61 protein-coding genes and 2 pseudogenes (2 of these 63 cut by a window edge) are annotated in these 55,374 nt (G+C 64.4%); 25 read left to right on the top strand and 38 right to left on the bottom strand.

Annotated features, from left to right (window positions below):
* The 5 genes and pseudogenes from ABDC25_RS13190 to ABDC25_RS13170 all read left to right on the top strand — a co-directional run.
* Positions 1–67, top strand: the final stretch of a protein-coding gene (locus ABDC25_RS13190; protein WP_167256234.1) for an Hsp20/alpha crystallin family protein. The gene continues 362 nt to the left of window position 1, outside the view; 67 of the gene's 429 nt are visible here — the last part of the coding sequence; the start codon falls outside the window, past its left edge; its stop codon occupies positions 65–67.
* A 95-nt stretch (positions 68–162) separates the two neighbouring features.
* Entirely contained in the window at positions 163–387 is a 225-nt protein-coding gene (locus ABDC25_RS13185; protein ID WP_167255893.1) for a DUF2795 domain-containing protein, read from the top strand.
* A gap of 27 nt (positions 388–414) precedes the next feature.
* Positions 415–771, top strand: a complete 357-nt coding sequence (locus tag ABDC25_RS13180) for a hypothetical protein (protein ID WP_347123154.1) — start codon at positions 415–417, stop codon at positions 769–771.
* Between the two features lie 135 nt (positions 772–906).
* Positions 907–1,753, top strand: a pseudogene (locus ABDC25_RS13175) (IS5 family transposase); the annotation flags it as partial.
* Between the two features lie 200 nt (positions 1,754–1,953).
* Positions 1,954–2,328 carry a VOC family protein gene (locus tag ABDC25_RS13170; protein WP_167255895.1) on the top strand — a complete coding sequence of 125 codons (375 nt, stop codon included), beginning with the start codon at positions 1,954–1,956 and terminating at the stop codon, positions 2,326–2,328.
* Between the two features lie 257 nt (positions 2,329–2,585).
* On the opposite strand, the gene ABDC25_RS13165 is transcribed toward ABDC25_RS13170, so the two are convergent.
* The 9 genes from ABDC25_RS13165 to ABDC25_RS13125 all read right to left on the bottom strand — a co-directional run bounded on the left by ABDC25_RS13165 (position 2,586) and on the right by ABDC25_RS13125 (position 9,875).
* A complete protein-coding gene (locus ABDC25_RS13165; protein ID WP_241830691.1) occupies positions 2,586–3,452 on the bottom strand; it encodes a F510_1955 family glycosylhydrolase in 867 nt (288 codons plus the stop codon).
* Between the two features lie 60 nt (positions 3,453–3,512).
* Complete coding sequence (locus ABDC25_RS13160; RefSeq protein ID WP_129172368.1) at positions 3,513–4,112, bottom strand: DUF305 domain-containing protein; 600 nt, start codon at positions 4,110–4,112, stop codon at positions 3,513–3,515.
* Positions 4,113–4,195: 83 nt separating this feature from the next.
* Positions 4,196–4,657, bottom strand: a complete 462-nt coding sequence (locus ABDC25_RS13155; RefSeq protein ID WP_243844927.1) for a DUF6153 family protein — start codon at positions 4,655–4,657, stop codon at positions 4,196–4,198.
* Between the two features lie 51 nt (positions 4,658–4,708).
* Entirely contained in the window at positions 4,709–6,829 is a 2,121-nt protein-coding gene (locus ABDC25_RS13150) for a heavy metal translocating P-type ATPase (protein ID WP_167255899.1), read from the bottom strand.
* Between the two features lie 54 nt (positions 6,830–6,883).
* Complete coding sequence (locus tag ABDC25_RS13145) at positions 6,884–7,210, bottom strand: cation transporter (protein WP_129172371.1); 327 nt, start codon at positions 7,208–7,210, stop codon at positions 6,884–6,886.
* Between the two features lie 32 nt (positions 7,211–7,242).
* A complete protein-coding gene (locus tag ABDC25_RS13140) occupies positions 7,243–7,575 on the bottom strand; it encodes a metal-sensitive transcriptional regulator (RefSeq protein ID WP_347123151.1) in 333 nt (110 codons plus the stop codon).
* Positions 7,576–7,731: 156 nt separating this feature from the next.
* Positions 7,732–8,709, bottom strand: a complete 978-nt coding sequence (locus tag ABDC25_RS13135; protein WP_167255903.1) for a bile acid:sodium symporter — start codon at positions 8,707–8,709, stop codon at positions 7,732–7,734.
* A gap of 73 nt (positions 8,710–8,782) precedes the next feature.
* Positions 8,783–9,178 (bottom strand): low molecular weight phosphatase family protein, encoded by a 396-nt coding sequence (locus ABDC25_RS13130; RefSeq protein ID WP_167255905.1) that lies wholly within the window; start codon positions 9,176–9,178, stop codon positions 8,783–8,785.
* A gap of 22 nt (positions 9,179–9,200) precedes the next feature.
* The gene (locus ABDC25_RS13125; protein WP_347123148.1) at positions 9,201–9,875 is read right to left on the bottom strand and encodes a helix-turn-helix domain-containing protein; all 675 of its coding nucleotides are present in this window, start codon (positions 9,873–9,875) and stop codon (positions 9,201–9,203) included.
* Between the two features lie 48 nt (positions 9,876–9,923).
* Here ABDC25_RS13125 and ABDC25_RS13120 point away from each other — a divergent pair, with 48 nt between their 5' ends.
* The 4 genes from ABDC25_RS13120 to ABDC25_RS13105 all read left to right on the top strand — a co-directional run bounded on the left by ABDC25_RS13120 (position 9,924) and on the right by ABDC25_RS13105 (position 13,538).
* Entirely contained in the window at positions 9,924–10,676 is a 753-nt protein-coding gene (locus ABDC25_RS13120) for an MIP/aquaporin family protein (protein WP_120227542.1), read from the top strand.
* 11 nt (positions 10,677–10,687) lie between these two features.
* Positions 10,688–12,079 carry an FAD-dependent oxidoreductase gene (locus ABDC25_RS13115; protein ID WP_347123146.1) on the top strand — a complete coding sequence of 464 codons (1,392 nt, stop codon included), beginning with the start codon at positions 10,688–10,690 and terminating at the stop codon, positions 12,077–12,079.
* An 83-nt stretch (positions 12,080–12,162) separates the two neighbouring features.
* The gene (locus ABDC25_RS13110) at positions 12,163–12,780 is read left to right on the top strand and encodes a TlpA disulfide reductase family protein (protein WP_347123144.1); all 618 of its coding nucleotides are present in this window, start codon (positions 12,163–12,165) and stop codon (positions 12,778–12,780) included.
* Positions 12,777–13,538 (top strand): cytochrome c biogenesis protein CcdA, encoded by a 762-nt coding sequence (locus ABDC25_RS13105; RefSeq protein ID WP_167255911.1) that lies wholly within the window; start codon positions 12,777–12,779, stop codon positions 13,536–13,538. The genes ABDC25_RS13110 and ABDC25_RS13105 overlap by 4 nt, the downstream gene beginning before the upstream one ends.
* A 96-nt stretch (positions 13,539–13,634) precedes the next feature.
* Here ABDC25_RS13105 and ABDC25_RS13100 read toward each other — a convergent pair whose 3' ends face one another.
* The 14 genes from ABDC25_RS13100 to ABDC25_RS13035 form a co-directional block, all read right to left on the bottom strand.
* Positions 13,635–14,990, bottom strand: coding sequence for a peptidoglycan DD-metalloendopeptidase family protein (locus ABDC25_RS13100; protein ID WP_347123143.1), 1,356 nt, complete (start codon positions 14,988–14,990; stop codon positions 13,635–13,637).
* Positions 14,991–15,183: 193 nt separating this feature from the next.
* Positions 15,184–15,798, bottom strand: coding sequence for a copper resistance protein CopC (locus tag ABDC25_RS13095; protein WP_347126004.1), 615 nt, complete (start codon positions 15,796–15,798; stop codon positions 15,184–15,186).
* A 62-nt stretch (positions 15,799–15,860) separates the two neighbouring features.
* Positions 15,861–17,759: a cytochrome c oxidase assembly protein gene (locus ABDC25_RS13090; RefSeq protein ID WP_347123142.1), complete on the bottom strand. Its 1,899-nt coding sequence runs from the start codon at positions 17,757–17,759 to the stop codon at positions 15,861–15,863.
* Positions 17,756–18,271 carry a DUF3515 family protein gene (locus ABDC25_RS13085; RefSeq protein WP_167255917.1) on the bottom strand — a complete coding sequence of 172 codons (516 nt, stop codon included), beginning with the start codon at positions 18,269–18,271 and terminating at the stop codon, positions 17,756–17,758. The genes ABDC25_RS13090 and ABDC25_RS13085 overlap by 4 nt, the downstream gene beginning before the upstream one ends.
* On the bottom strand, positions 18,256–19,764 hold the full coding sequence (gene lnt, locus ABDC25_RS13080) for an apolipoprotein N-acyltransferase (protein WP_292776160.1): 1,509 nt from the start codon (positions 19,762–19,764) through the stop codon (positions 18,256–18,258). The genes ABDC25_RS13085 and lnt overlap by 16 nt, the downstream gene beginning before the upstream one ends.
* Positions 19,765–19,843: 79 nt before the next feature.
* Positions 19,844–20,794, bottom strand: coding sequence for a cytochrome c oxidase assembly protein (locus ABDC25_RS13075; RefSeq protein WP_167255921.1), 951 nt, complete (start codon positions 20,792–20,794; stop codon positions 19,844–19,846).
* A 25-nt stretch (positions 20,795–20,819) separates the two neighbouring features.
* A complete protein-coding gene (locus ABDC25_RS13070) occupies positions 20,820–21,155 on the bottom strand; it encodes a DUF6804 family protein (RefSeq protein ID WP_167255923.1) in 336 nt (111 codons plus the stop codon).
* On the bottom strand, positions 21,152–21,691 hold the full coding sequence (lspA, locus tag ABDC25_RS13065) for a signal peptidase II (protein WP_347123141.1): 540 nt from the start codon (positions 21,689–21,691) through the stop codon (positions 21,152–21,154). The genes ABDC25_RS13070 and lspA overlap by 4 nt, the downstream gene beginning before the upstream one ends.
* Positions 21,684–22,352, bottom strand: a complete 669-nt coding sequence (locus ABDC25_RS13060) for a copper resistance CopC family protein (protein WP_167255927.1) — start codon at positions 22,350–22,352, stop codon at positions 21,684–21,686. Before ABDC25_RS13060 ends, lspA begins: the two co-directional genes overlap by 8 nt.
* Positions 22,345–23,259: a cation diffusion facilitator family transporter gene (locus ABDC25_RS13055; protein ID WP_167255929.1), complete on the bottom strand. Its 915-nt coding sequence runs from the start codon at positions 23,257–23,259 to the stop codon at positions 22,345–22,347. Before ABDC25_RS13055 ends, ABDC25_RS13060 begins: the two co-directional genes overlap by 8 nt.
* 9 nt (positions 23,260–23,268) lie before the next feature.
* Positions 23,269–24,255, bottom strand: coding sequence for an NAD(P)-binding domain-containing protein (locus tag ABDC25_RS13050; protein WP_347126002.1), 987 nt, complete (start codon positions 24,253–24,255; stop codon positions 23,269–23,271).
* Positions 24,255–24,920 (bottom strand): thioredoxin domain-containing protein, encoded by a 666-nt coding sequence (locus tag ABDC25_RS13045; RefSeq protein ID WP_347123140.1) that lies wholly within the window; start codon positions 24,918–24,920, stop codon positions 24,255–24,257. The genes ABDC25_RS13050 and ABDC25_RS13045 overlap by 1 nt, the downstream gene beginning before the upstream one ends.
* 71 nt (positions 24,921–24,991) lie before the next feature.
* Positions 24,992–25,462, bottom strand: a complete 471-nt coding sequence (locus ABDC25_RS13040) for a hypothetical protein (RefSeq protein ID WP_167255933.1) — start codon at positions 25,460–25,462, stop codon at positions 24,992–24,994.
* 66 nt (positions 25,463–25,528) lie between these two features.
* Positions 25,529–26,263: a DUF418 domain-containing protein gene (locus tag ABDC25_RS13035; RefSeq protein WP_208323814.1), complete on the bottom strand. Its 735-nt coding sequence runs from the start codon at positions 26,261–26,263 to the stop codon at positions 25,529–25,531.
* Positions 26,264–26,656: 393 nt separating this feature from the next.
* Between ABDC25_RS13035 and ABDC25_RS13030 the strand changes: the two genes are divergently transcribed.
* The 4 genes from ABDC25_RS13030 to ABDC25_RS13015 are packed head-to-tail and all read left to right on the top strand — an operon-like array spanning position 26,657 to position 30,079.
* Positions 26,657–27,016 carry a metalloregulator ArsR/SmtB family transcription factor gene (locus ABDC25_RS13030; RefSeq protein WP_167255939.1) on the top strand — a complete coding sequence of 120 codons (360 nt, stop codon included), beginning with the start codon at positions 26,657–26,659 and terminating at the stop codon, positions 27,014–27,016.
* Positions 27,013–28,929, top strand: coding sequence for a cation-translocating P-type ATPase (locus ABDC25_RS13025; protein ID WP_167255940.1), 1,917 nt, complete (start codon positions 27,013–27,015; stop codon positions 28,927–28,929). The genes ABDC25_RS13030 and ABDC25_RS13025 overlap by 4 nt, the downstream gene beginning before the upstream one ends.
* Positions 28,929–29,537: a cadmium resistance transporter gene (locus ABDC25_RS13020; RefSeq protein WP_167255942.1), complete on the top strand. Its 609-nt coding sequence runs from the start codon at positions 28,929–28,931 to the stop codon at positions 29,535–29,537. The genes ABDC25_RS13025 and ABDC25_RS13020 overlap by 1 nt, the downstream gene beginning before the upstream one ends.
* Entirely contained in the window at positions 29,534–30,079 is a 546-nt protein-coding gene (locus tag ABDC25_RS13015; RefSeq protein WP_167255944.1) for a signal peptidase II, read from the top strand. The genes ABDC25_RS13020 and ABDC25_RS13015 overlap by 4 nt, the downstream gene beginning before the upstream one ends.
* 637 nt (positions 30,080–30,716) lie before the next feature.
* Here the strand turns inward: ABDC25_RS13015 and ABDC25_RS13010 are convergent.
* The 6 genes from ABDC25_RS13010 to ABDC25_RS12985 form a co-directional block, all read right to left on the bottom strand.
* A complete protein-coding gene (locus tag ABDC25_RS13010) occupies positions 30,717–31,562 on the bottom strand; it encodes a F510_1955 family glycosylhydrolase (protein WP_347123138.1) in 846 nt (281 codons plus the stop codon).
* A 139-nt stretch (positions 31,563–31,701) separates the two neighbouring features.
* Positions 31,702–32,298: a DUF305 domain-containing protein gene (locus tag ABDC25_RS13005; RefSeq protein WP_167255948.1), complete on the bottom strand. Its 597-nt coding sequence runs from the start codon at positions 32,296–32,298 to the stop codon at positions 31,702–31,704.
* A gap of 90 nt (positions 32,299–32,388) precedes the next feature.
* Positions 32,389–32,829: a DUF6153 family protein gene (locus ABDC25_RS13000; RefSeq protein WP_167255950.1), complete on the bottom strand. Its 441-nt coding sequence runs from the start codon at positions 32,827–32,829 to the stop codon at positions 32,389–32,391.
* 47 nt (positions 32,830–32,876) lie between these two features.
* On the bottom strand, positions 32,877–34,931 hold the full coding sequence (locus ABDC25_RS12995) for a heavy metal translocating P-type ATPase (protein ID WP_243844932.1): 2,055 nt from the start codon (positions 34,929–34,931) through the stop codon (positions 32,877–32,879).
* Between the two features lie 138 nt (positions 34,932–35,069).
* Positions 35,070–35,393, bottom strand: a complete 324-nt coding sequence (locus ABDC25_RS12990; RefSeq protein WP_167255954.1) for a heavy metal-associated domain-containing protein — start codon at positions 35,391–35,393, stop codon at positions 35,070–35,072.
* Positions 35,394–35,423: 30 nt separating this feature from the next.
* Entirely contained in the window at positions 35,424–35,705 is a 282-nt protein-coding gene (locus ABDC25_RS12985) for a metal-sensitive transcriptional regulator (protein WP_167255956.1), read from the bottom strand.
* A gap of 216 nt (positions 35,706–35,921) precedes the next feature.
* Between ABDC25_RS12985 and ABDC25_RS12980 the strand changes: the two genes are divergently transcribed.
* Both ABDC25_RS12980 and ABDC25_RS12975 read left to right on the top strand, forming a co-directional pair.
* Positions 35,922–36,323, top strand: a complete 402-nt coding sequence (locus ABDC25_RS12980) for a four-helix bundle copper-binding protein (protein WP_167255958.1) — start codon at positions 35,922–35,924, stop codon at positions 36,321–36,323.
* Positions 36,320–36,838: a DUF305 domain-containing protein gene (locus tag ABDC25_RS12975; RefSeq protein ID WP_243844855.1), complete on the top strand. Its 519-nt coding sequence runs from the start codon at positions 36,320–36,322 to the stop codon at positions 36,836–36,838. The genes ABDC25_RS12980 and ABDC25_RS12975 overlap by 4 nt, the downstream gene beginning before the upstream one ends.
* Positions 36,839–37,086: 248 nt before the next feature.
* Here the strand turns inward: ABDC25_RS12975 and ABDC25_RS12970 are convergent, their stop codons facing one another.
* The 5 genes and pseudogenes from ABDC25_RS12970 to ABDC25_RS12950 all read right to left on the bottom strand — a co-directional run bounded on the left by ABDC25_RS12970 (position 37,087) and on the right by ABDC25_RS12950 (position 40,424).
* Positions 37,087–37,896, bottom strand: coding sequence for an AAA family ATPase (locus ABDC25_RS12970; protein WP_167255960.1), 810 nt, complete (start codon positions 37,894–37,896; stop codon positions 37,087–37,089).
* A 199-nt stretch (positions 37,897–38,095) separates the two neighbouring features.
* Positions 38,096–38,758, bottom strand: a pseudogene (locus tag ABDC25_RS12965) (DDE-type integrase/transposase/recombinase); the annotation flags it as partial.
* Entirely contained in the window at positions 38,730–39,230 is a 501-nt protein-coding gene (locus ABDC25_RS12960; RefSeq protein ID WP_243844856.1) for a helix-turn-helix domain-containing protein, read from the bottom strand. The gene ABDC25_RS12960 and the pseudogene ABDC25_RS12965, both read right to left, overlap by 29 nt.
* Before the next feature lie 7 nt (positions 39,231–39,237).
* Positions 39,238–39,834, bottom strand: coding sequence for a recombinase family protein (locus ABDC25_RS12955; RefSeq protein WP_060921759.1), 597 nt, complete (start codon positions 39,832–39,834; stop codon positions 39,238–39,240).
* 185 nt (positions 39,835–40,019) lie between these two features.
* Positions 40,020–40,424: a heavy metal-responsive transcriptional regulator gene (locus tag ABDC25_RS12950; RefSeq protein ID WP_082750004.1), complete on the bottom strand. Its 405-nt coding sequence runs from the start codon at positions 40,422–40,424 to the stop codon at positions 40,020–40,022.
* 54 nt (positions 40,425–40,478) lie between these two features.
* Between ABDC25_RS12950 and ABDC25_RS12945 the strand changes: the two genes are divergently transcribed.
* The 3 genes from ABDC25_RS12945 (at position 40,479) to ABDC25_RS12935 (ending at position 42,873) form a co-directional block, all read left to right on the top strand.
* Complete coding sequence (locus tag ABDC25_RS12945; protein WP_060921760.1) at positions 40,479–40,793, top strand: hypothetical protein; 315 nt, start codon at positions 40,479–40,481, stop codon at positions 40,791–40,793.
* A complete protein-coding gene (locus ABDC25_RS12940) occupies positions 40,790–42,139 on the top strand; it encodes an NAD(P)/FAD-dependent oxidoreductase (protein ID WP_082750005.1) in 1,350 nt (449 codons plus the stop codon). The genes ABDC25_RS12945 and ABDC25_RS12940 overlap by 4 nt, the downstream gene beginning before the upstream one ends.
* A 158-nt stretch (positions 42,140–42,297) precedes the next feature.
* Positions 42,298–42,873, top strand: coding sequence for a recombinase family protein (locus tag ABDC25_RS12935; RefSeq protein ID WP_167255962.1), 576 nt, complete (start codon positions 42,298–42,300; stop codon positions 42,871–42,873).
* 63 nt (positions 42,874–42,936) lie between these two features.
* Here the strand turns inward: ABDC25_RS12935 and ABDC25_RS12930 are convergent, their stop codons facing one another.
* From ABDC25_RS12930 to ABDC25_RS12915, 4 genes are all read right to left on the bottom strand, one after another.
* Entirely contained in the window at positions 42,937–44,616 is a 1,680-nt protein-coding gene (locus ABDC25_RS12930) for a DUF262 domain-containing protein (RefSeq protein ID WP_315071187.1), read from the bottom strand.
* Between the two features lie 69 nt (positions 44,617–44,685).
* The gene (locus tag ABDC25_RS12925) at positions 44,686–45,801 is read right to left on the bottom strand and encodes a hypothetical protein (protein WP_167255972.1); all 1,116 of its coding nucleotides are present in this window, start codon (positions 45,799–45,801) and stop codon (positions 44,686–44,688) included.
* A complete protein-coding gene (locus ABDC25_RS12920) occupies positions 45,798–46,724 on the bottom strand; it encodes a site-specific DNA-methyltransferase (RefSeq protein ID WP_167255973.1) in 927 nt (308 codons plus the stop codon). Before ABDC25_RS12920 ends, ABDC25_RS12925 begins: the two co-directional genes overlap by 4 nt.
* Before the next feature lie 148 nt (positions 46,725–46,872).
* The gene (locus ABDC25_RS12915) at positions 46,873–47,628 is read right to left on the bottom strand and encodes a hypothetical protein (protein WP_167255975.1); all 756 of its coding nucleotides are present in this window, start codon (positions 47,626–47,628) and stop codon (positions 46,873–46,875) included.
* A gap of 183 nt (positions 47,629–47,811) precedes the next feature.
* On the opposite strand from ABDC25_RS12915, the gene ABDC25_RS12910 reads away from it, so the two are divergent.
* The 7 genes from ABDC25_RS12910 to ABDC25_RS12880 form a co-directional block, all read left to right on the top strand.
* Complete coding sequence (locus tag ABDC25_RS12910; RefSeq protein WP_167255977.1) at positions 47,812–48,798, top strand: hypothetical protein; 987 nt, start codon at positions 47,812–47,814, stop codon at positions 48,796–48,798.
* Positions 48,799–48,973: 175 nt separating this feature from the next.
* Positions 48,974–49,225 (top strand): DUF2188 domain-containing protein, encoded by a 252-nt coding sequence (locus tag ABDC25_RS12905; protein ID WP_167255979.1) that lies wholly within the window; start codon positions 48,974–48,976, stop codon positions 49,223–49,225.
* 314 nt (positions 49,226–49,539) lie between these two features.
* A complete protein-coding gene (locus ABDC25_RS12900; RefSeq protein ID WP_167255981.1) occupies positions 49,540–49,689 on the top strand; it encodes a hypothetical protein in 150 nt (49 codons plus the stop codon).
* A gap of 561 nt (positions 49,690–50,250) precedes the next feature.
* Positions 50,251–51,273: a LacI family DNA-binding transcriptional regulator gene (locus ABDC25_RS12895; RefSeq protein WP_167256050.1), complete on the top strand. Its 1,023-nt coding sequence runs from the start codon at positions 50,251–50,253 to the stop codon at positions 51,271–51,273.
* Positions 51,274–51,379: 106 nt separating this feature from the next.
* Entirely contained in the window at positions 51,380–52,756 is a 1,377-nt protein-coding gene (locus ABDC25_RS12890; protein ID WP_021199953.1) for a glutamate decarboxylase, read from the top strand.
* 11 nt (positions 52,757–52,767) lie between these two features.
* A complete protein-coding gene (locus ABDC25_RS12885; RefSeq protein ID WP_167256052.1) occupies positions 52,768–54,288 on the top strand; it encodes an amino acid permease in 1,521 nt (506 codons plus the stop codon).
* Positions 54,289–54,344: 56 nt separating this feature from the next.
* A protein-coding gene (locus ABDC25_RS12880) for a hypothetical protein (protein ID WP_167256054.1) crosses the window boundary here: on the top strand, positions 54,345–55,374 show its 5' portion. The gene runs 11 nt beyond the window's last position; the window shows 1,030 of its 1,041 coding nt (coding positions 1–1,030); the start codon lies at positions 54,345–54,347; its stop codon lies off the right edge, out of view.

Here is a 55,374-nt window from a genome sequence, read left to right as displayed (position 1 = left end):
CGCCAAGCCGCGCAAGATCCAGATCGAATCGATGGGCTCTCACGACACCAAGGCCGTGACCGCCTAACTCATCGGATCCCCGCGTCACCGCAGCGACGGTGGGTGGTCGCACTACTCGTCGCGACCGCCCACCGTCCCCAACACCCTTCGGAAGGACGACCCATGTCACTCTCACCGTCGCTCGAACGATTCCTCACCGAAATGGAATACCCCGCCACACGGGACGATCTCCTCCGCGAGGCCACCCGTGACGGGCTCGGCGCAGACGACCGTGCGCTTTTGCAGGACCTCCCCGAACAGAACTACGGCGCCGCCTGGCATCTCCGCCTCAAGCTCACCTCACGGATCCTGTCCGAGAGTCTGGCACCCTCGCTCGTGAACGCCTGAGGGGGACCGGGGACCTACCCATGCCGAATGAGAGCTGTCAAGGATCTTCTCCTGGAAGCTACGCACCGCGACAGTGAGGATGTCGAGATGGAGGACGAGATGACGGAACTGGCTCAGGCGCGGTTCGAACTCCGCAAAGTCGCGGAGAAAGACTGGCTGATCCTCGACCACAAATACGAAGCCGACGACCCCCGCCGTACTGTCGGTTGCGTCTACGAAGTTGACCCGTACGAAGTCGAAGTGATGTGGATGCGTACCTTGCCCGTCGCGACACGGTACATGTCACCCGTCGAGGCGCTCGACGATGTGCGGCGACTGCACGAGCAGAGCAGGTCAACGCGACCCATCACCATTCCGCACCATCCTCCTCTCCTCCCCACATAACGTCGCGGCTGGGCTGTTGAGGCGCTCAATTGTGCGAGCACCGCGACCGGGAGAAGCACGGAGCACGGAACTCACGTCTAGCCCTAGGCCGTGTTGATAAACGCCTTCGGGTGCCTCGTGGGCGAATCTTGAACCGTGTTGCGTGATGTGATCTCGGATGAGGCGTGGGCTGTGATCGGGCCGCTGTTCCCGACTGCGAAGTCGACGGGTCGGCCGCCGGTGGATCGGCGCACGGTGGTCGAGGCGATGGCGTGGCGGTTCCGGACCGGGGCACCGTGGCGGGACGTGCCGGAGCGGTTCGGGAACTGGAACACGATCTACAAGAACTTCAACCGGTGGTCCGAGCAGGGCGTGTGGGCGCGGGTGCTGGAGAAGACACAGTCGCTCGCGCAGCAGTCCGGTGATCTGGATTGGGTCGCGTCGATCGACTCCACGATCGTGCGCGTGCATCAGCATGGTGCGACCCTTCCGCGCACCACGGGGGGCATTGTCGAACTACAAGAAGTTCGGTGACGAGCCGCCCGATCATGCGATCGGCCGCTCCCGTGGCGGGTTGACGACGAAGAATCACCTGGTCTGCGACGGGAAGGGACGCGCTCTCGCGTTCATCCTCACCCCGGGGCAGGCGGCGGACACCAGCATGCTGCCCGCGACGCTGCGCGAGATCCGCGTCCCCGGCGCGAGGGGTAGGCCACGGTCGAGGCCGGACCGGGTGCTCGCGGACAGGGGCTACCCATCGAAGGCGAACCGGGCCGGGCTGCGCGAGCGCGGGATCGCGGCGACGATCCCGGAGCGTGAGGATCAGATCGCTCACCGACGCAAGCGGCGCGGCCGGCCGATCGACTTCGGTGACGAGCAGCGGGCCCGCTACCGCGGCCGTAACGTCGTCGAGCGGTGCTTCAACAAGCTCAAGCAGTGGCGCGGGATAGCGATGCGCTCAGACAAGCTCGCCCGCAACTACCACGCCGGCCTCTGCCTCGCCGCCACTCTGCACTGGCTCGGCAGCATGTCGGCTCCGGAGCGCATCGAGGGAGATCAACTCGCGGTCACGGTATCCTTGTGAGCATGATGACCAGCCAGGCCCGCGTCGGCCGCTCCCAGAACGGCGATCTGGTCGTGCGCTGATCCGCGCTCCTCCTTGTGTGAGTGACCCAAACTCACCCACACGACACAAGGAGAATCATGACAGCACACTTCAACCACACAATCATCGCCTCGATCGACGCTGCCGAAATGGCGGAGTTCTATCGTGACCTGCTCGAAGCCGACGACGCGCCCGCATGGGGCCCGTTCGTCAACGTCCAGATCGCCGGCGGGGTATTGCTGCAGTTCGCAGCCCCGCCGATGGAGTTCCCGCCGCAGCACTACGCATTTCTCCTCGAAGACCCCCACTTCGACCGTGCATACGCCAAGATCACTGACTACGGCTTCGATCACTGGGCAGACCCCCAGCGCTCCAAGCCCGGAGAGATCAACCACGAGCACGGCGGTCGAGGCGTCTACCTTCTCGATCCCTCAGGGCACTATCTCGAGCTGATCACCCAGCCGTACCTCTGACCCGCAGCGGGCGCGACGGAACATTCGCTCCGCCCACCCTGATGCTGACCGGGGGCGGGGCCGGCTCGAAACCCCGACCCCGGTTTAGCAACACGGCCTAGCTATAGGCCCCGCCAGAAACGATCGTTTGCGGCAGCAGCAGTTAGTCGGCGCTCGAAGGCGTGCCGCTATGGTTCGCCGAAACCTCTTATCGGCAGACAGTTTCGGCGTATAGCGGGACAAGTGAGCGCCTTCCGCTGGAGATGTCGTCTTCTCGGCTACTTGGCGATTGCCGCCAGGCCGCTGTCATCAAAGACCAAGATGTCACCGTCGTTCGTGGTCGCGAGCGCTTGCGCGGAGCCATGGGTGACGCCGGCGGGAACCCACTCGGCGTTGGATCCTGTGCTGGCCCAGATCTGCCCGCCGCGGCCGACACCGACCAGCTGTTTGCCGTCAGGCGATACGGCGAGGAGGTAGAGCGCAGGTGCGTCGTTCAGGGGCGCGAAGGTGGCGCCCTCATCAGTGCTGATTTGCAGCCCGTCTGGGGTGGCAGCGATCAGTTGTCCCGCGTTGTCGAGGACGAGGCTGAACGCCAGGATTTCTCCGACCGGCGACCAGGTCTCACCGAGATCGTCGGTGCGGAGGAGCTCCGCGGAGTCCGAGGCGATCCCGTAGAGGGTGTCGTTCTTCCCGGCGGCAAGGACGTGGAAGTCTTTCTCGCCAGTGAACGAGACGGGCGTCCAAGATCTGGCGCTGTCGTCGCTCCGGATGATTCCGAGGTTGGGGGAGCCGAGTTCTGGGGGCGTGGTCGGTCCGGGATGCCCGGACGCGAGGAGAGCGTCACCGACGGTGATGAGGCCCATCGCGTCGAAGTCGGTGGTCTCGATACGGGAGCCGACCTCGCCATCGGATGTGGCCGTGTAGATCCCGTCATGGGCGCCCAGGAGGTACCCGTCCTCTGCGGGGTTGGGCACGATCGCGTGAACGTGGCTGATGGTGGTGGCGTGGTCGTGTCCGGTGGTGGGCTCGGCGGGTGCGGTGCACCCGGCCAGCACGATGCTGGCCGAGATCGTTGTCGCGACCGTGAGTGCCGCACGGCGTCGCGTTCGGAAGGTGGGCAGCATGGACGTCTTGAGGGTTCGCATGATGGTGTGCGCAACAGATCACTGGGTGGGGTGCGGGAGTCCCGCACCCCACCCAATGGATCACAGGGTTGCGAGGATCTCCTTCATGGTGGCGATCTCTTCGGTCTGCGCGTCGATGATCGTCTCAGCGAGTGCGACGGCGTCGCTGTTCTGACCGTTGTCGACTTCTTCCTGTGCCATGTCGACAGCGCCCTCATGGTGCTGGATCATCTGCTCGAGGAACAGACGCCCCGCATCGGGACCGGTGGCATCTTCGAGGGCTTGCATGTCTTCCTCGGACATCATGCCGTCGCCGTGATCCATGCCCTCCATGCTGTCCATCTCCGCGCCCCAGTCTTCAAGCCACTGATCCATCTTCTGGATCTCCGGCTCCTGAGCGGCCTTGATCTCTTCCGCGAGAGCAACGACGCGTTCATCGACGCCGTCCTTGCTGAGAAGGACGTCGGACATTTCGATGGCCTGCGCGTGGTGCTCCTTCATCATGCTGGCGAACATGATGTCGGCGTCATTCGCGTCGGCTGTGTCGGCGGGTGCGGACGAGCTTCCGCCGTGGTCCATGCCTTCCATGCCGTCGCCGGAACCGGTGTTTCCGGCGCAGCCGGTGAGAGCGAGCAGAGCTGTGAGGGTGAGTGCGGCGATCGCCGCGGGTCGAATCTTCATGAGTGTTCTCCAAGGGTCGGTGATGAGGCCCGGCTACTGCCGGCGCCAGGGGTGCGTTGCCTGCTGGGTGGGCTAGCGCGTCATCACGTGCGACTGATGCAGAGAACCGTGAGAGAAGGGGGTAGCGGGAGGGCGCGAGCGCGGGCAGGCGAGCGTGTCGTCGCGGCAGCGAGTACCGCGATAAGTGCGGTACGCCGCCAGCCGAGCCCGATCCGCCCGAGCAGGATGGTGGCGACCAGGAGCGCGAGAACGCACGCCATCCACGTCATCGAGTCCCCACCCCCGCACGTCGCGCATCCCGCGTCCACTTGCGGTGAGTCCGGCAAGACGGCGGAAGCGGACGCATCGCGATGATGGTCGGACGCTCCGGCTTGAGTGCTGACAGCGACGGTGTCGTGGTGGCCGGCAGTTGTCGCGTGCGAGTTGAAGGAGTGCATCGCCAGCAGGCCGGCGATGATGCCCACGGCGACCGCGATGACGGCCAAGACGGTGTGAGTGAGCGTGCGCGGTCCCCGCACCTGTTGTGCGACGTTGATCAGCGACATACTCACCTCCCGTTCCTATCAGCCTACGTCCGTCGTCCCGACTGTTTCTTGCTACTTGCTGGCCACTGCGTCGGGGCGCAGGTCCAGCCGGCGCAGCAGCTGCGCGTTGAGCGCGACGACGATGGTCGACAACGACATCAGCACGGCACCCACGGACATCGGGAGCACGAAACCGATGGGGGCGAGTACGCCTGCTGCGAGCGGGACGGAGAGGAGGTTGTAGCCGGCGGCCCACCAGAGGTTCTGCTTCATCTTCCGGTAGCTGGCTCGGGACAGTTCGATCACCGAGAGCACCGACCGGGGGTCGTCGCTGGCGAGGATGACGCCGGCGGAGGCGATCGCGACATCCGTTCCCGCACCGATGGCGATACCGACATCCGCCTGCGCGAGCGCAGGCGCATCGTTCACACCGTCTCCGACCATCGCGACCTTCCGGCCTTCGCCTTGCAGCTCTTTGACCTTCGAGGCCTTGTCCTCCGGTCGCACCCCGGCGAAGTAACGATCGATGCCCAGCTCGCCCGCCACGGAGGCGGCGACCGCATCGGCATCACCGGTGATCATGACCACCTGCACACCGCGCTCATGGAGGGCCTCGACTGCGTGACGCGACTCGGAGCGGATCTCGTCTGCCAGGCGTAGAGCGCCCGCAACCTTGCCGTCGACGAGGACGTGGAGGATGATCGCACCCTCATTGCGCCACTCGTCGGCAACCGGCAGCTCGTGGGCGTTCTCCTGCTCGAGCATGTACGGTCCACCGACTTGCACAACGTGTCCATCGACACGCGCACGAACTCCGACAGCCGGGGACGACTCGAAGTCAGAGGACGCGGGAACGGTGAGGTTCTTCTCCTTGGCCGCGTTCACGATCGCGCGGGCGAGGGGGTGCTCGGAGTCCGCTTCCGCGGCCGCAGCCCACGCCAGCAACTGGTCGGAATCGGTGCCGGAGACGGGGTCGATCGCGGTAACGGCGGGGGTGCCCTTAGTGAGGGTGCCGGTCTTGTCGAACAGGACCGTGTCGACGGTACGCATGCTCTCCAGCGCGAGACGATCCTTGATCAGCACACCCCCACGGGCGGCGCGCTCCGTCGCGATCGACACAACCAGTGGGATCGCCAAGCCGAGAGCGTGCGGGCAGGCGATCACGAGCACGGTGATCGTGCGGATCACCGCGGCGTCGGGCTGGCCGACGACCGTCCACACGATCGCGGTGATCGCGGCAGCGCCGAGCGCGAACCAGAACAACCACCCCGCCGCCTTATCCGCGAGCCGTTGCGCCCGCGACGACGAACTCTGCGCTTCGGTCACTAGCTTCTGAATCCCCGCCAGAGCAGTGTCCTCGCCGATCGCAGTGATCTCCACCCGCACACCAGAATCGGTCGCGACGGTGCCGGCGATGACCTGATCGCCGTCGCTACGGCGCACCGGCTGGGACTCGCCAGTGATCATCGACTCGTCCATGCTCGCCGAGCCCTGCACGATCCGCCCGTCCGCGGGGACCCGCCCGCCGGGGCGCACCACCACGACATCCCCCACCAGCAAGTCAGCAGGCGCGACAGTGGTTGTCGTGTCGCCCTCTACCTTCTCCGCCTCATCGGGCAGCAGAGCGGCAAGGGAATCCAGTGCCGAGGTGGTCTGCGCGAGAGAGCGCATCTCGATCCAGTGCCCGAGAAGCATGATCACGATCAGCAGGGCCAGCTCCCACCAGAAGTCCAGCTCGTGGTGCAACAGGCCCAGACTCGCACCCCATGACGCGAGGAACGCGACCGTGATCGCGAGGGCGATCAGCAGCATCATCCCGGGCTTACGGGCGCGAAGCTCACTCACCGCGCCGGTGAGGAACGGGGCACCGCCCCACACATACATGACGGTTCCGAGAACCGGGGAGATCCACCCGACCCAGGCGGTGTCTGGCAGTGGGTATCCGAGCAGCATCGAGAACATCATCGAGAACCCGACAACCGGGACCGCGAGGATCAGCATGATCCAGAACAACCGCCGGAACTGGCCCACATGATCACCGTGGCCACCATGTCCGCTGTGACCACCATGGCCGCTATGTTCTGGCGAAGTGTCGTGATCGTGGCTCATCGCCGCGTGGTCATGCTCCGTTGTCGGCGCGCTGCCGTGGTTCTCGTGCGCGGCGTGATGGCTATGTTCGTCATGCTGGCTCATCGGAACTCCTTGCTCGGATGCGCCCGGTCGAGCCGGGTGCAGACAGTTAGCGACTCAGGCCTGGCTGGTCGCGAGGGTATAGCCGGCCTCTTCGACCGCAGCCCTCACAGCAGCAGGATCGACCGGTGCTGCGCTGTGGATGGTCACGCGGGAGATGCCGCCGGCGTTCAAGTCGACGTCGACGGACTCGACACCGTCCACAGCCGTCAGTTCGTCACTGACGCTCGACACGCAATGCGAGCACGTCATACCCGCAACCAAAACCTCTTCCGAGGAAGACGAGGCCGCAGTGGGTGTGGATGCCTCGGTGTTCGATGGAACGGCACAGCACGCGCAGCCAGCGTTCTCGTCCTTCAGGCCAAGTTCAATGCGATCAGTCATCGTGTGCTCCTTCAAGTAGACAGACGTGGCGGTTATGAACGGACCAGGCGGGCAATGGCTTCGTTAGCCTCGCGGACCTTCTCTGCCGCGACTTCGCCGCCCTCAGCGCTGGCCTCGGCGACGCAATGACTCAGATGATCGCTCAGCAGCGACAACGCCACCGCTTCGAGCGCTTTCGTCGCTGCAGAAACCTGCGTGAGGATGTCGATGCAGTACTTGTCTTCGTCGACCATCCGTGCGATCCCTCGCACCTGACCCTCGACGCGACTCAACCGCTTACGCAGATCAGCCTTGTTGTCGGTGTACCCGTTCGTGATTAAAACATACCCCCTGTGGGTATCCAACTCAAGGCCAGTCGTGTGCATTCCCGCGTGACTGGTAGCTCTAGCGGTGCGAGTCCGACGAGAACTCGTGCGCCTGCCGTAAACGATCGTTTTCGGCGTGAGACCGTTCTGTGGCCGTGAGCAGCTGCCGATAACGCTCTCCAGAAGTCCCTTACGGCAGGGGTTTTCGGCGGTGCCTCAATCGGTTGCGAGACGACGGTCACCCACGAGCCGGGGGATCAGGCGGACAAAGATCACCATGGCGACGAGCTCGACGAGTGTTTGCGTCACGACGGCGAGAGGGGCAAGGGCGAACGATGTGGGGAGCGCGAGGGCGAGCGGGAGAACCACTAGGGAGTTGCGGGTCGCGCCGGAGAATACGACGGCGCGAGTGCTGGAGACATCGAGTCGTGCCGCACGCCCCGCGAATATCCCTACCGGGATCATGACCGCCGCGAAGGCGGCATAGATCGGAACTGTGGCGAACAGTGCAGGAAGTTGCCGGCTGACGCCGTAGACCTGGGAAGCGACGACGACGGCGAGCGTGAGCATCATCAGCGGCACCATGGCGGCTAGAGCGGTGTCTCGGAGAGTGCGGCCCCAGCGCGTGCGGGAGGCGACGTACTGGGTGAGGCCGGCCGCCATGAGCGGGAGCACGATGAGCAGGAGGAAAGCGTCGACGAAGGGCGCGAGGTCGACCGCGGCGACGAGTTCAGGGCCGACGAACAGCCAGAGGTATGCCGGCAGGAGCAGCATCTGTCCCAGCATGAGGATCGGCGCGGCCGCAAGTAGCCGTTCCTTCGCCCCTCCGGCGAGCCCCGTGAAGACGATCACATAGTCGATGCAGGGCGTCAGCAAGACGAACAGCACACCCACCAGCAGCGCCTGGTCGTGAGCGACGAACCGAGACAGGCAGAACACGATGACGGGGGCGATCACGAAGTTCACGACCAGCACCACGGACAGGAACCGCATATCGCGGAAGGCGCGTCCGATCATCGAGAAAGGGACACCGAGGAATGTCGCGTACAGCAACAGCCCGAGAACGGGGTTGATCGCGAGCTCGAGAGGGTGCGCGGCTCCTGGTGTCAACAAGCCCAGCACGACGCCCGCAGCGATCGCTGCGAGATAGAGGGCGATCTGATGACGTTCCCACCAGGCGACGAGGTTGCTCACGTTCCCAGCATGTCGACTCACCCGGTCCCGCACGAATCACCCACGCCAGGGCCGGGTTCGTGACAAGGGAAACTCAGGTGAGAATCGTCGTACGAATCTTCTCGGCCACCGCTTCCCGTAGCGGGCGCACTGCTTCGGCGTCCCAGGACTCGGGGTTGGGGAACGACCACTCCAGAACCTTTCCGCGAGGGGTGGAAGGCAGGGTGAGTCCGGGCTTCATAAGGACGATGAGGTCGGCGGCGTCCAGGTCTTCGACTGTGACGGCGCGCGGTACGCGATCGGTGATTTTCATTCCGAGTTCTGCGACAGTGTCGGCCACGGCCGGGTTCACTTCGTCGGCGGGGGAGAGGCCCGCAGACGTGGCCCGAAACCGGTCCCCGGCCAGGTGCTCTAGGAGAGCCGCGCCGAGCTGCGACCGGCCGGCGTTGTGCTGGCAGATGAAAAGGACGGTCGGAGTGGTGTCAGTCACGGGGGCTCTTTCAGGTTGGGTTTCAGCTGGCGGCGAGCCGGGGTGCGAGTTCCGCGATGCGGCGCTCCAGCTCGTCGTAGGCGGTGTCGAAGGCGTCATCGGTGCCGATCCGAACGGGGTCGGGGATCGACCAGTGCAGGTGTCCGATGGCGCCGAGTTCTTCGTGGGCGCTGTCGCACACCGTCACCACGAAATCTGAATCGGTCAGGACCGAAGTCAGAGCGCGGGGTGCCTCATCGTGCAGCGCGAGAGTGTAGCGATCGGCAGCGGCGACTGCGCCCGGATCTATCCGCCCCGTCGGGTGCGTTCCTCCCGACGTCGCGGGGATACTGCTGCGGGTCGACCACAACGCCGCGGCGAGCTGCGACCGGGCGGAGTTCGCCGTACAAACGAACACGACGCGATCTGCGCGCTCGACCCGGCCGGGTGTGAGCCCGCGGAGTGCGTTATCTGAGAGGTGAACGTAGCTGCGCCGTCTATCGGCCTCCGAGCGGGACCGCGAGACCATCCCCACCGACTCCAGCACGTTCAGATGATGGGTGACGAGGTTGGAGGGAAGGCCCAACGCCATTCCGATTTCGGTGGGCGAGAGGTCGCCCAGCGTGAGACGATCGACGATCCGCAGGCGAGATGGGTCGCTCAGCGCAGCGTGCTTCGCGGCGCGCACCTCCACCTGGTCAGTTCGTTCAGTGTTCATTGTCTCAATCTTGACTGAAGTACCCCGTTCGGGTCAAGATGAGCCGACATGAAAACACCTCACCCCGCCCTCGCGCGGCCACACCTTCTGCGCCGAGCTACCGCCGAGTTCCTTGGAACTGGTCTGCTCGTCACTATCGTGGTGGGTTCCGGTATCGCCGCGCAGCGGTTGTCCCCGGATGATGTCGGCCTCCAGCTGCTGGAGAACAGCCTGACCACTGCCCTCGGTCTGACGGTGCTGATCCTGATGCTCGGGCCAGTGTCTGGCGCGCACTTCAACCCCGTGGTGACGGTCGCGGACTGGCTGCTTGGCCGCAGCGCCAGCACCGGGCTTCCGTTGCGCGACGTCGCTGCGTACGTGCTCGCGCAGATCTTCGGCGGCATCGCCGGCACCCTGCTAGCGGGGGTCATGTTCGACACCGGCCCCGGGTTCTCGTCCAACGACCGGGCCACAGGCGGGCACCTGGTCGGGGAAGTGGTCGCCACTGCAGGGCTCGTGCTGCTGATCTTCGCTCTCGCCCGCACCGGAAAGGGGTCGGTCACGGCCGCCGCGGTCGGTGCGTACATCGGCGCGGCCTACTGGTTCACCAGCTCCACATCGTTCGCGAATCCCGCCGTCACGATCGCTCGCATGTTCACCGATACGTTCGCCGGTATCGCACCGTCGTCTGTGGCGCCGTTCATCGCTGCACAGCTCGTCGGGGCTGCCATCGGCCTCGCACTGCTCCTCGCCCTCTATCCAATCGCCGCCCGCACGGCCGGCGACGTCGTGGTTCCTCAGAAACTCGAAACCCAGCCCTGAAAGGCGCCTTCATGCATCTTGTAGCGATCGGCGGAAGCGACGCCGGAATCTCCACCGCCCTCCGGGCCCGTGAACTCGACCCGTCCGTCGATGTCACAGTCGTCGTGGCCGACGCCTACCCGAACTTCTCGATCTGCGGCATCCCGTACTACTTCTCCCGCGAGGTGCAGCCCTGGCAGTCGCTCGCCCACCGCACCCACGCAGATCTCGAAGCCACCGGCATGAACCTCCGTCTGGACACCCTCGCCACCAGCATCGACGTCGACAGCCGCCGGCTCACCGTCCGCGACGCCGACGGCACGGAATCGACCATCCCGTACGACGAGCTCATGGTCGGCACGGGGGCAGCGCCGTCGACAGCCGGAATATCAGGGCTTGACCAGCTCGGCCCCGACGACGGCGTGCACCTGCTGCACTCGATGGGCGACACGTTCGCGCTCGAGAAGTACCTCGACGAGCACCAGCCCGAGACGGCAATCATCGTAGGAGCTGGCTACGTCGGCCTCGAAATGGCCGAAGCGCTCACTGTGCGCGGCCTCCAGGTCACCCAACTCCAGCGCGGCCCCGAAGTCCTCTCCACCCTCGATCCCGAACTCGGCTCACTCGTCCACGACGAACTCACCCGACACGGCGTCGACGTCCTCACCGATACGCGCGTCGAAGCCGTCGCCCGTGACGGCGGCAGGATCACCGTCACCGGCACTCACGATGGAGAGGCCCTCTCTCGCACCGCTGACGTGGTGCTCGTCGTCGTCGGCGTACGGCCCAACACCAGCCTTCTCACCGCAGCCGGCGCAACCACGGGCGCGGGCGGCGCTGTCGTCGTCGACGAACAGATGCGCACCGGTCTGCCGAACGTGTGGGCGGCCGGCGACGGGGTGATCACCCACCACCGCCTGCTCGGCGTCACATACCTTCCTCTCGGCACCACGGCGCATAAGCAAGGACGCGTCGCAGGGGAGAACGCAATCGGCGGGGATACACGGTTCGCAGGGAGCCTCGGCACGCAGGTCGTGAAGGTCTTCGACCTCGTTGCAGCTCGCACGGGCCTCCGCGACCACGAAGCAGCTGCCGCAGGCTTCGCACCACACAGTCACACCGCGATCGCGGACGACCACAAGCGGTACTACCCGGGCGCGACGCCCATCAACATCCGCATCACCGGAGACACCCGAGATGGCCGTCTGCTCGGCGCGCAGCTCGTCGGCACCCGCGGTGCGGAAATCTCCAAGCGCGTCGACACCTACGCCACAGCGCTGCACCACGGAATGACCGTCGCAGCAATGAGTGACCTCGACCTCTCCTACACACCCCCGCTCGGCTCCCCATGGGACGCCGTCCAGGTCGCAACCCAGGCATGGGAGCGCGAACCGCGCCTATCGGCGGCGTTCAATGTGTTCTAGAGCGGCGTTTGGATTGCGGCCTCGAGATCGCGAAATAGTTGGGGCTCGGCGGACGCATAGGTGATCTGCATAGAGTGCGAAACATGTCCCGAAACCCGCAATTCCGTACCGTTCGTGGGTCGGTCGGACTCATGTTCGCTGCGGTGTTCGCGATCGGCCTGAGCGGGTGTGCGCCGGATCCGGTCAGCGATTCCTTCCTGCGGGGCGAGAACACCGGCTATGTAGCCGCCAACGGCGCGATTGTCGAGATTCCGGTGGCCGAGCGGAGCGAACCGGTCGTCTTCAGCGGCATTACTGAAACTGGCGATGAGTTCGACAGTGCCGACAACTCTGGCAAGGTCACGGTGGTCAACTTTTGGTACGCCGGGTGCGCGCCGTGCCGCGTCGAGGCGAAGGATCTCGAGAGTGTCTGGCAGGAGTACAGCGGCGAAGATGTAGCTTTCATCGGCATCAATACCCGCGATCAGGCCGATACTGCCCAGGCCTTCTCTGACGAGTTCGGCGTCACCTACCCGAGCCTGATCGACGTGAACACGGCTGAGGCGAAACTCGCTTTCTCCAAGGTCGTGCCGATCCAGGCGACACCGACGACTCTCGTTCTCGACAGACAGGGCCGTGTCGCCGCCCGCATCATCGGACCCATCGACGGCACCTCGATCCTCTCGACGCTCGTCAAGGACGCTCTGGCGGAGACACCGTGAACGCCGACACCATCATCGGGTCTGGTGCGCTCTGGCTCGCAGTTCCCATCGCGATGCTCGCCGGTCTCGTGTCGTTTCTGTCGCCCTGCGTGCTCCCGCTGGTCCCCGGCTATCTCGGCTTCCTTGGCGGGGCGGTCACGCCTCGCTCGAAGGGTGGGGCGACGAACGCAGTCGCGCCCGGGCGCCGTCAGCTTGTAGCCGGCGTGCTGCTGTTCATCCTTGGCTTCAGTGTCGTCTTCGTTCTCGTCACTGCGCTGGGCGGGACGGCTGGCGTGTTCTTCCTCCGCTGGGGCGACGTGATCACACGTATCCTCGGAGTCGTCGTCATCCTCATGGGGCTCGTCTTCCTTGGACTGTTCAGCTTCGCCCAGCGCGAGGTCCGCTTCCACGTCGGCTCCCGGGCAGGAATCATAGGGGCGCCGCTACTCGGAGTGGCACTCGGTATCGGCTGGGCGCCATGCATGGGTCCGACGCTGGCCGCGATCATCGCGCTTTCGTTCAACGCGGGCGACCCTGTCCGGGCCGGCTTCCTTGGCCTCGCGTATTCGCTTGGCCTCGGCATCCCGTTCCTGCTGGTTGCACTCGGATTCGGTTGGGCGGCGAAGACAGTCGAGTTCCTCCGTCGTCACATCCGGGTGGTGAACGTCTGCGGCGGCATCCTGCTGATCGCCCTCGGCATCCTGATGGTGACCGGGCTGTGGACCGACATCATGTCGCGACTGACGGCGGTAATGGGCACCGTCATCCTCCCTCTCTGAGATCCTTAGCAAGGATGTCGCGAGTCACTTCTGGAGCAGCCCTCTCGACCCGAGTGCTCACGTCGACGGAGCCACTTCGCGATCCGTATCGGAGCCTTAAATGTAGACGCCGCGGTCTTCCATGAATCGGACGGGGTTGGTGTATCCGCCGTTGATGTAGACCTCGAAGTGGAGGTGGCAGCCGAAGGATCGGCCGGTGTCGCCGGCGTAGGCGATGACTTGGCCGGAGTTGACCCACTGGCCTCGACCGACGACGATACCTCCGGGTTTGATGTGCGCGTAGCCGGTGCTGATGCCTCCGCCGTGCTGAATGCGAACGTAGTTGCCGTAATTACCGTTGGCGCCGGCGTAGTCCACTGTTCCGGAGTTGGCGGCGTAGATCGCCGCCCCGCAACCGTTGGCCAGATCCGCACCGTAGTGGTAGCTCGACGAGCAGCCCTGCGAGCCGCAGATCGGAGTGCGAGGACCGTAGCTTGAGCTGCGGCCGCCCCCGTGGGGTCGGACCCAACCGCCGCTTCCGGCGGAGCCTCCGCCGCCACCGTTGCCGCCACCGTTGGCTGCCGCTTCGGCGGCTTCGCGTTCGCGGCGGGCTCGCTCTTCGGCCTCGCGTGCGGCTACACCGGCCTGGTAACCGGCGACCGTCTGCGTAGTGGTGTCCCTGAGGGCGGCGAGCTGAGCCTGCATGGTCTCGAGGTTCTCGGCTTGCTCATCGAGAGCGGCCTGGGCAGCGTCGGCCGCTTCCTGTGCGGCGATCATCTTCTGCTCTGCAACCTGCTGCAGGCGGACGTGTTCGTCGCGGGCGACCTTTGCCTGATCCGTCAGCGATTGGGCGGTGTTGCGTGCCGAAATAGCGTCATCGTAGACCGATTGGTTGTACTCGAGCAGCTTGTCCATGGTGCCCAGACGGGACAGCAGCTCATCGGCATTGGCCGCGGAACCGGAGAAGAACAGTTGAAGTGCTGAATCGTCTCCACCGTTGCGGTAGAGCTGTGCCGCGACTTGGCCCGCCCTGCGCGCAGAAGTTTCGGCAATCGCTGATTGTTCGTCCGCCTGCGCCTGCAGGCTCTCGGCTTCCGTGATCGCAGCGAAGTATTCCTGCTGCGCCGCATAAAACTCGTCGGAGGCTGTATCGGCGGCAGCCTGAGTCTCGGCGACCTTCTGCGTCAAGGACTCGATCAGCCCTTCGATGCGCGTGATCTCGGCAGCCTTGGCAGCTTCGTTGTTCTTGGCGCGTTGTACATCGTCCCAACTCGGGTACGACGCAGCGTACGCCGCTGAGACGCCGGAGCCGATACCGAAGGCAGCGAATGCAGCGACGCCGAGGGCGCCGAGTCCGAAAGCACCACGTCGAGTAACACTTAGCTTCCAGAACGAATCGCGCTCGGCCGGCGTGGGCGCACACCCGCATTCCTCGGCCGCCTCCGTAGCCGCAGAGACGCTTCGATCGTTCACTGTGCCCTCTCCTTGAGCTCGGCCTCATGGATTCTGCGGCCAGGGGCGCGCAGATTAGCCATGCTCCCGTTGCCTGCCGTCTGGTCTATCGTCCGTGCGTGGTCGCCCAAGCGGCGCAGACTCGCCCGCGATCCCTGATCTGCGGCCCAAATCTGACGCCCCGCTCTCGAGCTCGACTGCCCTGACACGAAGCTCACTCTTTCGTGTCCGAGTGAACGTCGGCGCTCAACCCGTGGCGTTTCTTCTTCACTTGCCGTGCGACAACGGTGGCGGTGATCACCGCGGCACCGATGACAGCGACGGCGATGATGAGCGGGATCGCGATCGAAGTCACCTCGTTCTCGCCTGCGGATGCCGCCGGTGGAGTGGTGTCCGCTGCGGGAGGTTCGGTGGTTGGCGTGGCGGAGGGTGACGCCTTTGCTGGTTGGATCCGTGATTGTTCGTTCCCGCATGCTGGTTTGTTCCACCCCAGTCCCGGCTCGATGCCGGTGGGAGCGTACGTGAATGTGAAGGTCTCGGAGATAGGGTGACCGTCGCTGGACACGGCGTTCCACAGCACGGTGTAGACGCCCGGTTCTCCGAGTGCGACCGGGGTGGTGAGGATGTTGCGGTCGACGGTGGAGCAGCTGGATTCGTAGAAGAGGCCGTCGGGGCCTTGTACTTGGGCGAAGCTCGCCTGGCTGAAGTCAATGAGTTCCCCGCTGAACGTGAGAGCGACGTCGTCAAGTTGAATGACAGTTTCGTCTGCCCCGGGCACGGTCCCCAGGAGGTTGTCGTGCGCGAGAGCTGCAGGGGCAGGGGCAGCCACGATTCCTAGGGCGATGAGGGCAAGAAGGGTGCTGGCGAGCCAGCGGGTGCGGCGGGAGGAGGTCACAGGTGCGGGTCCTTTCGTACGCCGGGCACGGGGGTGCTGTCGGTAGGTCTGTTGTTGCGTTTCGTGTGGAGGACGGAGAAGCCGGTGAGGATTGCGAGCGTTCCGGCGATCATCAAGGTGGCGCCTCCGGCGAGGGCCTGGTCCTGGAGGGGGGCGGGCCCCCACGTCCGCCCCATGGCACCAAACCACTCCGCGACGATGAGGTCGGAGCGAGTGATAGTGACGATGCCAAAGAAGGTGGCCACGCCTGTGAGCGCGATGAGCGAGGGTAAACGCCACCGCCCCTCGGGGGTCGTGGACGCGTTGAGGGCGAGCGATCGTACGAAGAGACATCCGGTGACGAGGAGCTGGCTGATCATCCATTCCGCGCCGAGCTGGTCGTAGAGCGACCATCGGAACAGGTCGGAATAGTGGAATACCCACAGCGACGTGGCGAAAAGAGCCGCGGCGACGACGGGGCGCAGAGTAAACCGTGCCAGCGGGCTGTGGGCGGCCCAGAGAAGCCATTCCCGCGGTCCTCGGCTTCCATCGTCCCGTGGATGGATGACCAAGGTTGCGAGGGTGACGGGCGCCGCGAAGACAAGGAGCAAGGGGATCGCGAGGCTGAGGAGAGCGAAGGAGAAGAATCGCATACTGATGAGCGCGTCGTCGTAGGCGGCGAGCGGTCCACTGGTCGTCCACAGAAGCACCCCCATCCCTACAATCCAGCTGATTGTCCGCCGGGCTGGCCACGGATACCCGCGGCGCTGAGCGCGTCGCACGCCGACGAGGTAGAAGACGATTCCGAAACCCGCGACGAGCACCCAGAGGAGGTCGGGGCTCCACGCCGTGAACCATCGCTGCAGGGTGAGTTCGATCGGGACGGGTGCGTCGGTGAGGATTTCCGCGGCCGTGTTCTGCGGCAGCGCGATCGTATCGGCGGGGGCGGCGGTGCGGGCGAGGGCGGCGGCGGCCCCGCTCGCAATACCCATGAAACCGAGTTCGACGCACACGATCATCCAGAAGGCGCCACGGCCCTCGCTGGCCTTGGCGAGGAGTCGACGGCGGTAGGTGGCGCCCAGCACTCCCATGACCAGAAGAGCGCCGATTTTTGTGAGGAGGATGAGGCCGTACGGTGAGGCCACGCCCTCCCACCGGCCGAGGGCCGTGAGCGCCCGCGCGTATCCCGAGACAGCGACGCCGATGAACGCGATGAGGGCCACCGTCGAGTACCGGCGGAGCATGTTGTCGAGTTCGTGCGGAGAGCTGATCGGTCGCACGACGACGAGCAGGATGAGGCCCCCGAGCCATATCGCGGCCGCAATGACATGCAGGACGAGGGACATGACAGCGGGATCGTGGTTGGCGAGCTCACCCGAATGGCCCTGGGTGGCCATGGGTATCAGACTGATGACCGCGAGCACGGTTGTGATCAGCACTGCACCGTAGCTGCGCACAGCGAATGCGAGGACTGTCACGACCGAGGCGAGGATCGCGGTGATAAGCCATGATCGTCCTAGCTCCGTGTCGAGGAGGAAGCGGCCCAGCTGCGCACCGAACTCGGCGCTCAGGTTCACTTGCGGATTGAATGACGACAGGAAGGTGAGGAAAGCCACCACCCCACTTGTGATGGTGAGGGTCGCGGCGCCGGCAGAGGCAACATCGAGCGCGACGGTGAAAGGCTTCCCTGCCGATGGGAGAGCGAACACCGCCAATACCAGGGGCCCGAGCATCGACGCACCGGCGAGATTGACGAACAGTTTCGCGGCGGGGAGTCCCCATCGCACGATCGCTCCAGGGTCGCTGGTGAGTCTCGGTGCAGCTCCTCCACCGATCACGAGTCCGACCACCACAGCGATGAGTGCCGCGACAACGAGGGTCGTCGGTCCAACGATCCGGAGAACGACGGGATTCATGGAGCGGAACCTCCCGTTTCATCGTCCGCGACGTCTGGGTCTTCCGTCACAGGCGCCGTGCATTCACCGGTCTTCGGGAGTTGCTGGATCGCCCCGGCGAGAGATTCAAGAACCGTGTCTGCAGACAGGGTGGTGGTGTCCACGTACACCTGGGCAGCCGGCTCCCGGCCGTAGGTTGTGAGCCGCAGATTCGGGGTCTCCTCCTCATCGACGATCCAGTCGACGCCACCCAAGCTGACACATTGCAGCGTGGTGGGGGCCGGGGCCTCCAAGCCGCAGGTGAGGAGCACGCTGCTGGGGGTACCCCATGCTGCCGTGGCCTGAGCGTCCGTCCAGACGCGAGCCTGATCGCCAATCGAGTCCGGTAGTCGCACGGTGACCTCCGCGCACAGCGGGTCATTCGCGTTTGCTGCGGGCTCGAGGTGGACGGTGGGTGCGCAGCCGCTGAGCACGAGCAGCGCGCATACCGCCACGGTAAAGGTGAGAATCTTGAACTTCACAACTTCATCCATCCATCTCCCTGGGAGTGAGCATCCGCGTGCCGCTGTCGGATCGACATGACGAGCAGGGCCAGTACGGTTCCGACACTGAGCGTCCAGCCGAGCCACGGCATCAGCACGACAGCGAGGGTCGTGCCGGTACGGAGGGGGACCTCGGTGGTCTTCGCCGCGGTCGTGTCCACCGCCACCTGAGCCAACACCTGCCCATCGCTCCCGAGGACTTGACTGGTCCCGGTCGTGGAGACGTTCACGGCACTTCTCCCCGTTTCGATCGCGCGCATGCGAGCGATGGCCAGCTGTTGGAGGTTCTCGTCGGTGCCTCTGAAGTCCGCGTTGTTGGTTTGAAACACGAACATCTGCGCGCCAGATGACGCGCTTTCGTAGATGACGTCGTCGTAGATGACGTCGAAGCAGATCGCCAGACCGATGGGGACATCGCCAACGTTCATGAGGGGTGTGTTGGAGCCGGGCGTGTACTCGCGTTGAATCAGCCCGATGAGGTCGGGGGCGATGGCTTCGTAGAACCAACGGTCGGGGACGTATTCGCCGAAAGGGACAGGGTTGGCCTTGTCGTGGAGCTGCTGCGGCCCGGCGCTCGTCCACAGGATGGAGGTGTTGAACGTGTCGGCTCCACGGGTGGTCGCCGCATTCACCAGCGCCGGAGCGCCGACACTTTGCACGAGTTGATTCAGGCGGCCTGCGACGATGTCATCGCGCAGGGGATCGGCGTCGACGGCCCCTTCTGGCCAGACGAGAAGATCCATCTCCCGTCCCAGGAGAGGAGCGGTCGCTTCTTCCTGTGCGCGCAGGATGTCACCGGTCGTCTTGGTGTCGAAGTAGCCGCTGGGGCCGTTGCCCTGCACCCATCCGACGCGCAGGCTTCCCGCTTGCTCGGTGGGGAACAGAGGAACGGCTATCGCGGCGACGACGGTGATCGCGGCGGCTGCTCCCGGTTGCCATCGGCGGAGGGTGAGGGCTTCCACGACGCTCGCGCAGACGAGGACTGTCAGGAAGGACAGCCCGGTTGTTCCCATCCAGGAAGCAGCTTCCGCGAGCGGGCTTTCGGCGAGGCTGAAACCGACGCGCGCCCACGGGAACCCGGTGTACGGCGCATTCCCCATCAGCGTTTCCCGCAGCACCCACACCCCGGCGACGAGCACGGGGGTGATCGCGCGGTACCCGTATCCGGTCCGGGTGGTGGTGACTCGATAGGCGAGTGCGATCAGCGCGCCGCCGGCACCGAACAGCAGCGATTCCAAGCCGGCCAGCGCAACCCACGGGATGGGTCCGAGAAACCGTGACACCCAGACCACGTGGGTGAAGAAGAAGGCCGCGCCGTAGATGAGGGAGATCAGGAACCCCCCGGGTAGGGATCGTCCGCGGAGCGTCCACAGCCCGATGGTTACGCTTACGAACGCTGCGGGCCACCACCCGAATGCGGGGTACGCGAGATCCAGTATTCCTCCTGCGATGGCGGACGCGACGATCGCTACGGGAAACGGCACCGCAACAGGCGGGCGCGCATCGCGCGCTCTGTGGTCGCCGCACCTTGATCGAACGGAGAGGGCGCGTCTCACCAACGGGTCAGCGGTCACGGTCATGAGAGCTCAGTTTTTTCAGGTAGGCGTTGTACGAGTCGAGGTCGGCGTTCCCATGCACGTCGACGTACCGGTCGGCCGCGGCCGCACGAGCAGTGTCGCTGCGAAACCAACGATGCATCACGTAGATCAACATCAGCACGGTCGGGGCTTCACCGTAGGACCATGCCAGGGCGCCGGCAAGCTGTTGGTCGGCGAGGGGATCGATGCCCAGCGCCTCTGTGGGAGCGACGAACGAGCCGACCAGGATCGTACTGGCCATCATCAGGAATACCCCGAAGAACGCATGCAGCGCGGCTTCGGCAAACACGTCCAGCGCACGCGCAGCATGACCCAACCTGACTGGCAGAGGATCGGAGGACAAGATCGGGATGGTGAACAGCATGCCGGCGAGGAGGAATCCGACCTCGAGCGCGACGTGACCCCCGGGCATGGTGAGGATGGCATCGGCAGCACCCGCAAGGTAGATGCCGTAGAACGCGAACAGGTAGAGCGGGACAGTGGCCCACGGACTGAGTACCCATCTCGCGGCCGGGTTTCGAAGAGCACCATGGGCCGCTTGGAGGACTGCCCGTCCCGCTCCATGATGCGGCGTTGCTCGCAGAAGAAGGGTTCCGGGAGAGCCGAGGACCAGTAACGGCGGCACCATCATCATCAAAGTGAGCTGCTGGAACATGAAAACGGACACCAGCGCCTGGCCATACGTTTCAACGCCCAGACCGGTGACCGCCGCAAGGAGAGCGCACCCAAGCAGGAAGCTGACCGTCCGCCACACGGGCCAACGACGCCCGTGCGTCCACAATCGGATTGCTCCGACGAGATACAGCGCGGCGATGATCCCGGCGACGACGGGCAGCACCGGAAGCGGAATATCGGCCGGTGCGAGGAACGCCTGCAGCGACGGGGGGCTGTTGGGGATCTCGTCGCTCACACGCATGGTCGTGACACGAAGCTCACGCCGCTCACTTCCGGATCACCCTGATCGTCGCCCCCGCTGCCAGGAACACCACGGCCGCGATGGGCTGTGCTGTGGTCCATACGACACCGGAGAAGGGGAACGGCATCACCGGATTCCAGAGCACGGCGATCGCGAGGAAGACCGGGATCCACCACCAGTGGCGTGCCTGCAGCGCAAACCACGCAATGATCAGCCCGAAAATTGAGGCGATGAAGAGGACGAGGGGTGCCCAGTTCGCCTGGAAAAGCGCCGGTGCAAGGAACAGGATCGCGGCGGCGACGAGGCTGGGGGCCAGGGCGTTCCGCTGATATTTGGAGGGGACGCGTTCTTTGGGACTCATGGGTGAACCGTTTCTTCGGCGGGTACAGGGTCGACGGGATCGGGGCGGGATGCGGGGTCTTGCCGGCGACGGCTCGTGCGCAGACCCGCGACGATGAGGAACACGGCACCGATGCCGAGAGCGACATCGGCGAGGTTGCCGATGAACAGGTTCCCGTACGCGAGGAAGTCGGTGACGTGCCCGATTCCGAACGCGGGCGGCGAGAACAAGCGGTCGATGAGGTTCCCGATCGCACCTCCCACGATGAAACCGAAACCGACCGCCGACCACATGTTCCGGGCTCGGGTGGCGGCGCCGATAAGGACCGCGGTGACAGCGACCCCAATGACGGTGATGACCCATGTGGAGCCTTCTCCGAGCGAGAAGATCGCCCCGGGGTTGAAGGCCAGTTGAAGACCGGGCCAGTCACCGATCAGCGGTATACGCGCATCTTGCCGCAACGTGTTCAGAGCAAGGGTTTTGGTGCCTTGATCGATCAGGATGACGATGGCGGCGACGATGAGCATCACGGCCGACCGGCGGAATCGATCACGCATCGGCGTCGTTCTCCGCAGCCGCGGCATCTTTGGCGGCCTGTGCACGGTCGCGCTGGTGACGCTGGCGCCCGGCCATAACTACTCCCACGACGCCGATCCCCAGAATCAGTGCCAGACCCGAGAGGAAGAACAGGGGTAGCAGTTCGAAAGCGCCGCCGCCGGATGCCGTGCCACCGTATGTTTGCGCGGGTCGGGCCGGTTCTGGTTCCTCCGTTGGGGAGGTTTCAGGGGTGGGGCTTGCGGTCGGTGTGCTGATTTCCGTGCCCGTCGCGGGTGCGACGGTGTACACGTACTCTCCGCTGATCGGGTGTCCGTCGGCAGAGATGGTCTTCCAGCGGACGGTGAAGATACCGGTTGCGGCGTCGGGGGAGAGGTGTTGAGTGATCGAGTCACCGCTCACCGTTGGCGGGTCGACGGCGACGTTTGCTCCGCTTTCATCGATAACCTCGACGACCGTTGCGTCGTCACCACCGGTGACGGTTCCGGTGAACATCAGAGAGATCTCGTCGGGAGAGCCGTTGATTGTCGAGTCGGCGGTGGGGTACGACGAGACGAAGTCGTCATGAGCGGCGGCCGGAGATGCAGTCCCGAGTACGACGGATGCCGACAACAACAGGGTGGTGAGGACGGCAGTGGTGCGTGCCGAGAGGCGTTTATGCATGGGTGTCGTGCTCTCCGGGGTGGGATTCGGGTTCGATCTGGAAGGTGGAGTGTTCGATGCTCACGGCGAAGTGTTCGCTGACGCATTGCTGAAGTGATGTCAGCAGTGCGGCGGAAGCTTCCATCGTGACGGTGTCATCGACCACCACATGGGCGGTGAGCGTGGGGAGGTCGGTCGAGACCTGGGTTGCGTGGAGGTCGTGCACCGCGACCACGTGCGGAAGGGCAAGGATGTGGCGGCGGACATCCTCGAGATCGAGGCCGGCAGGTGTGGACTCCAACAGCACCCGACCGGATGCTCGCAACAGGATCAGGGTGCGGGGAATGATGAGCAGCGCGATCAAGACGCCCGCGACGGCGTCCGCCTGATACCACCCGAAAACGGCGATGAGGATGGCGCTGGCGATGACGCCGACGGAACCGAGGGCATCGTTGACGACCTCGAGGAACGCGGCGCGCATGTTGAGATTGCGTCCGCGGCCGCTGAACAACACGAGCATGGAGGCGATATTGGCGACGAGACCGACGATGCCGAAGAACAGCAGGCTCCCCGAGGCGATCTCAGGCGGCTCGAACAGCCGCCGTACGCCTTCCACGAGCGCGAAGATGCCCACTCCGAGCAGCAGAGCTGCTTGAGCGAGCGCACCGAGCACCTCCGTGCGTTGAAGACCGAAGGTGTATTTGGCAGTCGGGGGACGGTTCATCAGATGTGCAGCGGTGACGGCCAGTGCCAACCCGATGACATCGGTGAGCATGTGCGCGGCATCAACGAGCAGTGCGAGGCTGCCCGTGATGATCGCCCCGATCACTTCGATGATGAAGACCGAAGAGGTGATCGCGAACGCGATGACTAGGCGATTGCGGGGAGTGGCGTCACCAATACCGTGACTGTGTCCTGTTTCTGTCATGGTGCTCCTTTACGGCCGTCCAACGATGAGCCGGGCGACGGTCGCCGCATCGCGACCCGCCCCAGCGAGGGTGTCCGCATCCGCTCGGGAGTATCGCGGCATGCCAGCAGTGAATAGTCCCGGGATGCGTGCACTGACCTGCAAAGACTGACCGGGCGGCTCCGAATCGGGTAGCCATGCGTCTGCCGGCGTGTACCCGGTCGCAAGGATCACGGAATGCGGCTTCATAGACGCCCCATCGGCGAACATCACAGTGTCTCCGTGAACCTCTGTTACGGCGGCGGCATGAGTGACGTCTGTCGAATCTACGCGGGGGCGTGCCTCGGACATTGGACCCTTACGTCGCAGCCTTGACCAGACGGGCCGCTCTGATACCCGTGAGGGTTCCGCTCGAGTCGAGAGGGTGACGTCGTGGGAGGAAGCCAATTCTTCAGCAATCTCCACTCCGCTGTATCCACCGCCAACGATCAACACGCGGCCGGGAGGTATCTGCGCGGGGTAGAGGTACTGGCTGGAATGCAGCACAGCACCGGGGACTGCCAGTTCCTGGCGCCAGCCCGGTATGCGCGGCACTGCGGCAGCACCCGTTGCACAGACCACATTTCGGGTTTGCACCTCCCCGGCGGAGGTCGACAAATGCAGCGTGGATCCGTCGCCCAACCGGGCGACTCCCAGCGCACGGGTGCCCCACACCGTTTTCACACCGAGGGCTCTCTCCACCGAAGACAGGTAATCGGACATCTCATCCGCACTCGGATGACGGTCTCCATCGCCCGGGAAAGGGAACCCGCGGACGACACTGTGGCGTGCCGCGCTGCGCAGTTTCATCGACTGCCACCGTGTAGTCCAGCTTCGTTGACCAGGGGGTGCAGAATCGATGATCACGAAGTCCTTCTGTGGCTCAAGCCCGGAGGCCCTGAGCGCGGCGGCCACAGCCAATCCGGAGTGCCCGGCGCCGACGATGATGACGCGACGGTGCGATAGCGAACGCGCCATCATTCAGCACCGTTCACCGCGGCTTCGATGCTGTCCTCCAGGTCGGTCCACGTTTCCAGCACGACAGGCTCCCCATCGATGAAGAACGAGGGGGTACTGCTGACACCGAGCTGCTCACCCTCGTCTAGATCGAACTGGACTCGTTCTGCTGTCGCAGGATCAGCGACAGCATCATCGAACGCGGCCATGTCCAATCCGAGCTCCTCCGCAAACCCCCGGAACAGGTCCGCACGCGACTCTTGAGCCTCACCCCATTGAGGCTGCGTCTCGAACAGGCGGTGATACATGTCTTCCAGCCGTCCCTGCTGTGCTGCGGCTTCGGCAGCGATTGCGGCGTTCTTCGAGTTGAAGTGACCCGGCAGCGGGAAGTAGCGGATCACGTACGTGATCTCGCCATCGAACTTGCCGCGGAGATCCTCGACGAGCGGATAGAAAGCACCGCATGCCTCGCACTCGAAATCGAGGAACTCGACAACCGTCACCGCCCCTTCTCCACCGTCATCGAGGACATGCGAGTTCTCACGGACGACCTGGGGACCGTCAGCGGTCCCCGTCTCGGGTGCGGCGGCTCGACTCTGATTGGTGAGGACGAAGACCAGCGCGATTATCAGCAACACCACGGCGATAGCCACGGTGACGAGTACCGCTTTCACGGAAGATTTCATAGACACTCCAGACACACACAACGAACGAGGACGATCAGTGGAGCGCCATCGAAGAGATGGCGCCGCCAGAGTCAGGTCCGCGACAGAGAAAGCTGTGTGAGAGAAGGAGGCAAGGCGAACAGGCGCCCCGTCATGGCCGCCGGTGATGGTGCGCGCGGCAAACGTTCGCGAACGTGAGAGGGGACGTGACGGCGGAAGGTCCGCGTGACGATGAGCCCCAAGAAGCAGCAGAGGATACCCAAGAGGCACCCGGCAACGCCGATCACGATGTCGTTCGCGGTATCCCCGGCCACGACCTGTTCGGCGGTCGTGCCGACAACCCTTTCATCCGAACCAGCCGAAACCTGGCCAGTCGAAGGCGTCCCTAGTGACGACGAGGATGTCGTGCTCAGATACTGAGTCGCATCCGTCGCGTCACGATGGCCGCCCGGCCATGCTCCGACAACGAGAAGAAGCGCCAGTCCGAGGGCTGTAATGATCTTCGTTATCAGGAAATCGTCGGTGCGGCTGGCGCAGTTGCGAGTGCGACCGTGGACGACCATGACCTCAGGATGCTACCAGCCCTACCAATCGAGATTCCTTGCGAACCCGTGAGCCACGCGCTTGTTCTACCGGCGAAACGAGGAAGTCTTGGGACGTCCGCTGAGCCAGCCCATCACCCATTCAACTGGGCCAGTTCCGACGAACCGCCACCACAGCCAACCCACCACGATCATGCCCGGAACGATCACCAGCCAGCCCAAGTAGAAGTTCTCGACCGGGCGGCCATACGCGTTACTCCAGAGTGCGATGAGGCCGCCGTGCAGTATGTACAGGGACAACGCCACCCGACCGCACGCGGACAGGGGAACAAAGACAGCGCCCCAAAAGCGCTCTGTATGCTCCCGCCGTGCATTAGCCCCAAGTACAACGCAGACGTAGACGGCGAACACCAGGCCAATATCTCTCAGAGAGTCCAGGTAGTCCCCGGACAACACCGTGCCGAAGCGCTGCCCGAACCCCCAGGCAAGATACGCCAACGGTGCCACGGCCGCCATGATCCACAACAAGCGATCGCGTTTCAAGCCGTGACGGATCAACAGGGCGCCGATGAGGAACATCGGTAACAGGTTGACCACCCGATACTGAGGGCCGAGGAACATCCAGGTCATGACCTCACGTACGGGCGGTGGCGCGGTGTAGACCCAAATCCAGGTGCGTGCGACGCTCAGCAATGGCTGACTGGCTAGGAAGAGGACCGCAGTCGCGGCGATCACGACTGAGCTGCGCAGGAGTAGAAGGGGCGCGCCGATGATGATGAGCAGTCCAAGGTAGCTGAGGATGACCGCCAGCCAGAGCCCCACGTGGCCATCCACACACCCAGGACGATGAGGAACAGGCCACGCAGAGTCTGCTGCAGCAACGTCACCCCCACGGGGCCGCCGCGTCGCCACACAAGCTCCGCCGACATGCCCATGACGAGCGCGAAGAGCGGCGACGCGACACTGCTGAAGTTCGCGGTGATGAACTGCACCGCCCACGGTGCGTTCGGCACGAAAGGAGCCGCGTGCGCGATGAGCATCGCGACAATCGCGAACCCGCGGAGTGCATCCGGAACCAGAAGACGACCCATGCCAGAGACTCGTCGAGCTCGACTGTACATTTTGGGCGGCGGCGTGCTTGCGGGCTCCATGCCCCGAGGCATATTAGGTGGACCGCGTAGGCAATAGGTCAGTAGTCACTGTATAGTTCAGCTTATGCTGACTATTGCTTCTCGTCTCGATGTCATGAATCGGCTCGGCCGCGCCATGGCTGATCCTACGCGCTCTCGGATTCTCATGACTCTGCTCGGCGGCCCGAGCTACCCGGCAGTCCTCTCGCGCGAGTTAGAGCTGACGCGGTCCAACGTGTCGAACCATCTCACCTGCCTGCGCGACTGCGGGATCGTTGTCGCCGAGCCTGAGGGCCGGCAGACCCGTTACGAGATCGCCGACCCTCATCTCGCCGCAGCCCTCATTGCACTTGTGGATGTGACGCTGGCTGTTGACGAGCACGCGCCGTGCGTGGACTCGGCCTGCACGGTGCCGGGCTGCTGCGGAGCGGGGGCTGACGCGTGAGCGCGGCGTGCGGGTGCGAGCACGAGCCTGCCACCACTGCGGCAGAGGAACACGAAGAGGCTGAGCGGCCCTGGTGGAGGGACCGCGGGATCATGGTGCCGGTCTTTTCCGGCGTTGCGTTCCTGACCGGTCTGATCTTCGAGTGGTCCGGCCTCGAGATCCCGGCGCTCGCGCTGTTTTGGATCGGCTTACTGCTGGGCGCGTCGACGTTCACCCCTGGCGCGATTCGGAAACTGTTCAAAGGCAAGCTCGGCATCGGTCTGCTGATGACAATCAGTGCCATCGGTGCAATCATCCTCGGTTACGTGGAGGAGGCTGCAGCTCTGGCGTTCCTGTACTCGATCGCTGAGGCGCTCGAGGACAAGGCGATGGACCGCGCCCGCGGCGGGCTGCGTGCACTGTTGAAGCTCGTACCGGAGACAGCAACCGTGCTGCAGGGCGGCGCCGCTGTGCAGGTGCCGGCGCGAGAGCTGATGGTTGGCCAGGTCATGGTGGTCCGCCCCGGCGAGCGGATCGCGACCGATGGGATCGTGCGTTCTGGTCGCTCCAGCCTGGACACATCGGCGATCACCGGGGAATCGATCCCTGTCGAGGTCGAGCCCGGCGATGCGGTGTCGGCCGGCGCGATCAACAGCGCCGGCGCGCTGGAGGTCGAGACGACCGCTGCCGGCATCGACAACTCGCTCACGACGATCGTCGAGTTGGTAGAGAAAGCGCAGACCGAGAAGGGCGAGCGTGCTCGTCTGGCGGACAGGATCGCCCGCCCGCTCGTGCCCGGCGTTCTGATCCTCGCGGCGCTCGTCGCTATTATCGGGTCGCTGCTGGGAGATCCAGAGGTGTGGATCACTCGGGCGCTCGTTGTGCTGGTCGCGGCCAGCCCGTGTGCGCTCGCAATCTCGGTGCCGCTGACGGTCGTCGCCGCGATCGGTGCGGCGAGCAAGTTCGGTGTGATCATCAAGTCCGGTGCCGTTTTCGAGCGCTTCGGCACCATACGGCACGTTGCCGTCGACAAGACCGGCACCCTCACCCGCAACGAGCCCGCGGTCACCGCCGTCCTGACCACCGGTGGTGTAACGGAGGCTCAGGCGGTGGCCTGGGCTGCGGCGTTGGAGCAGCACAGCACGCATCCTCTCGCGTCTGCGATCACCGCCGCCGCCCCGGGTACTCCGGCAGCTGCAGATGTGACCGAGCAGGCCGGGCACGGCATCGATGGCACCGTCGACGGATCGAGAATCACCGTCGGCAGCCCCCGCTGGCTGAACGCCGGCGAACTCGTGGAGCCGGTCGCGGGGCTCGAAGAGCAAGGCATGACCGTGGTGATCGTGCATCGTGACGGGTCACCGGTCGCAGCGATCGGCGTCCGCGATGAGCTGCGCCCCGAAGTCCCCGACGTTGTCCGGACCCTCACCGGTCAAGGCATCGGCGTAACGATGCTCACCGGCGACAACGCCCGCACCGCCCGTGCACTGGCTGCGCAGGCCGGGATCAGCGAGGTGCGAGCCGAACTGCGCCCCGAAGACAAGGCGGCCGCGATCGGGGAGCTGTCGAAGGCGGGGCCGGTCGCGATGATCGGCGACGGCATCAACGACGCCCCGGCCCTCGCTGGCGCGGACATCGGTATTGCGATGGGCGCGACCGGCTCCGACGCGGCGATCGAATCCGCCGACGTCGCCTTCACCGGACATGATCTGCGCCTCATCCCGCGGGCATTTGATCACGCCCGCCGCGGTCGACGGATCATCAACCAGAACATCATCCTGTCGCTGCTGATCATCACCGCACTGCTCCCGCTCGCACTCTTCGGCGTCCTGGGGCTCGCGGCCGTCGTCCTGGTCCACGAGGTCGCCGAGGTCATCGTGATCCTCAACGGCCTACGTGCCGCCCGCACCCGCACACCACGGTTGGAGGGCTGATGCTCGCCACCATCGGATCAGCGATCGGCTTGTTCGCGGCAACCAACATTGACGACATCGTCGTGCTCACCGTGCTGTTCCTTGCCTCCAGCCGAGGCAAACCCCGACCGTGGCAAATCGTCGCAGGCCAATACCTCGGGTTCATCACCCTCGTCCTGATCAGCGTGATCGCCGCGCTCGGACTCACGATCGTCCCGGACGAATGGGTCGGCTTCCTCGGTCTGATCCCGCTCGGCATCGGCATCTGGACGCTCGTCCGCGGCCTCCGTCGCAACGGCGATGACGATGACGACGACGCCAAGATCACCGCGGTCGGACTGTGGGGTGTAGCGGGGATCACGATCGCCAACGGGGCGGACAACATCTCCCTGTACACGCCGATCTTCCGCACCAGCGCGCCGGGCGACGTCGCCGTCATGATCGTCGTGTTCCTCATCCTGGTCGCGGTCTGGTGCGCCGCCGGACGGCTGATCGGCACCAACAAGGCAGTCACTGAGGGACTGGAACGTATCGAGCACTGGCTCGTTCCGGCCGTGTTCATTGGTCTGGGCCTGTTTATCCTGATCGAATCGGGCGTCATCGTCCGCCTGATTGAGGTCCTCGCATGACGTCGTCCGGGGCAGAGGCTCAGTCGTCCGCTGCGCGAAAGTTGCCGTCGGCGCGGCGCTGGCGGCTCACTGGTGGAGCGCTCCTGATCGCGCTGGTCGTCGTTCTGATCGATCAGGGGACGAAAATATGGGCCGAAGCTACCCTCTCGGAGCGCGAGCGCATCCCGGTGGTGGGCGACCTGCTCGGCCTGCAACTCGCGTATAACCCCGGGGCGGCATTCTCCTTTGGGGAGGGCTTTACCTGGGTGTTCGCGCTGATCGCTGTCGCCGCTGCCGTCACAGCAATCGTTTTCGCGTTCCGAATTCAACGGCCGGGATGGGCGATCATCATCGGCGCGCTCGGTGGGGCCGCAGCCTCACACGCAGGCGACCGCCTGTTTCGGGACCCTGGATTCGCCCGCGGACACGTCGTGGACTTCCTCGCTTACGGAAACTGGTTCATCGGGAACATCGCCGACATCGTGATGTTCACCGCTGCGATCACCGGAGCACTCCTCATGACCCGCGCCGGCGATGTGACCACAGGGTCAGATCCCTTGTGAGGTGGTAGAACACTCATCAACTTGCTCACTACATCGGCGCTATCGCCTTCGGAGCGACCGTAGGGCCGAAAACGCGGCAAGCCGCTCCGACCCTTGAGCACTCGATCGCACCGGCACTGATGCCGCTGTTGTTCGCCACTTTCCTGCGTCCGACGACGCCGATGGTGGGGACGATGGACCAGAGGGTGTTGCCCCATAGCTATCGAGATCCATCCGTGCCTCCCGGGGGCTCGCGGAGCACGAGTGCGAGTCCGATGATCACGAGGATGAGCGCTGTTTCGTAGCTTCCGAGCGTGTACACCCACAGTGACCGTTGTTCGGGGGCAGTTGTGTCGATGAGGAAATGGATCGCGGTCAGTGCAAGGGCGGCAAGGAGAATGAAGGCTCCTAGCCGGACGAGTCGATAGTGATGTCGGTAAGGTGTCGGCCGACTGGTGCGCATAGGCGACCGGGCGGTTGCGCTTGGCTCGCGGGGGTGGATGGGATGCCGGTGGATCATGTGAACGTGGCTCCGATGAGGTAGAAGCTCGCGAGGGCGACTAGCACGGCGAGAATCGTGGCGCACGCGATGAAGACGGGCATGCGGCGGAAGGGGTTGCGGCGCGGGGTCATGGTCGGCCGTTCTATAGGTGTTGCCCTATCGGGCGGGCGCGAGGACGGTTGTGTCGTCGGGCGTGATCTGAACGATCCCGCGATCGTCAACCACGACGAAAAGGTCGTCATCGAGGACGGTGAAGGCCTGCGCGGCCCCTTGGAGAGCGTCGAGGCGCTCCCAGGTTCCCTCCGTGTTCTGTGACCAGAGGGCACCGTCCGTTCCGATTCCCGCGAGCGAGCCGTCGGGCCGCGAGTCGAGGGTATAGAGCAAGGGGGCGTCTGCGACCGGGGTGAAGCTGACACCGTTGTCGGTACTGACCAGCAGCCCTTCTTCGGCGGCCGCGTAGAGGCCGTCGTTGGTGGCGGCGAGGTCTACTGCGGCGAGTGTGGCGCCGCGGGTCCATTCCTGGCCGTCGTCGGTGCTGACGAGCAGGTCCACACTGTCGGAGGCGATGCCGTAAAGGGTGCCGTTTGGTCCGGCGGTGAGGACATGGAAATCGGTGGTGCCGTTGAGGGCGATTGGCGACCATGTTTCGCCGAAGTCGTCGCTGCGGATGACGCCCAGGTTCGGGGCGCCGAGCTCGGCCGGTGTTTGGGTGCCGGGGTGTCCGGAGGCGAAGAGGGCGTCGTCGAGGACGGTGAAGCCCATCGCGTCGAAGTCGTGCCCTCCGATGGGTCCGCTTATCGTGCCAGCGGGTGTGAGGGTGAAGATTCCTGCGTGGGTGGCTACGAAGAGGTTGTCCCCACGTGGATCTGCGGCGACGCCGTGAATGTGTTCGATGACGGGGGGAACTGCGTTGATGCCGGTGGCTTGTGGTGCGGCGCATCCGGTGAGGACGACGGCTGCGAGGGCGATCGCGAGAGCGGGTAGGGGTGAGTAGCGGTTCATGAAGCTCCGACGTGAGAAAGCAGGCGAGTGCGCGGGTACGTCACGGGATGAGAACCAGCGGGGTCACGGGCGTGCGGGTGTGAGTTGTGAGGGCAGAACCAGAGTGGGGGCGGGAGAGAGTCCCGCCCCCGTCTGTGGATTAGAGCGTGGCGAGGAGGTCTTCCATCGTGGCGATCTCGGTGGTTTGTGCCTCGATGATCGTTTCGGCCAGGGCGACCGCGTCGCTGTTCTGACCGTTGTCGACTTCTTCTTGGGCCATTTTGACGGCACCCTGATGGTGCTGGATCATCTGCTCGAGGTACAAGCGGCTGGCGTCGGGCCCGGTGGCATCTTCGAGGGCCTGCATGTCGTCGTCGGACATCATGCCGCCGCCGTGGTCCATGCCTTCCATGTCGGAGGTGTCAGCGCCCCATTCTTCGAGCCACTTGTCCATCGTCTGGATTTCGGGGCCCTGAGCGGCCTTGATCTCTTCCGCGAGGGCGGCGACGCGGTCGTCGACGCCGTCCTTGCTGAGGAGCATGTCAGACATCTCGATGGCCTGAGCGTGGTGCTCTTTCATCATGCTGGCGAACGTGATGTCGGCGTCATTGGCGTCCGCGGACGCCGGGGCGGAGCTGCTGCTCTCGTGATTCATACCGGGCATATCGCCGCCGCCGGAGGTGTTTCCAGCGCAGCCGGCAAGGGCGAGCACAGCAGTGAGGGTAAGTGCGGCGGTCGCCGCAAAACGGGTCTTCATGAGGGGTTCTCTCCAAGAGTCGATGACGGCGCCCAGCGAGACCAGGCTGGGCGAAGGGGCGTTGCCCGCAGAACGCGGGCACGTCAGCCATCAGGTGCGACTGATACAGAGAACGGTGAGAGACGGCGGCCGCAGCGGATACAGCGCGCCGCGAAACGCAAAGCGTGAAAGGAGCGTGCCAGGGTTTTCGGTGAGTGCACGCCACCAGGTGGATGGTCGCGCGACCAGCACGACGGCGATCAGGAGCGCGAGAACGCAGGCCATCCACGCCATGCCGTGATCGTCAGAGCACGTCGCACAACCTGCCTCATCCACCGCTGCGGCTTCGTCTGAGGCGTGTGCGGGGTGAGCGTCGGCTTGCGCGGGTGCGACGGCGATGGTCTCACTGTGCCCGGAGGGCATGGTGTGCGTGTTCATCGAGTGCATCGCCAAGAGCCCGAAGATCACGGACAGGGCGACGGCGACGACGGTGAGAAGGGTGCGGGTGAGGGTGCGCTGGTCATTCACGCGCCGTGCGATCGAGATCAACACCGTCTCACCTCCCTTTCCTCCAGCGTACGTTGCCGCCGCGCATGGGCCTACTTGTTGACGACGGTGTCCGGGCTGAGATTCAGCCGCCGCAGCAGCTGCGCGTTCAACGCAACAACAATCGTGGACAGCGACATCAGCACCGCGCCCACAGACATCGGCAGCACGAAACCCACGGGGGCGAGCACGCCGGCGGCGAGGGGCACGGAGAGGAGGTTGTAGCCGGCGGCCCACCAGAGGTTCTGCTTCATCTTCCGGTAACTGGCCCGCGATAGTTCGATCACCGACAGCACCGATCGGGGGTCGTCGCTGGCGAGGATGACACCGGCCGAAGCGATCGCGACATCTGTGCCCGCACCGATTGCAATCCCCACGTCCGCCTGGGCGAGGGCAGGGGCGTCGTTCACGCCGTCTCCGACCATCGCAACCTTGCGGCCTTCACTCTGTAGATCTTTCACCTTCGAGGCCTTGTCCTCTGGCCGCACCCCGGCGAAGTATCGGTCGATGCCCAGCTCGCCCGCCACGGACGCGGCGACCGCGTCGGCATCACCGGTGATCATCACCACCTGCACGCCCCGCTCATGAAGGGTCTCGACCGCGTGACGCGACTCAGAACGGATCTCATCCGCCAGGCGCAGCGCACCCGCAACCTGCCCGTCGACGAGCACGTGAAGGATGATCGCACCCTCCTCCCGCCACTCATCGGCAACCGACAGCTCCTGCGCGTGTTCCTGCTCGAGCATGTACGGGCCACCCACCTGCACGACACGTCCGTCAACACGGGCACGCACCCCAACGGCGGGGGAGGACTCGAAATCGGACGAGCGCGGAACGGTGAGGTTCTTCTCTTTCGCCGCGTTGACGATCGCGCGGGCGAGGGGGTGCTCGGAGTCCGCTTCCGCGGCCGCCGCCCACGCCAGCAGCTGATCGGCGTCGGCCCCCGTCACGGGATCGATCGCGGTCACGGCGGGGGCGCCCTTGGTGAGGGTGCCGGTCTTGTCGAACAAGACCGTGTCGACGGTGCGCATGCTCTCCAGTGCGAGGCGATCCTTGATCAGCACGCCCCCACGGGCAGCGCGCTCGGTCGCGATCGACACGACAAGCGGGATCGCGAGACCGAGAGCGTGCGGGCAGGCGATTACCAGCACCGTGATCGTGCGAATCACCGCAGCGTCAGGCTGGCCAACAAGAGTCCAGACGAGCGCGGTGATCGCGGCAGCACCGAGCGCGAACCAGAACAGCCAGCCCGCCGCCTTATCCGCGAGCCGCTGCGCCCGCGACGATGAACTCTGCGCCTCCGTCACCAGCTTCTGGATACCCGCGAGAGCCGTGTCTTCGCCGATAGCGGTGATCTCCACCCGCACCCCGGAATCGGTGGCGACCGTGCCAGCAATCACCGGGTCGCCGTCGCTGCGGCGCACCGGGCGGGACTCTCCGGTGATCATCGACTCATCCATGCTGGCCGAGCCCTGCACGATCCGCCCGTCAGCAGGAACCCGCCCGCCCGGGCGCACCACCACCACATCACCCACCTGCAGATCAGACGGTGCGACCGTAACAGTGGTGTCTCCGTCGACCTTCTCTGCCTCATCGGGCAACAGCGCGGCGAGAGAGTCCAACGCCGAGGTCGTCTGTGCGAGGGAGCGCATCTCGATCCAGTGGCCGAGCAGCATGATCACGACCAGCAGTGCCAGCTCCCACCAGAAATCCAGCTCGTGGTGCAGCACACCCAGGCTCGCACCCCACGACGCGAGGAACGCCACGGTGATCGCAAGGGCGATCAGCAACATCATCCCGGGCTTACGTGCACGGAGCTCACTCACCGCGCCGGTGAGGAACGGTGCGCCGCCCCACACGTACATGACCGTTCCGAGAACCGGTGAGACCCACCCGACCCAGGCGGCGTCCGGCAGGGGGTACCCGAGCAGCATCGAGAACATCATCGAGAACCCGACCACCGGCACGGCGAGGAGCAGCATGATCCAGAACAGGCGCCGGAACTGCCCCACATGATCCCCGTGGCCACCATGCCTGCCGTGGCTGGCGTGATCTTCGTGGCCGCCGTGCCCGGTGTCTTCGTGCGGTGCAGCGTGATCGTGGCTCATCGCCCCATGGTCGTGCTCCGTCGCGGCCGCCGCCGTGTGATTGCGGTGCGCGGTGTGATCTGTGTGTTCGTCGTGCTGGCTCATCGGGGACTCCTTGTTCGGATGCGCCCGGGTAAGCCGGACGCCGTCAGATGCGACTCAGACGCCGCTGGTCGCGAGAGCGTAGCCGGCCTCTTCCACCGCAGCCTTCACAGCAGCGGGGTCGACCGGGGCGGTGCTGCGGATGGTCACCCGGGAGGTGCCACCCGCGTTCAGATCCACGGTGACGGACTCGACACCGTCGACAGCGCCGAGCTCCTCACTGACGCTCGACGCGCAATGCGAGCACGTCATCCCGTCGACGAGCACCTCCGATGTGACCGCAGAATCGTCGCGCACGGCTGTCTCTATGTTCGATGGGGCAGCGCAGCATGCGCAGCCAGCGTTCGCATCCGTCAGTCCCAGCTCGATGCGATCAGTCATGGTGTTCTCCTTCACTAAACAGACGTGTGGTCATGAACGAACCAGGCGGGCGATGGCTTCGTTGGCCTCACGAACCTTCTCCGCTGCGAAGTTGCCCCCCTCAGCACTTCCCTGAGCGACGCAGTGACTCAGATGATCGCTAAGCAACGACAACGCCACCGTCTCTAGGGCCTTCGTCGCCGCAGAGACCTGCGTAAGGATGTCGATGCAGTACTTGTCCTCATCAACCATCCGGGAGATCCCCCGCACCTGGCCTTCGACGCGATTCAACCGCTTGCGCAGGTCGTCCTTGCTTCCGTCGTACCCGTTCACGCCTCGAGTATACCCCCTGGGGGTATCTAACTCAATGGTTTCGTTTCTGTTCCCGCTAGGCGAACGTGGTCGCCGACTCTGTTCAGCTCACAAGCTGACCTGCGCCGCGCGGCGGCGTATCGGTACCGGGTTACCAGACCCCAGCGGGGTATTCAAGGGCCTCACTGCGCGGGCGATGCGAGCGTACCTTTCGTGGTTCACGAAAGGATTTCACTCATGACAGTCACCGAAGAAATGCTCCGCACATACCCGAAAGATCTGGGCGAAATCGATCACACGAAGCTCGTCGACTGCATCGACGCGTGTCTCGAATGCGCGCAAGCCTGCACCGCGTGCGCCGACGCCTGCCTCAGCGAGGACATGGTTGCTGACCTGACCAAGTGCATCCGCACGAACCAGGACTGTGCAGACCTCTGCGCGACCACTGCCCGTATCCTCTCCCGACACACCGGGCACGACGCTAGCCTCACCCGCGCCGCCCTCGAAGCATCTCGAACGGCCTGCTCGAGCTGTGCCAACGAGTGTGAACAGCACACCATGCATGAGCACTGCACGATCTGCGCTGAGGCATGCCGACGCTGCGAACAGGCGTGCGTTGCACTACTGGAGTCGCTATGACAAGCCAGCACACCGACAACGGTTCACGCCCGCCGGCCGGCCACTCCCAGGGGAATAATCAGGGCGGGATGTCGAGCTACCTTAAGCTCGCCATCTCGCTATCGCTCAGCTTCATTGTGATGTACTTCCTCACGTTCGCGATGATCAACGTTCTGGACGATCTCTTCCTCAACGTCAGCAACCTCTACATGGCACTGATGATGGTCTTCCCAATGGGCATCATCATGGTCATCGTCATGTGGAAGATGTTCCCGAACAAAGCCGCGAATATCAGCTTGCTCGTCGGTTTCGCCGCGCTTTTCCTTGCCGCCTTCTTCATGGGACGCTCGGAAGCGTTCGTCGGTAACGACCAGTTCCTCCGTTCCATGATCCCGCATCACTCCCGAGCGATTCTGGTGTGTGAGCAATCAGACATCAGCGACCCGGAGATCCAAGATCTCTGTGAGCAGATCATCTCGTCACAGCAGGAAGAGATCGACCAGATGAATGAGATTCTCGACCGTCTCGACGATTAGTGGGGCGTCGGCACCACCCTTGCGACGAGTGGACCGGCTACCGCTCTCATGACGAGCGGACCGGACCACCGCCGTCGACAGGGTCCGGGTCGATCAGGCAACCCTATGCCTCAGCCTTGCGCGAGAGCTGCCGAAAACGATCGTTTTCGGTGGACTGGTCGTTGACGCCGACCAGGTGCGCGACACGCCGTGAGTCGATCTGTGGAGTTGATCGCTCGGTGGCGGTGTTCTGTGATCGCTTGGCGGCGTTAGTTGCCGATGACGAGGATGCTAGCTGCGGCTTCGATGACGTCGTCGGTGATGGTCTCAAGCCCGTTGATCTTCAGCACTCGGGCGATCTGAGGGAAGAGCCGTTCAAGGAGAGGAAAGTTGCCACGGGTGATGCGTTCGATCGCAGCTATCGCCTGCGCGTCGGTGAAGTCCTCTGGGTCGAGTTGCTGTCCTAGGTGTTTCCAGTGGCGGTCGAGGACGAAGAGGAGTTCTTCTCGGCCGAGGGTTCGGTAGTGGTGGGAGAAGCCGAGTCGGCTGTAGAGCTGTGGGTAGTGGCGGAACCGTTGGTCGATGCCGGGCATGCCAATGAGGATCATAGAGAGGTGTTCACGGTCGTGGCGGTCGCGGAGCAGCTCGAGCGCAGTCGGTGTGAGCCTTTCGGCTTCGTCGATGATGAGCAGATCCACGAGGTGAGACATGCCGATCGGCGTGGTGGTCGGTTCGGTCTCACGCGAGCGGAGGTGTTCGTCGGCGCAGATCTCGACCTTTGCCTGCCAGCGGTCGATGTCGTGCATGAGATCTTTGGGTCTGCAGAGGACCTCGGGTGTGTAGAAGACAGTCCGGGATCGGTTGGCGAGGGCGTAGTGCTTGGCGTCGTGCTCGCCGCGAGGTCCCCACTTGTTGATGTAGGGCTCCAGAGCGTCCCAGTTTGCGTAGCGGCGGGCGGAGTTGGTCTTGCCGACGCCGGCGTCGCCGTGGCAGATGCCGATGGTTTTCTCTTTGCGGACGGCGTTCGCGAATTCGGTGAAGCGTCGGTGCTCTTTGGTGACGATGAATGGCTGGTTCATCGCGTGGCTCGTCGCGGGTGACGGCGGTGAGGATGCGGTCGTTGATGGTGTGTCGGAGTGCGCGGCGGCGGGCTCGGCGGGCGGTTTCGATGTCGCGGAGGCTGAGGCGGAGATTGGGGTGGGCTTCGTCGACGGCGATGCAGACGAATGTGTCGCGGTCGTACACGCGGATCTCGGAGATGTCGCGCGGGTCGTAGCGGATTGTGATCGTGTGCCCGACGAAGGGGGCGAGTGTCGGAGCGAGGTAGCGCTGGCCCTGGAAGTGAATGCCGTCGCGCTGCACGACCCGGTTCTTGGGGACCGTGAGCAGGAGGCCGTCGAGTTGTTCCAGACTGTCGGGCATTCGCGGAAGCCAGCCGTTCGCGACCCACGCGTCCCGAGGCGATACTCCGAGCTCCCGGTGCGGGCGTGCGTTGTACATCCCGATGAACCCGCCGATCGCCTGGTCGAGGGCGGCCAGATCTAGAGCGGGGTGAGGATTCCTGTCGCCTGGTCTGAGGTGCCCGGGGAGAGTGGAGAGAAGCTCTGTGTTGATGGTGCGGAAGAAGCGTTCGATCTTGCCGCGGCCTTGGGGCCGAGCCACGGTGGAGTGGATGATCCGGATGCGCAGCTCGATGGCGGTGCGTTCGAGGTGATGGCTGGTAAAGTCGGAGCCGTGGTCGACGTGGAGCACGTCGGGTATTCCACACATGGCCCACGCGGGGTCGGTCTTGCGCCAGATCGCCTGCCTGAGCGCGAGGGCCGTGTTCATCGCTGATGGTGCACCGGTGAAGACGGTGTATCCGCAGATCGCGCGTGAGTGGTCGTCGATCACGATCGTGAGCCAGGGTCGATCAGATTTGCCGCCTACGGCACTGGTGATGAGGATGTCGAGTTCGGTGTGATCGGCCTGCCAGATCTGGTTGGGCCCGTCGGCTCGGCGCCGGTATACGAGCTCGTATCGATCGCGATACGCAATGGGTCCATCCAACGCGAGCGTTACCAGTGCCGGGTCGAGGGACTGCACGATATCTCTGACAGTGGCGTAGCTGGGCACCAACCAGGCCTTGCCGCTCCGCTTCGGTACTCGCAAGGCGGTGCAGCGTCGCGATCGCTGGCCTCGGCCTGGTCAACGCGAGGTGCTCGATGAATCTGACCAATTCGCCCCCCGTGCGACGAATGCCGGCGTCGGCTCTCGGTTGAGGGTCGAGTGCAGTGATGCCGTGGTCTCGGTAGAGCTGGTGCCAGCGTTGGAGCGTACGCAGGCCAATCCCGGTTTCTCGGGAGAGAGCGGTGAGAGGTATCTGGTCCTCGACGTGTAGTCGAAGAATTCGCCACCGCTCCCCGCCGCTCATCACATCGCTAGATGGTGATGCTCTCGCGGCTGGCGAGGGCTTGCTGGTGGCGGTAGAGCGTGGCGCGACTCCACCCGACGAGCCGTGCTGCATCTTCGGCGGTGCGACCTTTCGCTCGGGCGTCGGCGGCGATCGCGAGCTTGTCGGCGATTACCGCTGGGTCCGAGAGTGGACGACCGAAGCGAGTGCCGCTCTGCCTGGCGGCGGCGATCCCAGCATTTACCCGCTCGACAATCAGTTCACGCTCGTACTCCGCGAGCGTGGCGAGCATGTTCAGCATCAACCGGCCCGTCGATGTCGCTGGATCTATCCCATCCGAGACAGAACGCACATGGATGCCCCGCTCGCGCAGCAGGTTTACGGTGTTCAGCACGTCGATGAGGGAGCGGCCGAGGCGGTCCACGCGCCAGACGACGACGGTGTCACCGGCTTCTGCGTGCTCGAGGAGTTTTTTCATCCCACGACGCTCGATCGCGGTCTTGCTCCCGGAGGTGACATCGGCGAACACGTCGCGCTTCTGAACACCAGCGGCGACGAGTGCGTCGAGCTGCAGCTGCGCATCCTGGCTCGATGTGCTCACGCGGGTGTATCCAAGAAGTCTCACTCGGCCATTGTGCCTCACAAACCCCGCCGCGTCATCGCGCTGAGACACTTTCCGGTGAGACGCATTGTTGAGACAGACGCTGACCGAGGATCACACGGATCAGCGATCACACAGCCGGGATCCGGCCGATGTCTCGAAAAGCTGTAGCTTTTCGAGATGCCCTGCTGGTGCGTACAACGACGGGTTTACGGTAGCAGCCGCGGGATGACGTTGCAGATGCTGCGCTCCGAGCACGTCGCTGGGTCGACGGCCGAACTGGTGGTGAGCATGTCGACGAGTTCTGTTTCGAGACGGGCGAGTTCTTGTTGACGGACCCTGACTTCATTGAGTTTGCCATCGAGCAGCGAGTGCACGTGCGAGCAGGGCGCCTGCCCGTCTTCCCGGAGAGTGAGGACTCCGGCGATGTCGGCCAGCGTCAATCCGGCAGATTGAGCGGCGCGAATGAATCCGACGCGGGAAGCGACCTCATCGTCATAGACCCGGTATCCATTGCTTTGTCGACTCGGTGCAGAAAGTAGCCCTTCGCGTTCGTAGAAACGAAGGGTCTGGGTGCTGACTCCCGTGGTGGCGGCGAGGTCTCCAATGCGCATACCCCCATTTCACCACTTGACCTTGTACCGGGCTGCAACGTTTACGGTCGATGCATGCAGATCACGTTGCAGTACTTCGATGGGTGCCCGAACTGGGAGACGGCCGCGGATCGCCTCACGGTGATCGCCGCGGAACGATCCGACGTCACGGTGAGCCGGCAGCTCATCGAGACGCAGGAGGAAGCGGAAGCTCTCGACTTCCGCGGGTCCCCGACTCTCCTGGCCGACGGTGTGCCGCTGTTTCCCGCGCCAGAAGCTCCGCCCGGCCTGTCGTGCCGGGTGTATTTGACACCGGCAGGTCTTGCCGGGTCGCCCACGACAGAGCAGATCCGGGACGCCATCAGGACCGTCGAAGCGGGTATCCGGTGAGTGACGCGTTCGATCTGCTGGTCATCGGTGCAGGCATGGCGGGCACGTCCGCTGCGAACAAGTGTGCGGCGCAGGGCTGGCGGGTCGGGATTGTCGACGCGTTGCCCTACGGCGGTACCTGCGCGCTCCGGGGATGCGACCCGAAAAAGATCCTCCGCCGCGGCGCCGAAATCGTCGATGCCGCCCGGCTGATGAACGACACCGGCATTACAGAAGGCGGCCTCCGTGTCGACTGGCCGGCCCTGATGCGGCGCAAGCGCGGCTTCACCGACGGTGTCCCGAAAGGCATGGAAGACGAACTCACCGGCAACGGTGCCACCACTTTTCACGGCCACGCCGAGTTCACTGGCCCGAACACCCTCACCATCGATGGCACTACCCACCACGCCGACCGCTTCCTCATCGCCACCGGGGCCACCCCGAGGCCGTTGACGTTCCCCGGTGCGGCACACCTCATCGACAGCACCCAATTCCTCGACCTCGATGCTCTACCGCAGCGGATCGTGTTCATCGGCGGCGGCTTCATCTCGTTCGAGTTCGCGCACATCGCCGCCCGCGCCGGCGCGCAGTGCACGATCATCGACCACGGCCCGCGACCCCTGCGCGAGTTCGACCCCGACCTGGTGGAGTTGCTGACCTCCCGCACCGAGCAAGCCGGCATCCACGTCTACCGAAACACCAACGTCACCGCCATCGAGGCCGCCCCCGCCGGGTTCCAGATCAGCATCAACACCCACGGCACGACCACCCGTCTTGACGCGGACCTCGTCGTTCATGGAGCAGGTCGCGTCCCCGCCCTCGATGGCCTCCATTTGGACGCTGCCGGTATTGCCGGCAGCCTACGTGGAGTCACCGTCGCCGGGCACCTGCAAAGCACCACCAACCCCGCCGTCTATGCCGCAGGAGACGCCGCCGACACCGCGGGACGTCCCCTGACTCCGGTGGCCGTGTTTGAGGGGAAAGTCGCCGCGTCGAACATGCTCAAAGGAACCACCACAGCACCCGACTACACCGGGGTCCCCACGACCGTGTTCACCATCCCGGAGCTGAACCGGGTCGGCCTCCTCGAAGAAGAAGCCGCCACAAGCCACAACACCGCCGTTCGCTTCACTGACACCAGCAACTGGTACTCCACCTACCGGGTCGCCGAAACCACCGCCGCCGCGAAGATCATCATCGATACCGACACCGATCAGATCCTTGGCGCGCACCTGCTCGGCCCCGGCTACTCCGAACTGATCAACACCTTCGGCATCGCCATCAAACTGGGTCTCACCACCCGGCAACTCAAATCCACCACCGCCACCTACCCCTCCCTCGGCTCCGACCTCGGCTCCCTACTCTGACCAACTAACACACAGAGCCGACTACCTCTGCTTTCCGTCAGTCGCCGGCCAGCCACACCCGTCACTAAGCGATCACAAAACACCGCCAAAAAGCGACAATGTCCACACCCCCTGCCGAAACCGAAACCCGCCGTAACTTCGGCGGTACCGTTTTCGGCATGACACATGAAGTCGGATACGCCCGCGTCTCGAAGCGGGAGCAGAACCCCGAGGCGCAGGAGGCCGAGCTGCGCGCCGCCGGCTGCGAACGAGTGTTCGTCGACCATGGCGAGTCCAGCCGCGTCACTGACCGCCCGCAGTGGCTCGCCTGTCTGGATTACCTCCGGCCAGGGGACACTCTCAAGGTCCGCCGACTCGATCGCCTCGCCGGGAGTGAGCGCATCCTTATCGAGACGCTGCAAGACCTCGACGCCCGGGAAGTGAACATTGTCAGTCTCACCGAGCCCTTGATCGACACGACAACCCCGATGGGGCGCGCGCTCTACGGCATCGTCGCCGTTTTCGCCCAGCTCCGCGTCGACACCATCCGTGACAACACGCAGCGCGGCCTCGACTACGCGCGCAGCCAAGGCCGCGTCGGCGGCCGCCCGAGCGTCATGACGCCCGAAAGAATCATCACGGCCGAGCGGATGCGCGCCGAGGCACAGAGTTGGGAGAGTATCGGTCGCGTGCTCGGAGTCGGACCCTCGAGCGTGAGGCGCGCTCTCGCCAGTAGTGTCTCAGGAGCTGAATAGACCCCCGTGAATCGACTGGATGCGATCGCTCATCCGGCGTTCCGTCCACCGGCTGCCGTATGCTCAGACTTTCCAGATCTGAGCCGCAGCCTTCGCCATAAGCCGCTGCCGCTCGTCGATCTCAACCGGTGTCCACTCTTCAGCATCTGCAATCCATTTGGTGAAGTAGTAGCTGGAAGCGGCGAAGGAAGCCTTCTTCGCCGCGAACTCATCACTCTGGTTTCTTGAGTTGTCGTCGGCGAGGATCAGCGCTTGGTTGCCTAGACGCGTCTTGAAGGCGTTGGCCTCAACGTCCGTGCCAAACTGCGGCCAGTTATTCATAGGCTTGCGCGGCAAGACGTGCTCAAGGTTTACGACGGCAGGATCGTCGATCGGCGTCCACCAAGGGTCGTCTGCACCCTCGCGTCCATCTTCGAGAGACCGGAGGTAGTAGCGCGCGATTTTCCCGTTGATCACCTTCGCCGTGCCGAACCTCTCCTCAAACTGGCTGTCCATCGGAATAATGTCGTTCAGCGCTCGCTTGAGCGCGGCGGCCGTCGTGATCTCCCCGGTGTAAACCTTCGCGGCGGCTGAGCCAAACGTAGTTTCCATCGAGCCGGACCTGGTTCCGCCGACTATAGACAGACGAACCCCGAGGCTCACCAGCATCCGAAGAGCCGTATCGCACTCTCTGGTAGGCATGCGCGATGCGACAGCGAGTACCAGCGGTCGCATCGGCTTGATATCAAACATCGACAACACTTGGATTGCTTGTCGCGCGGTCTTCGCGTGCGCGTTCCACGCCTCGTGTTCGGGGTTTTGAATCGCCACATACGTGCCTGCCAGCACCTCCAAATCGTTGGCGAAGCTCATAACTTGATGAGGCGAACGAACGGTCGACTCGACCTTCTTGTAGAGGTCGGCTTCCCTCACCAGCCCGTTCTTGACGGTGAGACTGTGCCGCAGAAAGTCGATCAGCGCATCCTCATCAGAGAGGGCCTCAAGTGTGCCGCGGATCAGAGACCACTTGGTGGCCGCTTCCTCCAGGCGGTCACCCGCACGGCCGTAAAGATAGTTCTTGACTAGGTCGGCCTGGGAGACACGCAGCCCGCGATCGTTCAGAGTCTCAAACATCCGGTAGGCGTTGGCGTCGTCAGAGACGATGAGGAGAACCACCTTTGCCTTCTCCTCAAGGAACGTCACCCACCGGTCGATGTGATCGCCATGGTTGGCCTCGTCGAGGGTGGCAACGATCTTCCGTACTTGCGCCTTCGCAAGTCTCGACGATTCAGCGATGAGCTCGTGCGAAGGCTTGGTGGGCTTCGGACGCGGGTGTTCGTCAGTGATGACCGCTTTGAAGAAGTTGTTATCGATGGAGTTCAGCGTGAGGCGGGGCACCCTTTCGAGTTGCTTGCGGTCGACGGTGAACAGGAACTCATTTCGGAGGGCTTGCTCGAGCATCTCGACCTTGCCCTGGAGATGATTAGCCATCGCATGGATGAGGAGGGCGGTAGTGGCAAGCCGCTGCTGGCCGTCCACGACCTCAAGATGAGGCCCTCTCCTGATCGTGACAACCGTGCCAAGGAAGTAAGACGAATCTCCTTCAGTGATTGCTCGCGCGATGTCTTGGAACAGTCGCTCAATGTGCCCCTCCTCCCAGGCGTACTCGCGCTGGTTAGTCGGCACGACGAGACGGTGTCGTTTCAGAACGGAGGCAATCCCGAGCTGCTCAAACTCAATCTGACCATCGCTTGGTTCCGCCACGTTAGATCCTCATCACTTGTCAGTAGATAGACCAGGCTCGGCTTGGGCCGCGCCTGACGCCTCAGATCTTCATACCACCGGCTCTGCCGGTGCGGTGCCGATGAGCGATGGGAAGGGGCTGACTCCCAACATCTCCGGAAGCGTAGCCAGAGTGAAGACGCGCCCGTCGGTATCACGGATGACCGGACCGATCGTGTCATTCACTCGGGTCCACCCGAGACCAGCAAGAACTGCCAGGAGCGGGACGCCTCCCAACCGTGCCGACTCGGCCCGCAATCGTTCGAATCTCAGCGCTTTATCTCTCGCAGTCCCGCCGTCGTTGACGAGCTTGCACTCGAGCATGCCGCGCAACGCTCCGGCGCTGTCGTAGACAACAAAGTCGGGGGCGGGGGCGACTTTGATCTCGAATCGGGCGGCGATCTCAGCTTGATTGTGGCTGCCGGTGCGAATGTGCGGGATGCCGTTCTCGGTAAACAGGTCTTCAACGGCATCCTCGAGCAGATTGCCTCGCTGGGTCGACGTGGCGTCCAAGAGTTGACGGAATGATCCGCCGTAGTGACGTTGATGCAGGAACGCATCGAACGGGACTCCCTCGCGCGCAAAGGCTTCGACGCCGGACCAACCGTTCTCGGTATCGAATTTGTCCTGCTTGGTCTTCAGATCACCGGGTGGGTCGCCAAAGAGCGAACCGTCCATGACTTTCGTGATGGTCATCGCGATCAGCTCGGCCTGCTGCGCCGTGACGGCGGTGCCGTTGCGCTCCATCGAGTCCACTTTCCCTGCACTGATGCTCGAAACCCCGGTCGACTCAGCGAGAAGTTTGGTGGACTGCGCAAATTCCTTGCCTATGAGGCCGAGTATCGTGCGGAACACGAGCAGCGTGCGCGGGTCATCCATGATCGCCTTGGCCAGATTTTCCTCCGACACATCCGTGAATCTGCTGGTGGCAGCGCTAGCAGAGGCGTAGGCAGCCTGAAAAGTGGGAAGTTCGTAGAACGGCGCAGAGTGAATGTAGGCGAAGTCTGGTGAGAGGTGGGGCACGTAAAGTTCGCGCGCTACGCGGGCGAAGATCGCTTGGTGCTGTCCCGTACCGTGTTTTTCGCTGATCAGCCGAATCTGCGCTACACGTTGATCCCACGTCGCTGCGCCGACGATGTTGTCGACGGTCTGATCAACCGAACTCATGCGCTGAAGCCGACCGCGTGTCCAGGGATGTCATCAGCTATGTCTGCGGCAATCCGGCGTCGGGCTTCAATAGCGAACTCTTCATGCAATTCAACGCCTCCCGCTTGGCGGCCATGTCGGCGTGCCACGACGGAGGTCGTGCCTCCGCCAGCGAACGGGTCGATTACTACGCCTCCCTCGGGCGAGAGCGCTTTGATGAAGAACTCTGCGAGTCCTTCGGGCATTGGAGCGGTGTGTGCGACACCACGATGCTGGTTGTAGGTCTGGCTGACGGCGATGACGTTTCCCGGGTCTGCCCCACCATGCCGGTAGGTGGTAACCCGGTCTCGTCCGAATCCTGCCTCGGTGGTGCGCCGACCATTGGTGTCGAGCTTCCGACGTGCGATCTCATCGGCTGTGGTCTTGTAGGGGACGCGGACCGCATCTAGATCGAAGTATGGCTTCTGGCCGCGAGCGAAGTGGAAGACGTGCTCGAAGGCGTCCTTCGTCCGTGGCCCAAACTTGCCCGGGATCGCGTTGGGTTTCTGCCAGATGTACTCTTCGACCCACCGCCATCCCATGTTCTGCAGTGCGAGGACAAGTTGAAAGACGTAAGGGTGCCGCTGTCCGCGCAGGGGACCGCTTTTTGCGACGCGGTTCTTGATGTTGATCACGAGCGACCCCGTGTCCGAGGTTGCGTCGTACATCGCGCGTGCGTACGGGAGGAACCACTCCACATATCGATCTGGATGGATCCGGCTGTAAGCCCGCTGATCTGCGTACGGCGGCGAGGTGAAGAACAGATCCACGCTCTTAGGAGGCAGCTGCGGAAGCCACGCGGTGGAGTCGCCCCAAGTGACGCCCTCAGCAATCAGCTGTCGGAGGGTCTCGGCCGGCTCAGATGGGGGCGCCGGCATCCTGCCAGGTACAGCGTGAAGATGCATGTCATGAGGCTACCGAAGGCTACCCGCACCGCTTTGCCGCCTCACCGTCTCTCCGCGGACAAAGCCTGGTGGCAAGGCGCCTACGCGGCGCACCGGGCGCTGCGCGTCTTGGTCCGCGGCGGCCGAGGAGCCGTACCGTTACCCGAACCTAGCGTCGTGCTGGCGGGATAATCGGGGAGACCGGTGCCGCATTCTGCCAGAGCACCTCGTGCGTCTCTCGCAAATCCCGAGTGGCTTCTTCTGACAGTTCGATCACCACTGTGGTCTTGGTGCCGCCGAGCGAGGCGCCAAGCATGAATCCAGCGCCGCTAGCGGGGAGTGCGTATCGGTCATGAATGCCCGCTGAGATCCGAACTTGAAGTTCCGGCTGCTGTCCGGCCGAGATTGCTAATAGCGTCTCTCGATCGCCCTGCTCATCGCGGTCCCTGACCAGTCGTGAGCCGGTGAGGACACGGGAGACGGTTCCCACTCGTTGAAGCACTTCGAGGTCGACGGCAGCAAGGTAAGGATCGACGAATAGAACGCTGTTCAAACCGGCCAGCGCACTGAGAATGCCGGCGTACATGAGCGGTTCGCTAGGTACGCCGATGATCGTGCGAGGCTCGTGATTTTGGCTCCGATCCGCCGCCTCTAGGCGTGCTGTGTCCGTGTGATTTAGCAACCGCTGGGCGCGCTCTGTAGGCCGGTTGACGCCACGTTCAGCGGTGGCAAGACCCAGCTCGCGCAAATCCGAGGCGATGTACTGAAAGCCAACGAAGCCCGAGAGCGGGAATGATCGCAACATGGCTGACCTCGTTCCTTGGTTGGCGGCTGTCGCGAGCTCCGCATCGCTGGCCTCACCGACTGCAACGAGAAATCGAAGGGCAGCTTCGGCCGCGGGCTCGAGAGAAGAGAACAATGTCACGGCGACAGCCTCCCATGTGCTTCAAGTCGGCGTGCCCACCAGCGCACTCACTGTCCAGCGCGCCTGACGTAGGTGCCCCTCTCCTGACCACGCGACGGCGCCGGCGTTCGTCGTGTCGGCCCCGGCCGTTACTAACTTCTCTCAATCTAAGACTTTTCTTACCCCGGGTGGTAATGTTTAGCCATGAACGACGAACTTATCTCGATTTTGAAACCCACCGATCGACTCGTCCGCGGGCTACAGCTGATCGTCAACCCCCTCGAACGGATCGCATCGTGTGACGCCGCAGCCGAGGACGCACGGGGACTGCAGGCGGAGATAGCTGAGGTCCGTCGGCAAGCGATCTACGAGGCCACGTTGGTGCCAGGTGAAACCGGTGAGTCAATCGCGGCCAGGCTGCGAGTCAGCCCAAAGTCGGTTTCGTCCGCGATCACAAACTTCAGGCGCCGTGATCTCGACCTGTTTCGTCGAGCGCTTGCGGTCTATCTCGACGGTTCGCTGTCCACGTCGGTGGGGCGCCCCGAGCTAGAAGTTGCTCAGGGAACGCGGGACGTGCTGCATGCCGCGAAGACCGTGCTCCGGGCGAACAACGCCCGAACGCTTCAAGGAGAGCCCGAGGAGGTGTGGGATCTGCTCGAAGAGGCCGCTATCCGCGCGCGCCAGTTGACCGTACCTGCGGGCGTTGATGTGCCTCGAGCGCTATGGGAGGAAACGCCCGGAGAGGCCGTAGTCGACTACTCCCGTATACCTGCCCACCTGATCGGCGCGATGCGCGCACTGAACGCGCTCCCCGGGATCCGGGTCTACTGCTCGAGCTCGCGAGAAAATGCGGAGGGATGGGACATCTGGTTCTCTCCCCAATCCGAAGAGCCTCTCGGATCAGTCGCCGAGTTCGGGCCGTCACGACATGGCTGGCTGACCATCGAATGGCTGGTGTGGTTCTTCAAGGACCTGCATCGAGCCGGTCATGACGTGGATTGGGGAGTCGGGAGCGCGGCGCCCTTCCTCAACATCCCTGGTGATTCCATGTCGTTCTTTGCGAATTTCAACGAAAGCGTGGAAGGCGGAGAGAAGTTCTCGCCGGAACAGTTCGAGGAGTCGCTTCGCTCCGCCTGGGATCACACCGGACACGTCGACGTTCGCTGGCCGGACGCAGCCAGTGCGTCGTGACACCGGCAAGGGTTGGAGCCCCCACCAACAGCTCCCTTGGGATGCCAATCAATGTCTTCCGAGTATGGGCCGAGAGGTCCTCCCTCACCACCGTGTAGCCGTGCGTCAACGAGGTTCTTGATACACCTGCCCATGAGATGTACCGTGAGCCCCAGCTCAACGGGGAGGAAACGCGATGGCGAACAATGACGAGGACCGGTACGTCGTCCAGAACAAGGATCGTGGCGGCTGGGACGTGAAGAAGAAGAACGCAGAGCGTTCATCTGGTCACTTCCAGACCCAGAAGGAGGCGATCGACCGTGCACGGGAGATCGTCGACAACTCCGGTGGAGGGCGTGGAGACATCCGAATCCAGGGCCGTGACGGCAAGTTTCGCGACTCCGACTCTGGTCGCAACAACGAGTCGCCGCGGAAGGACACGCGCTAAACCCGTTCTCACGGGCCGGCGTGGCGAGCGGCCGACGGAGTACTGTCACCCCCTAGCGTCAGAATGACCAGCCCCTGCGCGAGGCTCCGCCCCTCCTACGGCGTGTCGTAGCCGCCTGATCCCGTTGGACCCCCTAGAGTGACACTGCGCGATAGTCGTGCGCCCCGAACCCGGCCCTGAGCCGGGTTTTGTCGTTAAGAGCTACTCCGGAGCCGTGGCCCAAGGGCATGCGTGCACGGACCACGTTCGCGGCTATTGCCGCGTTCCACCGTCCACAGTTTCGTGGACGGACCACCCAGAGGGGAGGTCGCAACGTGGATCTTTCGAGCCTGTTCTCGGATCCGCTGTTGCTGCCTGCTCTGCTGATCGCAGCCGGTCAAATCACCTACCGGCTGCTGCCCCTTCTGTCGAAGCGAGCTAACAAGCTCGCCGTTCGACTGATCCGGGCCAAGCGGAGCAAGTAACAAAAAGCGCCCTACGCCAATGGTTAAGGAGGAGTCTGCCCAAAATCAGACTGACATAATTACAACTATCGGATCCGTCTCCACCTCAGTGAGCCTCTACCTCGAGAGGTCGTGCGTAACCTTCCCGGCCGCCCGAGTGAAGACTTGACTGACGTGCGCCGTCCAGCCGGAGTGCTGATTCGAGCTGTCTGGGTGGGCCCGCGGCGAGTAAACTTGGGGGAGTGCTCCTGGTCCACGACTGCGGCCAGAGCGGTAGACAGCCGCGAGTGGCACGCAGAAGGCACGAAGTCAGGGAGGACGCCCGAGCTTCGGGCGCAGCCGGATCACCAGCGGGTGAGAGGGCCTCGGGATCATTCGATCCCGAGGCCCTCTCTGCATCGTCGAATCCCTTCGCTCATCCATGCACGGGTGCGGGATCGTGGCCCACTGCGCCCACGAGGCCGGGCGCGGTCGTCGCCCTTCGTTCGTGTGCTCGGCACGCGCGTGGCGCGGCGGCGCCGGGCTGCGTCAATGCGTGACAGAAGCGGCACCAGACCGTGATTAAACGATTATGCTGAGGGGATGCCCGAACCTTCCGCACAACGCGTTCGCATCAGGGACGTCGCTCTCGCCGCAGGTGTCTCGGCGGCCACCGTCTCGCACGTCTACAACGGGCGAGGGAGAGTGTCCGAGCGCACGCGCGCCCGTGTGAAGGCGATCGGCGACCGGCTCGGCTACCAGCCGAATCAGACGGGTCAGGCACTGCGACTCGGGCGGACGAACGTGATCGCGGTCGTGGCGAGCTTCCGCGATCCGCGCGTCACGGAAGCCTCGTTCATGCCGTGCTTCCGGAACATCCTCGCGGGGGCGGCGTTGGAGGCCGGCGCGATGGGTTTGGCGGTCACGGCAGGCCGCGCGGGGGTCGACGGTCAGATCACGACCACGCTCTCGTATGACGGGATCATCGTGGTCGACCCCATGCCCAGCGACCCCGTGGTGGAGCGCGCGCTGAGTCTCGGTCGACCGGTCGTCGCCGTCGGCGGATACGACGAGCGTCCGACGGCTCGCATCCAGCAGATTCGGCTGGGCATACGGGATGCGCTTCCGGCTTACCTCGACACAATCGCAGATGGTGACGAAGAAGTCCGGCCTGCGATCTTCGTCGGGGCGCGACTGGATCACTTCACCAACGATGCCATCGCCGGGTTTCAGCGCTGGTGTGCGCGGCGGGGGATCACGCCGCGGGGAGGGGCGTTGGAGCCGGGGGAGTCGCTGGACGACGCTGCCACGAGGATGCTCTCGGGCGCACTGCCGCCCACGGTGGTGCACTGCATGAACGAGTCATTCAGCGCAGCCATCCTCCGAGCGGCCGAACGGGCTGGGCTCGATGTGCCCGGTCAGTTGCGTGTGACGACGGTCGGTGATCCCGGCGGGCTCGCTGCGCAGCATGGCGTGGACTATTTCGCCACCGATCCGTTCCGGAACGGCTCCCTCGCGGTGAAGGCCATGGCCGAGCTCGTAAGCGGCGAGACCCCTGCTGACCTCCTTCTCGAGCTGCCTTCGGTGGCGGTTTCCGCCTCGCCTTCGTCGTACAGGCTTGCGTGATCCCCTGAGGACGTCTTACCTTGTTTCCATCGACCCAGGTGGCGGTTAACCGATTTTGCACGTCGGTTCCATGTGCCGCCGCGATGCACGCAAGCAAGGAGACGACATGACTGATCACGAGACCTCCAGCCCGGCAACACCGATGTTCGCGAGGCCGGCTGAAGCTACCGGCGCCGCACGTCATGTCATCCCTGCCGGTGAGTCGCTTCCGGACACGGCGAAGCAGATCGTGGAGGACGAGACGATCCTCGACGGGAACGCGCGGCTGAACCTCGCGACGTTCGTGAGCACCTGGATGGATGACGATGCGAAGCAGGTGTACGCGGCGTCGTTCGACAAGAACATGATCGACAAGGACGAATATCCGCAGACGGCGGCGATCGAGGACAACTGCTGGCACATGCTGGCGAACCTGTGGAACGCGCCCGATGCGGAGAAGAGCATCGGCACCTCGACGATCGGCTCGTCCGAGGCGTGCATGCTGGGCGGTCTCGCCTTCAAGCGGCGGTGGCAGCAGGCCAGGCGTGCAGCGGGCAAGGACACCTCGACGCCGAACCTCGTGATGTCCTCCGCCGTGCAGGTGTGCTGGGAGAAGTTCTGCAACTACTTCGACGTCGAGCCCCGCTACGTGCCGATCAGTGCGGAGCACAAGACGCTCGACGGGCATGACCTGGCGAAGTACGTCGATGAGAACACGATCGGCGTCGTCGCCATCATGGGTGTCACCTACACCGGCATGTACGAACCCGTCGCCGAGATCGCCGCGGCGTTGGACGAGATCCAGAAGAACACCGGCCTCGACATCCCGATCCATGTCGACGGTGCCTCGGGCGCGATGATCGCGCCGTTCCTGCAGCCGGATCTGGTCTGGGACTTCCGTCTCGAGCGCGTGCACTCGATCAGCACCTCGGGTCACAAGTACGGTCTCGTGTACCCGGGGCTCGGGTGGGTGGTCTGGCGTGACGCCCAGTGGCTGCCGGAGGACCTGGTGTTCCAGGTCAGTTACCTCGGTGGGGAGATGCCGACCTTCGCGCTGAACTTCTCGAGGCCCGGCGCCCAGGTGGTGTTGCAGTACTACCTGTTCCTGCGCTTGGGATTCGAGGGATACCGGGCCGTGCAGCAGGCCTCGCAGGACGTCGCGAAGTACCTCTCCGCGGGGATCGCGAAGCTCGACGCGTTCGAACTCTGGAACGACGGCAGCGACATCCCGGTGTTCGCCTGGCGCCTCAAGGACGGGCACACGAAGAACTGGACTCTCTACCATCTGCAGGACCGGTTGCGGATGAAGGGCTGGTTGATCCCCGCCTATCCGATGCCCGCCGACCTCGAGCAGATCACGGTGCAGCGCATCGTCGTCCGCAACGGGCTGAGCATGGACCTCGCGATCGAACTGCTGCAGGCGATCGAGACCGAGGTCGCGTACCTCGACGCGCTCGAGTCGCCGATGCCGATCGAGAAGCCGCAGTCGGCCTTCCACCACTGAGAGAAGCCGCCATGTCCTCGCCTCAGAGTTCCGCTCCGTCGCCGGCACCGGCCGAGTCGTCCCCGACCGCATCGAACCATCCGCTCGCACCCCGTTCCGCGGTGACCTCCTTCCTGGGAGTGGGGCAGCTCGCCCTCCTCACCCTGGTCGTGGTCGCGAGCCTGCGATCGCTCCCGGCGATGGCCGTGTTCGGCCTCGGCAGCATCACGCTCTACATCATCCCCGCGATCCTGTTCCTCGTGCCGACAGCGCTGGTCGCCGCCGAGCTCGCGACCGGGTGGAAGGGAGGCGTGTACATCTGGATCAGGGAGGCGATGGGCAACCGCTGGGGGTTCACCGCCGTGTGGTTGCAGTGGATCCAGAACGTGGTCTGGTACCCCACCCAGCTCGCCTTCATCGCCGGAGCGCTCGCGTTCGTCTTCTTCGACCCCTCCCTGTCGAGTTCCGGCTTCTTCACGGCCGTGGTCATCCTGGTCCTCTACTGGGGATCCACTCTCATCGCGTTGAGAGGCGGCAACCTTTTCGCCAAGCTCGGCTCCTGGGGCGGCATCCTCGGCACCCTGCTCCCCGCAGCCCTCCTCATCGTGTTCGGAGCGATCTGGGTGTTCAGCGGAGAGAAGAGCGAGGTACCCCTCACGCCCGAAGCGGTGATTCCCCCCTTCACCGGCATCGCATCGATCGTGCTGATCGTGTCGAACTTCCTCGCCTACGCCGGCATGGAGGTCAACGCCGTCCACGTGAACCAGATGAAGGACCCGGGCCGGGGCTTTCCTCGCTCCATCTTCATCTCCGCGGTCCTCATCCTCATCGTGTTCATCCTGCCGACGATCGCCATCGCCGTTGCGGTCCCGCAGAAGGAGCTGGGCCTGACCAACGGCATCATGCTCGCGTTCCAGGAGTACTTCTCGCACTGGGGTGTGGGTCAGTGGGCGACGGCGGCGGTGTCCGCGCTGATCGCCGCCGGCGCACTGGCGTCCGTGATCACCTGGATCGTCGGACCGTCCAAAGGTGTTCTCGCCGCGGCGGAGACGGGGCTGCTGCCCCCACTGCTGCAGAAGAAGAACAAGGCCGGTGTGCAGTCCGGAATCCTGATGCTGCAGGGCACGATCGTCACCGCCCTGGCGGCGATCTTCATCATCGTCCCCAACGTCAGTGCGGCGTTCGTCGCCCTGATCGACATGGCCGCAGCCCTGTACCTCATCATGTACATGATGATGTTCGCCTCGGCGATGGTCCTGCGGCGGACGCAGGCGAGCGTGAAGAGGGCCTACCGTGTTCCTGCGATCAACCTCGTGGCGGGCATCGGATTCCTGGCGAGCCTCGCGGCCTTCGTGTTCGCCTTCATCCCGCCGGAAGGGTTCACGGCGTTCCCGCCGGCCCTGTATCCCTGGATCGTGGCGGCGGTGATCGTCGTGCTCGGCGCTCCGCCGCTCATCTTCTATGCGGTTCGCAAGCCCGCCTGGGACATGCGCACCGAGGAGCAGAGGAATGCCCACGGGACCCACGAAGAAGACGAGCACGCGCAGACGTAGGCGAGCGCGCATGCTCCGGAGCGCGTCGACACGCGCCCGGACCTAGAATCGACCCGATGATCGACGAGACCGCCACCGAGACGCGCATGCGCGCGAAGGTGAACCGGACGTTCGTGCGCGCGCCGATCGTCGTGGGCACGGTGCTGCTGATCGCAGCCATCGGGTTCACGCTCGCGGGTGATGACCTCAGCTTCTTCCCGTTCCTGCTCATGCTGGTCGGGGGCTGGTGCTTCGGCTTCGCGTTCGTGAACGTCACCCTGGGCATGGTGCCGGCGCGCAACGGGGCGATCCTGCACCTCGGTGTCGCCATCGTGCTCGGGGCCGTCCTGGTCCTCATGGTGGAGTTCGGGGGAGACCTGCTCGACGGCTTCCCCGAGGCGGTGCGCGGGGTCGCCGTCGTCCTGCAGCTCGCGGGGATACCGGCGACCGGGTGGATCTGGCTCGGACTCCTCAGTCGCATCACCGATCTCTTCGCCCGTCGGGACGCGAAGAAGAAGCCGCTGCCGGTGACGCCGGACTGGGAACGGGAGGAAGGCGGCGACGGGTCGATCGTGCGCTTCCCCGCCATCGAGCTGCGGATGCGCACGCTCACGCAGGCGATCGTCGGGATCGTCGTGGTCGTCGGACTCCTCGGCGTCGCGCTGCTGATCGGACTCGACGACATCGTGATGCGGATGGGACCGCGGATCGCGATCGTCCTCATGGGAATCGTGCTGGGGCTTCCCGTGTACCTCCTGTTCATGGCGATCCTGCGCCGACGCACAGCGCAGTGCGCGGTCGCCTTCGGGAACGACGAGTTGCGTGTACGGGTAGGCGATCAGCTCCACACGATCCCGTTCCGGAGGCTCGAATTCCTGCGCTGGCGGTGCCGCAGCGACTACGCGCGGATCGAGGTGCGTGGCACCGGTGTCGACCTGTCGCTCTTCGCCGGGCTCGCCACGCCGCCGCGCGGCTTCTCCGCCGAGCTTCCCGCACTGCCTCGGCGGGTTTTTCGACGACTCGAGCTGGCGGGACTCATCGTCGAGAAGGCTCGGCGCGACGAGGTCGTCACGTTCCGGAGTGCGTCGGAGCCGGCGTCACGCGCAC

It is taken from the genome of Microbacterium sp. SY138, from assembly GCF_039729145.1.
GTDB classification, from domain to species: domain Bacteria; phylum Actinomycetota; class Actinomycetes; order Actinomycetales; family Microbacteriaceae; genus Microbacterium; species Microbacterium maritypicum_A.
The sequence above is the reverse complement of the archived record's forward strand: the minus strand, read 5'-3'. Positions and strand labels throughout refer to the sequence as shown.

Excerpts from the sequence above, each read along its gene's own strand:
- ABDC25_RS13185 (WP_167255893.1), top strand. The coding sequence starts at position 163 with ATGTCACTCTCACCGTCGCTCGAACGATTCCTCACCGAAATGGAATAC.
- ABDC25_RS13180 (WP_347123154.1), top strand. The coding sequence starts at position 415 with ATGAGAGCTGTCAAGGATCTTCTCCTGGAAGCTACGCACCGCGACAGT.
- ABDC25_RS13170 (WP_167255895.1), top strand. The coding sequence starts at position 1,954 with ATGACAGCACACTTCAACCACACAATCATCGCCTCGATCGACGCTGCC.
- ABDC25_RS13165 (WP_241830691.1), bottom strand. The coding sequence starts at position 3,452 with ATGCGAACCCTCAAGACGTCCATGCTGCCCACCTTCCGAACGCGACGC.
- ABDC25_RS13160 (WP_129172368.1), bottom strand. The coding sequence starts at position 4,112 with ATGAAGATTCGACCCGCGGCGATCGCCGCACTCACCCTCACAGCTCTG.
- ABDC25_RS13155 (WP_243844927.1), bottom strand. The coding sequence starts at position 4,657 with ATGTCGCTGATCAACGTCGCACAACAGGTGCGGGGACCGCGCACGCTC.
- ABDC25_RS13150 (WP_167255899.1), bottom strand. The coding sequence starts at position 6,829 with ATGAGCCAGCATGACGAACATAGCCATCACGCCGCGCACGAGAACCAC.
- ABDC25_RS13145 (WP_129172371.1), bottom strand. The coding sequence starts at position 7,210 with ATGACTGATCGCATTGAACTTGGCCTGAAGGACGAGAACGCTGGCTGC.
- ABDC25_RS13140 (WP_347123151.1), bottom strand. The coding sequence starts at position 7,575 with ATGCACACGACTGGCCTTGAGTTGGATACCCACAGGGGGTATGTTTTA.
- ABDC25_RS13125 (WP_347123148.1), bottom strand. The coding sequence starts at position 9,875 with ATGAACACTGAACGAACTGACCAGGTGGAGGTGCGCGCCGCGAAGCAC.
- ABDC25_RS13120 (WP_120227542.1), top strand. The coding sequence starts at position 9,924 with ATGAAAACACCTCACCCCGCCCTCGCGCGGCCACACCTTCTGCGCCGA.
- ABDC25_RS13115 (WP_347123146.1), top strand. The coding sequence starts at position 10,688 with ATGCATCTTGTAGCGATCGGCGGAAGCGACGCCGGAATCTCCACCGCC.
- ABDC25_RS13110 (WP_347123144.1), top strand. The coding sequence starts at position 12,163 with ATGTCCCGAAACCCGCAATTCCGTACCGTTCGTGGGTCGGTCGGACTC.
- ABDC25_RS13090 (WP_347123142.1), bottom strand. The coding sequence starts at position 17,759 with ATGAATCCCGTCGTTCTCCGGATCGTTGGACCGACGACCCTCGTTGTC.
- ABDC25_RS13085 (WP_167255917.1), bottom strand. The coding sequence starts at position 18,271 with ATGGATGAAGTTGTGAAGTTCAAGATTCTCACCTTTACCGTGGCGGTA.
- ABDC25_RS13075 (WP_167255921.1), bottom strand. The coding sequence starts at position 20,794 with ATGCGTGTGAGCGACGAGATCCCCAACAGCCCCCCGTCGCTGCAGGCG.
- ABDC25_RS13070 (WP_167255923.1), bottom strand. The coding sequence starts at position 21,155 with ATGAGTCCCAAAGAACGCGTCCCCTCCAAATATCAGCGGAACGCCCTG.
- lspA (WP_347123141.1), bottom strand. The coding sequence starts at position 21,691 with ATGCGTGATCGATTCCGCCGGTCGGCCGTGATGCTCATCGTCGCCGCC.
- ABDC25_RS13060 (WP_167255927.1), bottom strand. The coding sequence starts at position 22,352 with ATGCATAAACGCCTCTCGGCACGCACCACTGCCGTCCTCACCACCCTG.
- ABDC25_RS13055 (WP_167255929.1), bottom strand. The coding sequence starts at position 23,259 with ATGACAGAAACAGGACACAGTCACGGTATTGGTGACGCCACTCCCCGC.
- ABDC25_RS13050 (WP_347126002.1), bottom strand. The coding sequence starts at position 24,255 with ATGGCGCGTTCGCTATCGCACCGTCGCGTCATCATCGTCGGCGCCGGG.
- ABDC25_RS13045 (WP_347123140.1), bottom strand. The coding sequence starts at position 24,920 with ATGAAATCTTCCGTGAAAGCGGTACTCGTCACCGTGGCTATCGCCGTG.
- ABDC25_RS13040 (WP_167255933.1), bottom strand. The coding sequence starts at position 25,462 with ATGGTCGTCCACGGTCGCACTCGCAACTGCGCCAGCCGCACCGACGAT.
- ABDC25_RS13030 (WP_167255939.1), top strand. The coding sequence starts at position 26,657 with ATGCTGACTATTGCTTCTCGTCTCGATGTCATGAATCGGCTCGGCCGC.
- ABDC25_RS13020 (WP_167255942.1), top strand. The coding sequence starts at position 28,929 with ATGCTCGCCACCATCGGATCAGCGATCGGCTTGTTCGCGGCAACCAAC.
- ABDC25_RS13015 (WP_167255944.1), top strand. The coding sequence starts at position 29,534 with ATGACGTCGTCCGGGGCAGAGGCTCAGTCGTCCGCTGCGCGAAAGTTG.
- ABDC25_RS13010 (WP_347123138.1), bottom strand. The coding sequence starts at position 31,562 with ATGAACCGCTACTCACCCCTACCCGCTCTCGCGATCGCCCTCGCAGCC.
- ABDC25_RS13005 (WP_167255948.1), bottom strand. The coding sequence starts at position 32,298 with ATGAAGACCCGTTTTGCGGCGACCGCCGCACTTACCCTCACTGCTGTG.
- ABDC25_RS12995 (WP_243844932.1), bottom strand. The coding sequence starts at position 34,931 with ATGAGCCACGATCACGCTGCACCGCACGAAGACACCGGGCACGGCGGC.
- ABDC25_RS12990 (WP_167255954.1), bottom strand. The coding sequence starts at position 35,393 with ATGACTGATCGCATCGAGCTGGGACTGACGGATGCGAACGCTGGCTGC.
- ABDC25_RS12980 (WP_167255958.1), top strand. The coding sequence starts at position 35,922 with ATGACAGTCACCGAAGAAATGCTCCGCACATACCCGAAAGATCTGGGC.
- ABDC25_RS12975 (WP_243844855.1), top strand. The coding sequence starts at position 36,320 with ATGACAAGCCAGCACACCGACAACGGTTCACGCCCGCCGGCCGGCCAC.
- ABDC25_RS12970 (WP_167255960.1), bottom strand. The coding sequence starts at position 37,896 with ATGAACCAGCCATTCATCGTCACCAAAGAGCACCGACGCTTCACCGAA.
- ABDC25_RS12960 (WP_243844856.1), bottom strand. The coding sequence starts at position 39,230 with ATGAGCGGCGGGGAGCGGTGGCGAATTCTTCGACTACACGTCGAGGAC.
- ABDC25_RS12950 (WP_082750004.1), bottom strand. The coding sequence starts at position 40,424 with ATGCGCATTGGAGACCTCGCCGCCACCACGGGAGTCAGCACCCAGACC.
- ABDC25_RS12945 (WP_060921760.1), top strand. The coding sequence starts at position 40,479 with ATGCAGATCACGTTGCAGTACTTCGATGGGTGCCCGAACTGGGAGACG.
- ABDC25_RS12935 (WP_167255962.1), top strand. The coding sequence starts at position 42,298 with ATGACACATGAAGTCGGATACGCCCGCGTCTCGAAGCGGGAGCAGAAC.
- ABDC25_RS12925 (WP_167255972.1), bottom strand. The coding sequence starts at position 45,801 with ATGAGTTCGGTTGATCAGACCGTCGACAACATCGTCGGCGCAGCGACG.
- ABDC25_RS12920 (WP_167255973.1), bottom strand. The coding sequence starts at position 46,724 with ATGCATCTTCACGCTGTACCTGGCAGGATGCCGGCGCCCCCATCTGAG.
- ABDC25_RS12910 (WP_167255977.1), top strand. The coding sequence starts at position 47,812 with ATGAACGACGAACTTATCTCGATTTTGAAACCCACCGATCGACTCGTC.
- ABDC25_RS12905 (WP_167255979.1), top strand. The coding sequence starts at position 48,974 with ATGGCGAACAATGACGAGGACCGGTACGTCGTCCAGAACAAGGATCGT.
- ABDC25_RS12895 (WP_167256050.1), top strand. The coding sequence starts at position 50,251 with ATGCCCGAACCTTCCGCACAACGCGTTCGCATCAGGGACGTCGCTCTC.
- ABDC25_RS12890 (WP_021199953.1), top strand. The coding sequence starts at position 51,380 with ATGACTGATCACGAGACCTCCAGCCCGGCAACACCGATGTTCGCGAGG.
- ABDC25_RS12885 (WP_167256052.1), top strand. The coding sequence starts at position 52,768 with ATGTCCTCGCCTCAGAGTTCCGCTCCGTCGCCGGCACCGGCCGAGTCG.